General features: G+C 57.2%; 62 protein-coding genes, 1 pseudogene and 1 riboswitch (1 of these 64 cut by a window edge). Of the genes and pseudogenes, 40 read left to right on the forward strand and 23 right to left on the reverse strand.

The window, feature by feature from the left end; translation table 11 throughout:
• Positions 1-153: 153 nt before the first annotated feature.
• From M4I36_RS04290 to M4I36_RS04320, 7 genes are all read right to left on the reverse strand, one after another.
• Complete coding sequence (locus tag M4I36_RS04290; protein ID WP_258110467.1) at positions 154-2622, reverse strand: ATP-binding protein; 2469 nt, start codon at positions 2620-2622, stop codon at positions 154-156.
• Entirely contained in the window at positions 2619-3323 is a 705-nt protein-coding gene (locus tag M4I36_RS04295; protein ID WP_258110468.1) for a conjugal transfer protein, read from the reverse strand. The genes M4I36_RS04290 and M4I36_RS04295 overlap by 4 nt, the downstream gene beginning before the upstream one ends.
• Positions 3324-3354: 31 nt before the next feature.
• Positions 3355-3585, reverse strand: a complete 231-nt coding sequence (locus M4I36_RS04300) for a hypothetical protein (protein ID WP_258110469.1) — start codon at positions 3583-3585, stop codon at positions 3355-3357.
• Positions 3586-3691: 106 nt separating this feature from the next.
• Positions 3692-5113, reverse strand: coding sequence for a DNA (cytosine-5-)-methyltransferase (gene dcm / locus M4I36_RS04305; protein WP_258110470.1), 1422 nt, complete (start codon positions 5111-5113; stop codon positions 3692-3694).
• 237 nt (positions 5114-5350) lie between these two features.
• Positions 5351-6253 carry a replication-relaxation family protein gene (locus tag M4I36_RS04310; protein ID WP_258110471.1) on the reverse strand — a complete coding sequence of 301 codons (903 nt, stop codon included), beginning with the start codon at positions 6251-6253 and terminating at the stop codon, positions 5351-5353.
• Between the two features lie 377 nt (positions 6254-6630).
• Entirely contained in the window at positions 6631-8961 is a 2331-nt protein-coding gene (locus tag M4I36_RS04315; RefSeq protein WP_258110472.1) for a type IV secretory system conjugative DNA transfer family protein, read from the reverse strand.
• On the reverse strand, positions 8958-9755 hold the full coding sequence (locus M4I36_RS04320) for a DNA adenine methylase (protein ID WP_258110473.1): 798 nt from the start codon (positions 9753-9755) through the stop codon (positions 8958-8960). Before M4I36_RS04320 ends, M4I36_RS04315 begins: the two co-directional genes overlap by 4 nt.
• 348 nt (positions 9756-10103) lie before the next feature.
• Between M4I36_RS04320 and M4I36_RS04325 the strand changes: the two genes are divergently transcribed.
• Positions 10104-10478 (forward strand): hypothetical protein, encoded by a 375-nt coding sequence (locus M4I36_RS04325; RefSeq protein WP_258110475.1) that lies wholly within the window; start codon positions 10104-10106, stop codon positions 10476-10478.
• A gap of 4 nt (positions 10479-10482) precedes the next feature.
• On the opposite strand, the gene M4I36_RS04330 is transcribed toward M4I36_RS04325, so the two are convergent.
• Complete coding sequence (locus M4I36_RS04330; protein WP_258110476.1) at positions 10483-10857, reverse strand: ImmA/IrrE family metallo-endopeptidase; 375 nt, start codon at positions 10855-10857, stop codon at positions 10483-10485.
• 444 nt (positions 10858-11301) lie between these two features.
• Here M4I36_RS04330 and M4I36_RS04335 point away from each other — a divergent pair, with 444 nt between their 5' ends.
• On the forward strand, positions 11302-12792 hold the full coding sequence (locus tag M4I36_RS04335) for a class I SAM-dependent methyltransferase (RefSeq protein WP_258110477.1): 1491 nt from the start codon (positions 11302-11304) through the stop codon (positions 12790-12792).
• A 42-nt stretch (positions 12793-12834) separates the two neighbouring features.
• A riboswitch (cyclic di-GMP riboswitch) is annotated at positions 12835-12930 on the forward strand.
• A 72-nt stretch (positions 12931-13002) separates the two neighbouring features.
• Positions 13003-13359 (forward strand): winged helix-turn-helix domain-containing protein, encoded by a 357-nt coding sequence (locus tag M4I36_RS04340; protein WP_258110478.1) that lies wholly within the window; start codon positions 13003-13005, stop codon positions 13357-13359.
• A gap of 4 nt (positions 13360-13363) precedes the next feature.
• Here M4I36_RS04340 and M4I36_RS04345 read toward each other — a convergent pair whose 3' ends face one another.
• Positions 13364-13969 (reverse strand): helix-turn-helix domain-containing protein, encoded by a 606-nt coding sequence (locus M4I36_RS04345; protein ID WP_258110479.1) that lies wholly within the window; start codon positions 13967-13969, stop codon positions 13364-13366.
• A gap of 158 nt (positions 13970-14127) precedes the next feature.
• Between M4I36_RS04345 and M4I36_RS04350 the strand changes: the two genes are divergently transcribed.
• The 3 genes from M4I36_RS04350 to M4I36_RS04360 are packed head-to-tail and all read left to right on the forward strand — an operon-like array spanning position 14128 to position 15018.
• Entirely contained in the window at positions 14128-14400 is a 273-nt protein-coding gene (locus M4I36_RS04350; RefSeq protein ID WP_258110480.1) for a helix-turn-helix domain-containing protein, read from the forward strand.
• Positions 14390-14557 carry a hypothetical protein gene (locus M4I36_RS04355; protein ID WP_258110481.1) on the forward strand — a complete coding sequence of 56 codons (168 nt, stop codon included), beginning with the start codon at positions 14390-14392 and terminating at the stop codon, positions 14555-14557. The genes M4I36_RS04350 and M4I36_RS04355 overlap by 11 nt, the downstream gene beginning before the upstream one ends.
• On the forward strand, positions 14554-15018 hold the full coding sequence (locus tag M4I36_RS04360; protein ID WP_258110482.1) for a hypothetical protein: 465 nt from the start codon (positions 14554-14556) through the stop codon (positions 15016-15018). Before M4I36_RS04355 ends, M4I36_RS04360 begins: the two co-directional genes overlap by 4 nt.
• Here the strand turns inward: M4I36_RS04360 and M4I36_RS04365 are convergent.
• On the reverse strand, positions 15010-15249 hold the full coding sequence (locus tag M4I36_RS04365; protein ID WP_258110483.1) for a hypothetical protein: 240 nt from the start codon (positions 15247-15249) through the stop codon (positions 15010-15012). The two genes, M4I36_RS04360 and M4I36_RS04365, sit on opposite strands and share 9 nt — an antisense overlap.
• Before the next feature lie 330 nt (positions 15250-15579).
• Here M4I36_RS04365 and M4I36_RS04370 point away from each other — a divergent pair, with 330 nt between their 5' ends.
• Positions 15580-16995 carry a hypothetical protein gene (locus M4I36_RS04370; RefSeq protein WP_258110484.1) on the forward strand — a complete coding sequence of 472 codons (1416 nt, stop codon included), beginning with the start codon at positions 15580-15582 and terminating at the stop codon, positions 16993-16995.
• A gap of 166 nt (positions 16996-17161) precedes the next feature.
• Here the strand turns inward: M4I36_RS04370 and M4I36_RS04375 are convergent, their stop codons facing one another.
• Positions 17162-17419 (reverse strand): hypothetical protein, encoded by a 258-nt coding sequence (locus tag M4I36_RS04375; RefSeq protein ID WP_258110485.1) that lies wholly within the window; start codon positions 17417-17419, stop codon positions 17162-17164.
• A 203-nt stretch (positions 17420-17622) separates the two neighbouring features.
• On the opposite strand from M4I36_RS04375, the gene M4I36_RS04380 reads away from it, so the two are divergent.
• Positions 17623-19614, forward strand: a complete 1992-nt coding sequence (locus tag M4I36_RS04380; RefSeq protein ID WP_258110486.1) for a hypothetical protein — start codon at positions 17623-17625, stop codon at positions 19612-19614.
• Positions 19615-19669: 55 nt separating this feature from the next.
• Here the strand turns inward: M4I36_RS04380 and M4I36_RS04385 are convergent, their stop codons facing one another.
• The gene (locus tag M4I36_RS04385) at positions 19670-20158 is read right to left on the reverse strand and encodes a recombinase family protein (RefSeq protein WP_258110487.1); all 489 of its coding nucleotides are present in this window, start codon (positions 20156-20158) and stop codon (positions 19670-19672) included.
• Between the two features lie 410 nt (positions 20159-20568).
• On the opposite strand from M4I36_RS04385, the gene M4I36_RS04390 reads away from it, so the two are divergent.
• From M4I36_RS04390 to M4I36_RS04505, 24 genes and pseudogenes are all read left to right on the forward strand, one after another.
• Complete coding sequence (locus M4I36_RS04390; RefSeq protein ID WP_258110488.1) at positions 20569-21159, forward strand: RNA polymerase sigma factor; 591 nt, start codon at positions 20569-20571, stop codon at positions 21157-21159.
• 556 nt (positions 21160-21715) lie between these two features.
• On the forward strand, positions 21716-22231 hold the full coding sequence (locus M4I36_RS04395) for a hypothetical protein (RefSeq protein WP_258110489.1): 516 nt from the start codon (positions 21716-21718) through the stop codon (positions 22229-22231).
• Positions 22232-22283: 52 nt separating this feature from the next.
• Positions 22284-22502 carry a hypothetical protein gene (locus M4I36_RS04400; protein WP_258110490.1) on the forward strand — a complete coding sequence of 73 codons (219 nt, stop codon included), beginning with the start codon at positions 22284-22286 and terminating at the stop codon, positions 22500-22502.
• Between the two features lie 75 nt (positions 22503-22577).
• Complete coding sequence (locus M4I36_RS04405; RefSeq protein WP_258110491.1) at positions 22578-22949, forward strand: hypothetical protein; 372 nt, start codon at positions 22578-22580, stop codon at positions 22947-22949.
• A gap of 265 nt (positions 22950-23214) precedes the next feature.
• Entirely contained in the window at positions 23215-23679 is a 465-nt protein-coding gene (locus M4I36_RS04410; protein ID WP_258110492.1) for a hypothetical protein, read from the forward strand.
• On the forward strand, positions 23643-24920 hold the full coding sequence (locus M4I36_RS04415) for a glycosyltransferase family 39 protein (RefSeq protein ID WP_258110493.1): 1278 nt from the start codon (positions 23643-23645) through the stop codon (positions 24918-24920). Before M4I36_RS04410 ends, M4I36_RS04415 begins: the two co-directional genes overlap by 37 nt.
• 198 nt (positions 24921-25118) lie before the next feature.
• The gene (locus tag M4I36_RS04420) at positions 25119-25328 is read left to right on the forward strand and encodes a hypothetical protein (protein ID WP_258110494.1); all 210 of its coding nucleotides are present in this window, start codon (positions 25119-25121) and stop codon (positions 25326-25328) included.
• Between the two features lie 506 nt (positions 25329-25834).
• Entirely contained in the window at positions 25835-27727 is a 1893-nt protein-coding gene (locus tag M4I36_RS04425; RefSeq protein WP_258110495.1) for a glycosyltransferase family 39 protein, read from the forward strand.
• A 13-nt stretch (positions 27728-27740) separates the two neighbouring features.
• Positions 27741-28604 (forward strand): decaprenyl-phosphate phosphoribosyltransferase, encoded by an 864-nt coding sequence (locus tag M4I36_RS04430; RefSeq protein WP_258110496.1) that lies wholly within the window; start codon positions 27741-27743, stop codon positions 28602-28604.
• A 292-nt stretch (positions 28605-28896) separates the two neighbouring features.
• A pseudogene (locus tag M4I36_RS04435) lies at positions 28897-29139 on the forward strand (IS1380 family transposase); the annotation flags it as partial.
• A gap of 1118 nt (positions 29140-30257) precedes the next feature.
• Positions 30258-31409: a hypothetical protein gene (locus M4I36_RS04440; protein ID WP_258110497.1), complete on the forward strand. Its 1152-nt coding sequence runs from the start codon at positions 30258-30260 to the stop codon at positions 31407-31409.
• The gene (locus tag M4I36_RS04445) at positions 31387-32622 is read left to right on the forward strand and encodes a ParA family protein (protein ID WP_258110498.1); all 1236 of its coding nucleotides are present in this window, start codon (positions 31387-31389) and stop codon (positions 32620-32622) included. Before M4I36_RS04440 ends, M4I36_RS04445 begins: the two co-directional genes overlap by 23 nt.
• Positions 32619-33374: an SAF domain-containing protein gene (locus M4I36_RS04450; RefSeq protein ID WP_258110499.1), complete on the forward strand. Its 756-nt coding sequence runs from the start codon at positions 32619-32621 to the stop codon at positions 33372-33374. The genes M4I36_RS04445 and M4I36_RS04450 overlap by 4 nt, the downstream gene beginning before the upstream one ends.
• Positions 33374-34690 (forward strand): ATPase, T2SS/T4P/T4SS family, encoded by a 1317-nt coding sequence (locus tag M4I36_RS04455; RefSeq protein ID WP_258110500.1) that lies wholly within the window; start codon positions 33374-33376, stop codon positions 34688-34690. Before M4I36_RS04450 ends, M4I36_RS04455 begins: the two co-directional genes overlap by 1 nt.
• An 18-nt stretch (positions 34691-34708) precedes the next feature.
• Positions 34709-35614 (forward strand): hypothetical protein, encoded by a 906-nt coding sequence (locus M4I36_RS04460; RefSeq protein ID WP_258110501.1) that lies wholly within the window; start codon positions 34709-34711, stop codon positions 35612-35614.
• A 14-nt stretch (positions 35615-35628) separates the two neighbouring features.
• Positions 35629-36444, forward strand: a complete 816-nt coding sequence (locus M4I36_RS04465; protein WP_258110502.1) for a type II secretion system F family protein — start codon at positions 35629-35631, stop codon at positions 36442-36444.
• A gap of 68 nt (positions 36445-36512) precedes the next feature.
• Positions 36513-36707 (forward strand): hypothetical protein, encoded by a 195-nt coding sequence (locus tag M4I36_RS04470; protein ID WP_258110503.1) that lies wholly within the window; start codon positions 36513-36515, stop codon positions 36705-36707.
• Positions 36708-36732: 25 nt separating this feature from the next.
• The gene (locus tag M4I36_RS04475) at positions 36733-37029 is read left to right on the forward strand and encodes a hypothetical protein (protein WP_258110504.1); all 297 of its coding nucleotides are present in this window, start codon (positions 36733-36735) and stop codon (positions 37027-37029) included.
• 69 nt (positions 37030-37098) lie between these two features.
• Positions 37099-37551: a hypothetical protein gene (locus tag M4I36_RS04480; RefSeq protein ID WP_258110505.1), complete on the forward strand. Its 453-nt coding sequence runs from the start codon at positions 37099-37101 to the stop codon at positions 37549-37551.
• Positions 37552-37568: 17 nt separating this feature from the next.
• Positions 37569-38048 (forward strand): hypothetical protein, encoded by a 480-nt coding sequence (locus tag M4I36_RS04485; protein WP_258110506.1) that lies wholly within the window; start codon positions 37569-37571, stop codon positions 38046-38048.
• A gap of 7 nt (positions 38049-38055) precedes the next feature.
• Positions 38056-39423 carry a carboxypeptidase-like regulatory domain-containing protein gene (locus M4I36_RS04490; RefSeq protein WP_258110507.1) on the forward strand — a complete coding sequence of 456 codons (1368 nt, stop codon included), beginning with the start codon at positions 38056-38058 and terminating at the stop codon, positions 39421-39423.
• 14 nt (positions 39424-39437) lie between these two features.
• Positions 39438-40046, forward strand: a complete 609-nt coding sequence (locus tag M4I36_RS04495) for a hypothetical protein (protein WP_258110508.1) — start codon at positions 39438-39440, stop codon at positions 40044-40046.
• 60 nt (positions 40047-40106) lie between these two features.
• Entirely contained in the window at positions 40107-40631 is a 525-nt protein-coding gene (locus M4I36_RS04500; protein WP_258110509.1) for a prepilin peptidase, read from the forward strand.
• A gap of 256 nt (positions 40632-40887) precedes the next feature.
• Positions 40888-41508 (forward strand): undecaprenyl-diphosphatase, encoded by a 621-nt coding sequence (locus M4I36_RS04505; protein ID WP_258110510.1) that lies wholly within the window; start codon positions 40888-40890, stop codon positions 41506-41508.
• 432 nt (positions 41509-41940) lie between these two features.
• Here the strand turns inward: M4I36_RS04505 and M4I36_RS04510 are convergent, their stop codons facing one another.
• From M4I36_RS04510 to M4I36_RS04540, 7 genes are all read right to left on the reverse strand, one after another.
• Positions 41941-42732, reverse strand: a complete 792-nt coding sequence (locus M4I36_RS04510) for a class I SAM-dependent methyltransferase (protein ID WP_258110511.1) — start codon at positions 42730-42732, stop codon at positions 41941-41943.
• 170 nt (positions 42733-42902) lie between these two features.
• Positions 42903-43502, reverse strand: a complete 600-nt coding sequence (locus tag M4I36_RS04515) for a class I SAM-dependent methyltransferase (protein ID WP_258110512.1) — start codon at positions 43500-43502, stop codon at positions 42903-42905.
• 134 nt (positions 43503-43636) lie between these two features.
• Positions 43637-43885 (reverse strand): SHOCT domain-containing protein, encoded by a 249-nt coding sequence (locus M4I36_RS04520; protein ID WP_258110513.1) that lies wholly within the window; start codon positions 43883-43885, stop codon positions 43637-43639.
• A 710-nt stretch (positions 43886-44595) separates the two neighbouring features.
• Positions 44596-45270, reverse strand: coding sequence for a PspA/IM30 family protein (locus tag M4I36_RS04525; RefSeq protein ID WP_258110514.1), 675 nt, complete (start codon positions 45268-45270; stop codon positions 44596-44598).
• 181 nt (positions 45271-45451) lie between these two features.
• The gene (locus M4I36_RS04530; protein WP_258110515.1) at positions 45452-45691 is read right to left on the reverse strand and encodes an SHOCT domain-containing protein; all 240 of its coding nucleotides are present in this window, start codon (positions 45689-45691) and stop codon (positions 45452-45454) included.
• 205 nt (positions 45692-45896) lie between these two features.
• Complete coding sequence (locus M4I36_RS04535) at positions 45897-46619, reverse strand: plastocyanin/azurin family copper-binding protein (RefSeq protein WP_258110516.1); 723 nt, start codon at positions 46617-46619, stop codon at positions 45897-45899.
• A 182-nt stretch (positions 46620-46801) separates the two neighbouring features.
• Entirely contained in the window at positions 46802-47386 is a 585-nt protein-coding gene (locus M4I36_RS04540; protein ID WP_258110517.1) for a hypothetical protein, read from the reverse strand.
• A 311-nt stretch (positions 47387-47697) separates the two neighbouring features.
• Here M4I36_RS04540 and M4I36_RS04545 point away from each other — a divergent pair, with 311 nt between their 5' ends.
• The 8 genes from M4I36_RS04545 to M4I36_RS04580 all read left to right on the forward strand — a co-directional run bounded on the left by M4I36_RS04545 (position 47698) and on the right by M4I36_RS04580 (position 54381).
• The gene (locus M4I36_RS04545; RefSeq protein ID WP_258110518.1) at positions 47698-48372 is read left to right on the forward strand and encodes a PspA/IM30 family protein; all 675 of its coding nucleotides are present in this window, start codon (positions 47698-47700) and stop codon (positions 48370-48372) included.
• Positions 48373-48501: 129 nt separating this feature from the next.
• Positions 48502-49605 carry a hypothetical protein gene (locus tag M4I36_RS04550; protein WP_258110520.1) on the forward strand — a complete coding sequence of 368 codons (1104 nt, stop codon included), beginning with the start codon at positions 48502-48504 and terminating at the stop codon, positions 49603-49605.
• Between the two features lie 199 nt (positions 49606-49804).
• Positions 49805-50194 carry a hypothetical protein gene (locus tag M4I36_RS04555; RefSeq protein WP_258110521.1) on the forward strand — a complete coding sequence of 130 codons (390 nt, stop codon included), beginning with the start codon at positions 49805-49807 and terminating at the stop codon, positions 50192-50194.
• A gap of 220 nt (positions 50195-50414) precedes the next feature.
• Entirely contained in the window at positions 50415-51098 is a 684-nt protein-coding gene (locus M4I36_RS04560; RefSeq protein ID WP_258110523.1) for a PIG-L deacetylase family protein, read from the forward strand.
• A 141-nt stretch (positions 51099-51239) separates the two neighbouring features.
• On the forward strand, positions 51240-52034 hold the full coding sequence (locus M4I36_RS04565) for a sulfocyanin-like copper-binding protein (RefSeq protein WP_258110524.1): 795 nt from the start codon (positions 51240-51242) through the stop codon (positions 52032-52034).
• Between the two features lie 118 nt (positions 52035-52152).
• Entirely contained in the window at positions 52153-52842 is a 690-nt protein-coding gene (locus tag M4I36_RS04570) for a response regulator transcription factor (protein WP_258110525.1), read from the forward strand.
• Positions 52839-53909 carry a sensor histidine kinase gene (locus tag M4I36_RS04575; RefSeq protein ID WP_258110526.1) on the forward strand — a complete coding sequence of 357 codons (1071 nt, stop codon included), beginning with the start codon at positions 52839-52841 and terminating at the stop codon, positions 53907-53909. The genes M4I36_RS04570 and M4I36_RS04575 overlap by 4 nt, the downstream gene beginning before the upstream one ends.
• A 142-nt stretch (positions 53910-54051) precedes the next feature.
• Positions 54052-54381 (forward strand): zinc ribbon domain-containing protein, encoded by a 330-nt coding sequence (locus tag M4I36_RS04580; protein ID WP_258110527.1) that lies wholly within the window; start codon positions 54052-54054, stop codon positions 54379-54381.
• A gap of 46 nt (positions 54382-54427) precedes the next feature.
• Here M4I36_RS04580 and M4I36_RS04585 read toward each other — a convergent pair whose 3' ends face one another.
• The 4 genes from M4I36_RS04585 to lgt all read right to left on the reverse strand — a co-directional run.
• Positions 54428-54640 carry a hypothetical protein gene (locus M4I36_RS04585; protein ID WP_258110528.1) on the reverse strand — a complete coding sequence of 71 codons (213 nt, stop codon included), beginning with the start codon at positions 54638-54640 and terminating at the stop codon, positions 54428-54430.
• A 169-nt stretch (positions 54641-54809) separates the two neighbouring features.
• Positions 54810-55433 (reverse strand): cation efflux transmembrane domain-containing protein, encoded by a 624-nt coding sequence (locus tag M4I36_RS04590; RefSeq protein ID WP_258110529.1) that lies wholly within the window; start codon positions 55431-55433, stop codon positions 54810-54812.
• On the reverse strand, positions 55408-55779 hold the full coding sequence (locus tag M4I36_RS04595; protein WP_258110530.1) for an ArsR/SmtB family transcription factor: 372 nt from the start codon (positions 55777-55779) through the stop codon (positions 55408-55410). Before M4I36_RS04595 ends, M4I36_RS04590 begins: the two co-directional genes overlap by 26 nt.
• A 392-nt stretch (positions 55780-56171) precedes the next feature.
• Positions 56172-56401 carry the end of a prolipoprotein diacylglyceryl transferase gene (gene lgt / locus M4I36_RS04600; RefSeq protein WP_258110531.1) on the reverse strand. The gene runs 583 nt beyond the window's last position, so 230 of the gene's 813 nt are visible here — the last part of the coding sequence; its start codon lies beyond the right edge, outside the window; its stop codon occupies positions 56172-56174.

The following is a 56401-nucleotide window of genomic DNA, read 5'->3' on the forward strand; positions in this document are numbered from 1 at the left end:
TTGCCCCACTCTGTGGACCCAGATTTCGAATAACCAGAGGGAACACCAATTCATACCATCCTAAGTTGACAGCATTGGGGGCGATCCCCGCGACGCCGAGACAGAGAAAAAACATGGCGATGACGGCGAGCCGCATCCAGCGTCTCTTTCGCTTCATGACGACCGCCCCCCATCCACGGAGGTGTTGAACACATCGAGCAAATCGTCCGGCGTCGGATCGATATGGATGAGACTGACCCGTCCCTCGATGTCCTTGAAGAAACAGTCCCCGGAGCGCAGGCTGCGAAACTCCTGCCAGAGCGACGCCTCGTTCGGATCCAGGCCGAGCAGGACGGCGTTGTCCCGGCTGGCGCGCGGATCCTCCGTGCGAAAGCAGAAGATGGCGCCAAGGTTGTTGCGCAGTTCCTCCTCGGCGATGTCGCCGGGATTCTGCGTGACGAGGATTGGAACGACACCGTAGGAGCGGCCCATGCGCACCGTTTCGTCGATCAGTTGCCGCCCCTCCGGGAAGGAGCGCAAGAGCCACGCCTCGTCGATGCCAAAGAGCTTCAGGCCACCCGGTGATGTGTGAAAGAGGCGCTCACGACCGAGTGCCGCCATCAGGTACATCATCCCGACGCCAAAGCGTTCGTTCGGCGTGAAGTTGCCCGTTTCGCCGGGGGCGCGCTTGGGCAGCGGCAACCCCGCCAGGCTCGCGACGACGAACCGCGTGTCGGGGAGTGAACTGATACCGTCGTCGCGCGCGAAGACCAGCTGGCCATAGGGGCTTTTCCTATAGCCCTGAAGCCGGGTGAAGCATCGCCGCGCTTCCGCACGCATGGCCTCGTGGCCACCGGATTGGCTCAGTTTCTGCAGTTCGGCCATGACCCGAAACAGGTCCCGCGACGGGGTCGCAAACGTCCGCTCGACGGCCTCCATGAGGATGTCCGCACGCTCGTCGTTGCGCTGGCCGTCGAGCAGCAGGCTCAGGTAATCCTGCGCGATGGCGTGGCTTCGCTCCTCACTGTGCGCCAGGCGAAAGGGATTGATCCGCGTCCGGGATCCGGCGGACAGGCGAAGGACGGTGAGCCCGTTCGCGATTTCAGGGATGCCGGCAAAACAACCGTCCTCGTCCTTCGGGTCGATGGAAAAGAGGCTGCCGCCCCGGTTGAAGGCGAGATAGAAGAGGAGTTTTTTCAAGACCGACTTGCCGCCGCCAAGCGTTCCGACGATCCCGATGGCGCCGCTGCGGTTGAGTTCCCTTGACATCGGCCGGGCCAGGTCGAGAAGCACGGGGGTGCCCTGGCGCGTACGGCCGATGTAATCGCCGGTCGGGTCTCCGGCATCCCGACTGCCGTGGGGAACGCCTGCGGCGAGGTACCCCGGATCCATGGGGATGGCCCACGGTTTTTTCTCCATGTCGGCGCCGGGCAGGCCGTCGAGAAAGCCCCGCGCCTGATCACCGGGTGATCGCACGACACGCAGACGCAGCGTGCTACAGAGTTGAGACAGTTGAGTCGCGCGAGCCTCCAACTCCTCGCGGGTGGACGCGAAGACGGCGAACGTGACGGTCGCACGGACAAGCGGCATCCCCTGCTGGAGTTTGTGTTCCAGAAGCCGTCCGCGATCGCCCGCCCATTCGAGCGTGAGCGGCAGTTCGCCGGTTCCGTCGACAAACTCCCGCTGTTGGTCTCTCAGCGCCTTGCGGCTGCGCTCGAGGCCGGCGGATGCCGTATGCGGTGCTTCGATCTCCAGGTGGATGCTGCATTCGACGGGATCGGATAGGTCATCGAGGCGATACAGCCACTCCTGTCCAATGTCCGAAACTTCCTCGGGCACGTCGACGAGGAAGAAAAACGTCTGCCAACTCTGCCGCGCCCCGTCATCCTGGTGCCGGATGACGAGCGTGCGCATCCGCTCCTCGATCACGGCGTCGCCCGCGACGAGAATCGGCAGCGACTGGCGCGGTTTCACCATGACGCGCTCACCGCGCACGGCGATCTGGTAACTCGGCGCAAGGCCCAGACGCGGCGCCAATTCGCCCGGCAGGGCGCGGTGAAACGGGTGACGGAGCAGCCACTCGATGTCGCCACTGTGCAACCGCTCACCTCCGAGCGCTGCGTGGACCGACTGGGCGACGAGCGACTCCGCAGAGAGGGTGTCTTCGAGCACCTGTCGGTCCATCCCGCCGGACGGGGCGGAGAGAACGTGCTGTCGGAGCGTCCGGCCGACGCCTGTGGCGAAGCGGCGAAGCGAGGCCAGCGTTTGGCCGGGCGCGGCGAGGTCCAGGTCGGGCACGGCGAATCGGGAGCGGGGAAGCTTGACGAGCAGGAACAGGGACCGGCGCCAGGGTCGTTGACCCGCCACCTTGCGGATGACCGCCTCGCGGTATCGTTCGAATTCCGCGTTCTGGCGGTCGTCGCCCGGAAAGAATCCGGTCGGACGGATGTCGTCCGTCAGGGAGAGCAGGTGGCAGGCGCCGCGATGCGCCTGCAGGAACCCGCGCAGGCTGTCGACGATGGCCCGCTTTTTCTCCGGGGATGCAAAGGCGTACGGTTGCTGCGGGATCCGGTACGCGGCCCACGCCTGGCGTCTCGCGTCAACGAGCACGTTTTGCTCGTAGTAGAGGACAGGACATTTCATCCGGTTTCCCTCCTTCGGTGGGTCTCTACAGAGGCATCGGATGCGGTCAGTGTGAGATCCGCCGGTTCCGTCACAGTCCATTCCCACATGCGCTTGCCGCGCTTGGTCCGGACCTCCTCGATGCGCCGGGCTCGCTTGTCGGGTAGAATCGCAAGGGAGAAGCGATGGGTGCGCCGGTGCCAGAGCAGCGTTGCTTTCGGATACACGCGCAGGGTGGAACCGGGTTCGAGCCACCCGTCGAGCGATTCGGCGAGAAAGAAGCGGATGTGATGTCCGTTCGATAGATCGACCGTGTGGTAACGCCTGGCGGACAGGGACCAGCGAAGCGTCCGGTGTGCGCGAGGCAACGAAATTCGCTCGAACCGCCGGATGTGTTTCTTTCGGACCAGGAACCGCACGATATCGCGCAGGTAGGCCGACGTCGATTTCCCGGCCGGATCGAGTTTGTGCGCGAGATACGCAAGAACTGCCGGACCGACGCTGAGGGTGAGCGCCGGACCGAACGGGGAGACCCAGGCGAGGATCGGGATGACGGAGTAGAACACGAGGAACACGAGAAAGAGTTGCATCCAGAGCAGGATGAGATCTTGGTCGATCGGCATCCACAGTCGGATGTCGCCAATCTGGTACAGGACCGTGTTCACCTTGAAGAGCGATCGGTACGAATGGGAAAAGGCCTGACCCGCACGCGGTTCGGGCATGTCGCATCACACTCCTTGTTCGGCCAAGGTGTCAGGAGCCGAGATTGATGCCGAGTTTTTGCAGCAGGTAGTTGGCGAGAAATTCCGTGATCGACGGGAAGAACACGAACACCGCGAGGATGCAGGAGAGGATGATGTGCGACCACAGGTGATTGTGCTCGCCTCTCGCGTACAGTTTGACGCCGCGATACACGGCGACGGCGAGGAACACGGCCTGCAGGACGTGCTCCGCCCAAGTGATTCCCGTGCTGATAAAGTCCACAAAACTCACCTCCTCGTCGCATGGGAATGGCTGATTTTCCTTAGATCGGGTAGTGAAGTGGTGGCGTGGCGTAGAAAGCGTGAAGGGTCATGAAGCGGCTTGATGGTTAGAGGCGCTTGTTCCGGCCGGTCCGTTCGACCATGCGCCGACCGATGGCGGCGACGATTTGAGGGACGACGGAGTTTCCGGCCTGTTTGTAAAGCTGTGTATCTGAACCTCCCGCCGCTTTGGCGCGGTCGAACTCGGCATCCGCCCGGCCCATGAGCCGCCAGCACTCCCGAGGGGTGAGGCGGCGGATGCGCATTTCCACGGGGACTTTGGCAATGGCTCCGCCATGGTGGTTCAAATGCGCGGGCGCCAACCCGCTTGGATCAAACACTCGCCCCGTTTGCCCGGAGTCGTTTGGCCGTCGTGCAATGGGTCTCTGCATGGCCACTCCGGTGCGCATCTGGTGGGCATCGAGTCCTTTGTGGTAACTCGCATCCAGGCAGGTGGCCACGTCCCGGACGGTCCATGTGGCCTCGGATCCGCGCCCTTGCCTGGTGACAAGGACTCCGTGTGGATCCATGGCCGTCAGGGTGTACATGGGCTCGCTTGGATGTTTGAAACGACGGCGTTGATGTTTTTTTAAGAAACCTGGGGTTGCGACCGCAGAGAACACTGGATTCGGGTCACGATCGCGCATGTCGGTCACGCCGTCGGCCCCTTTCGCTTGCCCTGGACACTCTGTTCTTTCGCCAATTGCGTCAACAGGATCTGTTCTGCCGATACGGAGAGGAAAAACCGTTCGTCGGCCTCGGGCTCGAGAATGACCGACAAGGAACACGCGCTCGCGGTGTTGGGGAATACCGAACGAGGTTGCATCAAGCACATCCCATTCACAGTCATACCCGATTTCATCCAGCGCAACTTGGGCGGCAAGGAAGTCGTAGCCCCGGTTGCTGGAGAGAAAGCCGCCAACATTTTCAGCGAGCAGCCATTCGGGTCGAGCGTCTTCGGGTAGCGCTTTGATGAGGTCAAGGACGGTGAAGAACAGGCTGCTTCGTTCACCGGCAAATCCTCGCCGCGACCCTGCGACGGACAGGTCCTGGCAAGGGAAACCGAATGTCCAGACCTCGGTGTTTGGCATGGTACGGGCGTCAACGGTTCGGATGTCATCGGCAAACCACTCTCCTTCCGATTGAAAGATGGCGCTGTAGGAGCGCCTCGCAAATTTGTCGCGCTCCACGAACCCGACGCAAGACATGCCTGCGTCCTCCAGTCCGCGGCGCATGCCGCCAATGCCAGCGAACAGGTCGAGAAATCGCAATGGAATGGGAATCCCCTCCTTGGTTTGCGGAAGAATGTATTGGCGTCGGTGTTGTTTCGGATGTCCGGGGGACGCGGGTTGTGGGGATGACATCAACGACTTGGCGTCGTCTTGAATCCTGTTCAGGACGGGCGATTGTGGAATCGTCACCTGGACGGCCGGGTCCTCCACCTCTGCCGTGGCGATCACGGTATACGATCCCTTGCCATACACTTGCATATCGTAGAGTGACTTCCATACGATCAGACCGCCCAAGGGTTCCAGTGTGGGTCAAGATGACAAAAGGCTGTGATCGTGATTGCAAACGCCGACAGCGGTCTGATCCTGGAACACGGTGGATTCCTGCAGTGAGAAGGACGGTGCTTGAGAACGGTGGGGTGTGTCAAGTTCCCCTCGCATCCACGGTGAATATCGAAAATATGATTCAAAAGAGAATCTGAACGGGGCGCGTACGGTTCATGAGCCGTTTCCCCTTGCCGTCCGGTTCGAAAACGGGTGTTCCCGCGTCTGTTTCCCAAGGGGAATCATCCCGTCATCCGTTCGACCTTCCAGGCGCGGGAAATCTTCAAAGGAACCCTGGCCGCCGGTCCCCATCCAAACGGGTCCGAAGGAACCCTGCTCCAAAAGACTCTGCTCTGTCGCTGTCCAGACCGCCGGAACCGGTTGCCTGCGAAATGCCTCCTCGTTCATATCCCGCCACAGCTCGAGAATCCGCAGGGAACGAGGGTGTTCCCGGGTGATGAACAGCACGTTGGCAAGCGTCATGTCGCTCCAGTATTGTTTGAGCACGTCCGCATACTGCCAGAGTTTGTTGTGGATGACCCACAGGTGCTCACTGCCAGTGTCATATTCCACATGAAACGTGGTTTCACTTTGATCCGAAAATCGGTACGTACCCATCCCGTCCGGCCGCACGGGTGTGGTCTTCTTGCCTTTTTGGTCCGTCACGGTGTATCGGTTGCCCGCGTCGCGCATGCCGATCCATTCGATGAGCCCTTCTCCCCGTGGACGGAACAGGCTCCCCTTGATGAGGAGGACAAAGAACTGATTGCTGCCGTAGAGATGTCCGGCTTGCCCGCCAAGGCTTGGGGGCTGCCGCAGCAGTCGGTTTCGGTACTCCTTGGTCAGGCCGAAGGCGACCTCCATCCCGTTTTTCGTCAGGGTCCATCCTTTGACATGCCGTTTGATAAAGCCAAGGGGGAGGGGTTCCACCCATCCCTTCTCCTTCAGCTTGTGAAACGCTTGGTACAGCGTCTTTCGTTCGTAATGCAGCAGCGCAGTGAGTTGATCGATGGTGAGCAGGCTGTAGCGGTAGAGGGCAAGCAGGATCTCGCTCTCGGTTCGGCTGGGCACGAACATGGCCTGTGGGCGCTCCTTTCTGCAGGCGCGCGATTTGGATGGATGTTCCTTCGCGGCCGCGCCGGGAAGCCGCGCCCGGCGCGGGGTTTTCGGCGGACGGACGGCTTCTTACTGCTGCGCAAGGCACTCCCCAAGTGGCTGTACAACCTTCTTCGTATTCGTTCCGCGCTTGCGTGGCCGGTCGGCATCGTTATGGTCGGTCACTGCCCCGGCATTGGCCGACTTTGCCGGGGGCGCCGTCCTCCGAGGCGCTGTACACGGCCTCCATGTCTCGGTCCACTTGGACGGCGGGTCGGCCGTCCACCCGGTCCGAGCGGCGGAGCACAGCCTCGGCGCGCTCGACGTGGCCAGCCGGAGCCAGTGGTCGGTCGGCATCGTTATTTTCGGGCACTCCCCCGGCGTTCGCCGACTTTGCCGGGTGTGCTGCCCTTTGAGGCGCTGTACATGGCCGCAATATCCCGGTCCACCTGGTCGGCGGGTCGGCCGTCCACCCGGTCCGAGCGGCGGAGCACAGCCTCGGCCCACTCGACGTGGCCAGCCGGGGCCAGCGGATTGTTCATGGTGAACAGTTCCGTGATGCCGCCGTCGAGTTTGGTGCGCACGAGCGCATTCATCTCCGGCAGGGTCATCAGTTCACGGGCCGAGACGTCGGGCCTCAGCCACTTGGTCAACCGGTCCGCATCGGGGCCGCCGAGTTGCAGCAGGATAAGCGTGCCGACGTTGCCGAGAATGCCGGCGAGAACGGGGTCGGGCAGTTGGTCGAGGTACTGCGTCGCAAGAAACAGGGTCAGGCCGAATTTGCGGTCTTCGGCGAGAATTTTTTGCAGCACGTTGACCGCGTACAAGTGGCTCTCATCGCCGAAGAAAACATGGAGCCGGGATCGATGCTCGGGTCGGCGCTTACACGTGAAATGCAGGTCGATAAGGTAGAGTCCGGCGATGATTTTCACCGCGTCCGCGGTGCAACCGGATCCGTCGATGAGCACGATATGGCCTTCGTCCATGACGGACCGCGTGTCAATCGCGCTCTGGGTCTGGCCGAGGATGCGCCGCAGAGAAGGGTAGGTGGTGAGCGCGCCGAGCTTGTTCCAGATGGGGCCGAGGTGATCGGCGATGTTGCGGATTTCCGCGAACTCGCCCGTCCAGAACTGCTGCAAATGGGGCGAGAGTTTGGGAAGCAGTGCCTTGCGAAACCCTTCGTCCGCGAACAGATGGGCAATGCCAAGCACGGTCTGGGGCGGGTGTTGCAAAAGCGACAGGACGTTGTTGCGCAGGTAATGTTCCGATCGCGGCCGCGAACCCGGCCACAGTTCCTGCAGCGTGTTGATGAATTCCCCGGTGATCGCCTCGGCGTCCGTTCGGTTGTCCATGCGAAACAGGTTGAGGCCGCGTGGATAGTCGGTCGGGCCGAGCGGAATGACGTGCACCTTGTCCTGCAGGCTCGGCGGGATGTGCGCGAGAAGCCGTTCGACGGCGCCGCCGTGCGGGTCAAAGAACGTGAAACCAGGTGCGGATTCAGGATGTTGTTGCATCTGGTCGATCATCCCGAGCATGATCTGCAGAAGCGCGGTCGTCTTGCCGGAACCGGTCGCCCCGGCGAGAAACGTGTGCTTGGCCGCCTGGTTAAACGGAACGCGGATTTCCCGGTCTTCAAAGCCGGGGAAATTGGACCATCCGAGCCGAAGGCCGTCACAAGACGATGCCTTCGGAGGGGGGAGAATCAGGCCCTGGGCGGCCGCCACGTGGCGAAAGCAGGGCTGGCTGCTGTCCGGCAGATGGACGAGGGAGGCCAGTTCCCCGGACGTCCACCACATGGGACGGGTTGGCGTGCCGCGTTCGAGCGCTTTGGCGAGCCTGCGTTTGGATATGCGGCTTGGCACCACCCACCCAAGTTGCCGCAGTTGTCCCATCGCGGCCAGAACCGCCGGAAGGTGTGCCCTGGCCGCAGTGGACCCATCGGCGAACAGGCGGATGGACACCTGGAACGGTCGTTGGTTGGGTGCGAGGCGCGTTCGGATGGCCTGCTTTTGTACGGTTTCCCGTTCACTCAGAACCCGTACCGGTGGCTTCGGGGGCGCCGGTTTGCCGAACACCCCGGCGAGAATCTCGGTTGGCGAGAAGGTTTCCGATCTCTTGCTTTCACCGGGCACACGGGACTTTTGCAAGAGAGCGCGGCGGAACCGGCCTTCCCGGAGCGGCTTCATCCAAATCTCAAACACCCAACGGCTGGCCGTATCCGAGCCGATGGCGGTCAGGATCCCGTTTAGCGGATCGTCCACGGAACCGGCGTGTGACAGGGCGAGCGGCAGCCACGGATCCAGTCCGTACCCGCCCTTGCGCACCGCGAGTGCGACGGTCGGCCGGGTCGTCGACAGGTTGGCCGTGGGGGAGGCGGTTTCCGGGATCAAGTGCACGGTCGGATACGAGGCCGCAAAAGCGGCGCGAAACGCCAGGGCACGGTCGACCGATAGGCCGAAATACAGGCGAATGCCCGTCTGGCCGGGATCCTTGACCGCCAGGAACCGAATGGGCAGGGCACTCTGCCATCCCCACTTTTGCCGTTGCCAAGCGATTGCGGCCAGTGACTGCACGAATGTGTGTGCCTGCGCGGACGTAAAGGAACCATCCGTGGGCAGGGCGACCCGGAAATAGGTGAGGGGATGGGGTGTTTGTTTCTTTTGAGCATCTTTTTGAATCCCTTCGCTCAAGGGATATTCACCTCTTCTCCAACATCAAGTGAGTAGTTTCGGATGAGGAGTTCACCCGACTTCTTGCCCGTTTTCTGTCGGCCGATGGAGTACAGGACATCGATGGGCTCGATGTGAAAATCGGCGTACCATTGGCGAACTTCTGAATGGTCGTTGATGCTAAGCAGCCATTTGCCCTGCACGCTCGCGAGGGTGTCGCGCAGGCGGAGGTGATCCTCTCGGGTGAACGGGTGTTGGTGGTACCCCGTCAGGCCAAAGTACGGCGGGTCGCAATAGAAAAACGTGTCCGGCCCGTCGTAGCGGGGAATGACGTCGTGGAACGGTCGGTTTTCAATGTAGACGCCGCAGAGACGTTCGTGCGCGGCTGCGATGCGGGGCCGGATGGCGGAGAAATCAAAGGCCGGTTTGCCACGTCCGTATCCCCAGTCATAGGAGTCGTTATACTTCCCGCCGAAGTGCGATTGTACCCGGAAATAAAAATCGTACGCGCGTAATAATGGGTCACGCTCGGTGTGGCGGCGGTCCATGACGCGGACGAACTCTTCGCGGGCGTACAGCGTCCAATCAAATTGGCGCAGGAAACCCTCCCAGTCGGACTTGACCACGTGAAAGAAATGGATCAGTTCCGTGTTGACGTCGGCAATCACCTCCACTTTGGACTTTGGTTTGGCAAAGAACACCCATCCCGCGCCGAAGAACGGTTCGACATAACAGGTATGCTCCGGAATGAGCGGGAGGATGACCCGACGCAGTCGGGATTTACCGCCCTGCCATTTGATGGGGCTTGGGAGCATGGATACACCTCCTCATGGACGACAAAAGACAGCGACCGTGTCGCTGCCCTGCGTTCGAACCTTTTTTCTGTGATAACAGGATACCTCCTTAGAGCAGGGGGAGTGGTGCGCAACGGGTGCCACAAGTGTCCCGGAGGCTGCACAAGCGCAAGTACGGCGGTGACGTGATGTACGCAGGACACGGTGCAGCAGGTGGGGTACGGCACACTTCGAGTGGATCTTCCCTATACATCAAGGGATTCACCTCCTTTCCTGTCGATCAGAAAGGCGGCAGAATTGCGGCCACGGGAAGAGGAATGGGTACTCTCGCATCGTATCTCAGGAAATCGGGGGAAGGGTGCGCCGACCGTGCCAAACCCGTCTCGTGAGGACTTGATGAATGTTCGAAACGGAGGTAATCTGTCACTCAACCAGGGAACGGGGAGGGCGATGGCCATGTGCGGATGGGTGAAGCAACTGCTGGCGGAGAAACTGATCGATGATTTTTATGAGGAGGGTTTTCATGGCGGCGAGAATCGGGAAGGGGTGCCGGATGCGCTGACGGAGCAACTCAAAGCGCTCCTGCCGACGGATAAATACGAACTGTTGTTCCTATGGGAAACGCGGTGCTCAGAGAACTGCGGAGAGGAACTTCGCCGTTTTTCCTGTTTTGTGGCGGACAAGATGTTGGCCGGATCAAACGCAGCGTGCGCTCTCGAACGGAACCCTGCGCCTGAAACATGAGGAATCAGGGAATCATTCTCTGCGACCCAAGTCGGTCCACGGTTTGCGCTCCATGAAGCAACCAAACGGCGAACTCCCGGGCTTCCGTTTCCCATGCGGACGGGCCGGGTTCGTCCAGTTCAATGAAGAGCGGGTCATGGTCACGGTGAAGAACAAGATGGGCAATGCCGTGCGCGACATACAGGCACTGGCTGGAAGCGTCGGCATGGACGTCATAGCCGAAGAATGCGCCCTGGTCCTGGCGATACAATATGCCCCACATCCCTGCGGGTGTGCGGCTCGGCAGCAGGTGAATATGCAGGAGTTGGCTCAGGCGAAACGGATCGTTGGTTCCATATGTATGGACGATTTGTTCCACGGCCTCGTGTATCCCTTCCATAGAACCCCACCCTCATCATCAAGGATGCTTTCTTGACCGTCCGGGCGATTTTATTTCCGGAGAATTTCCGCCCCTCCGAACGAAGCCGAGTGTTCGTGAGTCTGACCAATCGATCCGTTGCACAGAGAAAACCGCTTGGGATGGCTGTTATCAAAAGCTGTATGGTAGAAAAAGTATAGCATCTTCATCAAAATCTGAACCTTAAAATTTGGCAAGGTTGATCGGCATGCCACCCGTGGGCCTACCCCGCCCCGAAAGGCGGGTTCCCTGTGTAGACCTGTCGAGTCGATGTCTATAAACACGTCTGCGATCGCCGGATGACGGCCGAACGGTGATCCGCTCTCTGAGTCAAGTACATACGATCACTTGCTACACGTCCACGTACAGGAACTTGCCAGTTGTGTGTTGAATATTCAGAGTACGACATTGAAAGGGTGTGAGTCCTTGTTCATCTACCCGGATCTGACAGACTCCCTGCAGCAGCTGTGGGCAGCGGGTTTGGTCATCAGCCCGTGGTTGGCCGGTGTCGATGGCAGCGCCCGGTTTGACCCGGACATCCATGAAATGTTGAACGTGCGCGCCCGTGAGTGTGCCCTCATCCACTGGACGGAGGCACAGCGTGGCCGTGTGCTGGGGGATTTGCCGGCTCCGGAACGGATGCCGCAGATTGCGGTGTACGAAACGGCCGCGTCCACCGCCGTATACTTCGCACACCAGCAAACCGGCGAGTTGGATGTGACAGAAGCGCTGGCTCGCGACGCGATCCGCCGAGTGGAATCTTTTATCGACCGGCATGGGTTTGGCGTCTTGCTGCAGTTGTACATGCTCGTGACCAGTTGGGAGAATTTAAACGCCCTTGCGCATTACGGAGAGATTCCGGAACGCGAGTACGTCACCGGGTCGTGGCACCGGCCGTGGGTGGATTACAGTCTTGGCGAGGAGATTCTGTTCGTCTGCATGCTCGGGAACATTCGGCTGGAGAGAAGGGAAGAGCGCCGCTTTGTCCGGTTGACGGACGAAGGTCATCGCGTGCTGGCGAAAACCACCGACGCACTGCAGACGGCGGGCTACTTCCGGCATCGGCTGCATACGCTCTGGGTCTCCCAATTCAATCTGTTTCACAACTACGAACAATTGGCCCGCGAGATTTGGCCATACGCCATGGACCAGCGTCGTGAGTTTCTCCGCTTCGTCGATGTGCGGCCGGGCATGCGGGTGCTGGAACTCGGTTGTGCCGATGGCGTGGTGACGTTTGATGCCGGGCTGGCGGATCAGGTCGGGTCGTCGGGAACCGTTGTGGCGGTGGATCCAGCGGCTGGCATGTTGGCGCGCGCCCGGTCGAAGCAAAGACGAAACGGGATCGACTGGGTGGAATTTCGGCAAGGAAAGGCGGAGCAACTTCCCGTGGATCAGGAACGGTTTGATCTGGCGGTTGGGGTTGGTTACTTCCATTTCACCGATCGCGCGCAAGCCCTGCAGGAAATGAAACGCGTGGTCCGGCCCGGGGGCGTCATCGCCAGTTGGCATCCCCTGAAAATGGATGTTGATGCGCCGTTTTTTCGGGAATGGTTTGCGCCCATTCTGGATTTGGCCGCCAAACGCAATGATCGACCCAGAGACTTTCTGCTGGATCCCGACGAGGTTCGCCGGAACTTTGAAGAGTTGGGGCTTCCGATATTGGAGGAGGCAGCGCCTCCCCTTGTCATGTATTTTCACGATCCGGAAAAGGTGGTTCAGCATTTTATCCGCGGCGTCGGGTGGTTTGGAGAGGAACTTGCGTCCCTGCCGTGGAAAGCCCGAGAGGACATCATCCAGGAGTTGACGGAACGCGGCCGATGGGTGTGTGAACGGGTTCCGGCAGGTGATCGAATGATCGCTTTGCCCACACAGGCGATTCGGGCCCGCGTTCCGGAGAATCGTTTCAGGGCGGATTGAAGAAGACGGACCCATCGTCGGATGCAAGAGCCACGCGCCACCAAACGAAAAAAGCAAACCCTGCGAAAGCAGGGGACGCAAAGCTACAGGGACTACGGGTCGATGGTTCGGATGACCTATTGTCAGCCAGTTGCCGTTTTCAGGACGGCTTTCTCCCTGTACGCGCATTCCCTCTTTGAAATGGGTTGCCAACGAAGTGGGGGACAGGGGATGGAACGTCATGGCGATGACAGCCGGATTGGGTTGGGACAGGATTGTTACCTCGATTTGGATGGCGAAGTACTCATGAAAGACGGGGGAACCCAATACCTGACACCCATCGCCTTTCGGTTGCTTCGGTATTTGGCGGAACATTTGGGTGAGGTGCTGACCAGTGAAGACCTGATCCGCCGTGCGTGGGGCAAGAATGGCATGGCGCCACGCGACGAACTGTACGTCTACATTCGAAAGATTCGCCTGGAACTGGAGGATGATCCCGATGAGCCGACATGCCTAAAAACCATGCGCCATCGCGGATACGTCCTGTACGCGCGTCAGAAGGAAAAAAGCCCGTGCGGCGCACCCTGATCCGTCAGTCTGCGTCATCCGGCGCCGACCCTTCGGAAGATGGGTTGCTGGAAAGCTGCAGCGCACGGTGGATGAAATCGCGGACGAATGTGCGTTGGTCCTTGGTCAAGGGAACACCGTGGTAGGATACATTCTCTTGGTTCAGCAGGACGTCCAGATCCAGGGGCTGGCGGTCCGTGGCCCCGACGAGGTAGTCGGGATCCACCTGCAGCGCGTCCGCCAATCGCCCAAGCGCTTGGCGGCCTGGCAATCGGCTGCTGCCGAATTCCCACTGTTCGATGGTTCGCGGCGAAAGATGACACAACTGCGCCAAGTCGGAGGCACTCATCTGCCGGGCCAGCCGGGTGGTGCGAAGGCGATGGGCGAACATCATATGCTGGTCGTCCAGATAGCCGGCCGCCTGGAGAACCTCTCCGTAGGCCATGCCCAGCGCCTGGGACAACGGAGCCAGCGTACCGGCCTTTGGCTTTCGTTTGCCGTTTTCTATGAGCGAGATGTACCCAGGTGTGAGGGCTGCCCTCTTGGCCACCTCGTGCACGCTTAATTTTCTCTCCTTGCGCTGTCTGCGCAACCAGGCGCCGAATGCCTCGTCCATCGGATGTTCACTCACACCTTTCGATCCTGTGCCGTCGATCCTGTGGCGATGATACCATTCGAAGCGACGAATGCGCAATGAAAAGTTATCAAAAGTAATCAAAGATACGGTTGCCAGTTCCAGGGTACGCGTCTTATGATGGGATTACACAAGCGTAGACGGGAGGCGGTACCATGTCGAAGGTCTCGGGGCCGATCCGGGTCAAGCCGGAGGAGTTCACACGGGCGCGGGTCCTGAAAGGGCTGTCCCAGCGGGAACTGGCCCACGCGGTCGATTACAGCATTGCCTATGTGAGTCAATTGGAGCGGGGATTTCGCAATCCCAGTCCGCAGGCCGCCCAGCAGTTTTGCCATGTGTTGGACAAGCCCTTCGACGCGCTTTTTTATCTCGTCAATGTTTACAAAAGTAAACATGAGCAAACGGGAGGTGCGGAGCATGACCACTGAAAAACGTTCAACACTGGCTGGGAGGCCGGCGCGTGCCAAGGATGACATGCGCCGTTACCCGCAGGGGATGCAGGAGTACGAGAAACTGATGCGGCATGACGCCTTTCGCCGGGTGAAGGGACGCGTGCGGCAGACCAAGTGGGCGGATACACGATGACGGACCCGCGCCTGCACCAGATTGAAACCTGGTTGTACGCCTATCCAGCCTGGCAGCGGCGGCTGAAGAGCCTGCGGACGCAACTGGACGACTATCCCCGGGTTCGCTGCGCATTTCGTCCGGCGCCTTCGTTCGTGAAGGGAGAGATCAGCGATCCCACGTACGACGCCGTGGAGAAACGGATGGTCATCGAAGAGCAGCAGATTCGGCCTCTGGAGTTTCGGATCCGATTGCTTGAGAACGCCTTGTCCGTATTGACCGGGGAAGAAATGGCTTTTGTGAAGCTGAAGTACTTTGAACAGAAGAACAACACGATCGCGTGGGAACAGTTGTTTTTGTCACGCCGATCCTTTTTTCGTCAGCGGGTGGCCATTCTCGACAGACTGTTCGAGGCGCTGGGCGGTGAATTTGCGCTCATTTGGGAAGAGGGCGATTCCCACACACGGACCGCATCAAGGTGAGAGACGAGGCGATTTCACGTCGGACGGCTCGCCCTCTCCCCCCGCGATGTGCAGCAGAATGTCATGAAGCGTGTGCGCAAACTTCTCCAGTGCATCCGGCGTGGGACAATTGTAGGTGACGGTTACGGTGACACCATGGCCCTTGAGTGTCACCTTTTTTGTTCCATCGGACGGTGAGTGCTCCTGCACGCGTTGGCAGGGCGTTTCCGACAGGGGTGGAAACAGGTTCATGGGGACCGGTCCTCCTTGAGTTGGGCAAAGTGTGGTGGTGAAATAGGGTTCCTGGTCTGCTGACGCGGGATGGCATAGGGAGGACTTGACTTTGCGACAAGGGGGAGTGAATCTTTTCTTAAAGAAAAGGTTCGGATGGTGACAGCGTAGGCCGTTTCGTGTGACCGGGGGTGCCACGGACGTGACAAATCCGTCTTTCAGTGGATGAACTCAGGCGTACAGTCCTTTGACGTCTGCGAAAAAAGAACGTTTCGGTTGGCACTCGGGCGGCACTCGCCCCACATGTTTGCGTGGTAGTCTCGTCATACCGAGAAAAAGGAGGGAAACCAGTTGAGGAAATCGACCGTGGCACTGTTGTCGTCAGCTGTGGTGGTGTGTGTGACCTCGTATGCGCCCGTTTCGGATGCGCAAACGGAGTCACATGTGCCATCCGCTCCGACTCGGTTGGAGTTGAACGGACAGGACGTATCGAATCCGGCGCATCTCGTGCGTCAAGAGAGTGCCAAGTCGGAGGCGACCAGTTGGTTGCCCATCTGGTATCTGTTCGGCGTACTGTCCAAGCTGCACATCCGAAGCACGTGGGACGGACGTCATTGGAATCTCGAACTGCCAAGCGGTCTGCATGCCAACCTGGCGAATCGTCCACATGGATCGTTGAATTCATCTGAGATCAGCATGGAAATCAACGGAATCCCCGTGGAAGTCGCGCCGCGCTTTGCGCATCGAGATGTCAGTGGGCATGCGGTCACATCGTATATTCCGATGTGGTACTTGATGCAGGTACTCCAGCGAATGGGTATCGCGTCGACCTGGAATGGACGGACATGGTCCATGACAACGTCGGAGTCATCGCCATCCGTGACGAAACTGACCGTCGTGAAGAATTTCATGAATGCTTTGCATATCCAGCCGGATGACTCCGGTTCCAATCCTTTTCAGGATGTGAGTGCTTCGAACTGGCCGTATGTGCACGCGGTGCTGCAAAAAGGCTACTTCGCCGCAGACAGCGCCCGTCGTTTTGGCTCAGGGGATTCCGTGGATGTGCAGACCGTCGACCATGCGTATCAACGGTATGTCGGCATTCCGGACCGTGACTTGTCGTGGAACGCGGGTGGCAACACGGTTGCCTGGGCGAATGCGGTTCATCTTAATCAAGGAATCGGGGCGGGAACCCTGACCAAGGTCAGCGAGACCCATCTTCTGTCCAATCTGACAGCGCTGTATCGGGGATATGCGAAAGATGCCAACGGATCCTATCATCTCTGGTTCCGACCGTACGATGTGAAGCCCGCGTTTGCACACAATCCGGATGTCAATGCGCGGATGACATCCGTTGGGCAGGGGAATGCCGTTCGACTTGCCGATAAAATCACATTTACGGTGAACGGTAATGGCAACTTAACCTTCGTCTTACCCTGGTTGTCGGATCACAACCAGATGGAAGTCACCTGCGGATCGCTTTACAATCCGTCCGGCAATCACACGGAGTACAGTCTAGGTCGTGGAGGATTGTGGAAAACGGCAAATGGATTTTACGGATACGATTCACGGGACCCGGGAAACGGAGGCACCACGATCCCTGGAAGTGACGTCTTGGTCAGGACAAGGGGACATGCGGAATTGGGAGTGAGCGAGATTTTCCCAAATCACGATATCACGTTTGTGCAGGTGGATTTGCGTCCGTCCTTGGGGATTCAAGCACCGCAAATCCGAAACAGCAGTGGACAGCCCACCTGGGTGGGGTAATCCCAGATCAGAAATTCTTCCACGCTCACCGCGGCGATCGATGTTTCGCAATAGGTTCGTGATGGAATCAGTGAATTCAATCAGAGTCTTTTCGGCTTTGGGCACGATTCGACCGTGATCTTTCGCGAGAATGGGGCGGTTGTGCCAAGCGCTTGCAGAACCACTCTCATGAGTTGCGCTCGTCTTTCCCTTCCTTCATCAAAATGGCGCACGAGTTCCTCTGTGGAATCCAAGAGTGGCCAACCCGACCTGCGGTCTTGTCGGCATCCGCTTCTTGTTCGCCCACTTGCCACCGTTCCGTCCAATACCACGCCTGATCATCGTGTTTCATGATGGATTGGATCGCTGCATATGCCGCTTCTAGCGTGATCGGATCCCCGATGCGGTCTCTCAGGCAAGGCAATTCCTCCTTGCTGGTGGGCATGGTTCTCTATCTCCCAACGATATGCCGTGCCTCGGGATGTTTGATCCTCCCAATGACTCCTGCGAGGCTATTGTAACGCGGTGCGCGCGAATCCGAAACGAGGAAGCCTGACCTCGGCTGGCCATTCGGGTTTCTCCGTTCATGTGGTCCGTTCCTGACTGGGAACTGGGTCTAAGAAATGACTGGAAGGGGAGTGATGATTTATGAGTCGAGTGAAAAGGTTGAAACTCCGTGTGGGCGTCGCTATGCTGTCCGTCTTATCCATTCTTCTGGTGATGCCCACCACTGCACTGGCGTATGTGGAGAGGGCGGACAATCCTCCTGGAACGGCGGGCTCCATCATACCGAACGGCCAGATTGTCGGTGGGGCGCCGTTTTTGATTCAGCATACGAACGATCCGACGTTAACCTCGATTCAAGATCGCGGCGATCTTTACAAGTATGGCCCGGACGGCATCCCGATTTTTAACGGCCATGATCCGCTCGGTGGAATCTGGGGATTCGACCATGTCAGCCATGACGGAGTCCCGATTTCCTCGAACAATGGGTACAAGATGGTGGGTCAATCGACGGTGTCGCAGTGGATCGCCGCGCTCAAGGGCGATCCTTCTTATGTGCAGTCTCACTCTTGGAACACGACTTTCGTCGACAGCGCCGGACAAACCTTTCCCGTCTCCAATGTCTCGCAAATTGTCGATGAAAGTGGCGCCTCCTTCGTGCCGCTGCAACCGGGCCAGAACTGGTTCGACCAGCCCGTATACGCGACGGATCCGCCGCGGGCGCAAATCTCCATCGTGGGTTCGGATACCATCGAGCAGGGCAAGCCGCTCCAGTTTGAAAACCATGCGTTCATCGAAGCGTATCACACGGCCTATCACTTTGAACTCATCGCCGTGACGAACGCTCAGGGGCGGAACGTCACCGCGCAGAGTTTCAGTGAAACGACACTTGCGGGCCGGGCTCCTTACAACGGCGAGACGCTGTACGCGCCAAACGGCTCTCCCATGGTCGAAGTGACGGGCGGGGGCGCCACCACGTATCCGCCAACGTTTGTCGAAACGACCGACGGTGGCAGCGGGCGACTGAATGAAATCAGCACCGCAGCGCTATCGCCTGGACGGTACGTCATCCACTTCTATGTGAAGGATTGGTTCAACCGCGCGGCCGTCGCGGCCAGTGCGTCATTCACCGTCACAAAATCTCCAACACCCCCACCGCCTCCACCTCCACCGGGTGGCGGCGGCGGGGGTTGTACACCACCCTCTGTGCCGGCCATGCCGCAAAATGAGGTGCTCTCTTACAACTGGTCGCCGGATGGATCCGGTGGGCAGATGCTCACGTGGACGGATACGCGCTGGCAACTGCAGACCACCACGGACGGCCAGGGATGCACGGCGTACACGTGGGTGGACAATCCCATCACGTATCATCACGACTACCCTCTGAATCTCGGTCACTTTCAGGTCACCGGCCTCTTTTACGATCCAGGCCAGCTGGGAGACGTCTGGTCACCGACGAATCCAGGCGCTTCCCAGCAAAATAACGATCCCTATGCGGACGGATCCACCCTTGGCGGAGGAACGCCTCGGCCAACGTTTGGCAACCCAACTCGCGCCCCGGCAGTATACGTCCGGGTGGGCGGAGGAATCGCCTATCGATTGAAATGGACCGGCTCGCCATCCGACATGCCAGCGAGTGCCGACGTGACCTTCCGGCTGGTGAACCCGGACGGCGAGGCCCATGTCTGGACGCAGACATTCGGATTGCTTCCCGTTACGATGGTCAACCAGGGTGACGTGCCAGTGTGGGATCCCTCCGGCAACGGCTATCCGCCGCCCGCCGCAGAATACGGTTGGGTGAACGCGCCCATCCCAAAATACGCGGCCACAGGCGTGCCGGATTCCTTTTCCCAGTTGACGGCGTGGAATTTGAGTGGAGACCCGTCCTCTGCCGCACGCCTGGAGGCGTCTGTCACCTTCCTGACCGCCGAAGGTTCTTCGGTCACATGGACCAACACGGACTTGGCGCAGACCCTCGGTTATCCCACATGGTACTTCCTGCATCCCATTCCGGATCCGTCTGCGAGATACGGACAGGCGCAGCCGGCCTGGCATCGGTCGTATGCCACCGATTCGTTCCCGCAACTCGGACTCCACGGACAACTCCTGCCCACGTATCGGACAGGGGGGCCGTGAGAGTACGAACGGAACTCCATGCCGTTCCGCCCCGACATCTTTCTCCGGCCGTCCATCACCCGCGGATGCGTTCGGAACGCTGGCGATCGATCGTCGCCGGATGCGCGTCACGGCAGACCACGATCCGTTCGGCATCCCGCGTGAATACGGTGCGACGCCGGCGAGCCATCGGGTTGTCATCGGTCGGCCAGGCGGGCACCCGTCCGCGACTCCCGTAAACCACGTCGCCACAATAGGCGGGATTTCGCAGCAGTCTGCGCACCCGCGTCAAATTCAATAGCGCCCCTTGTACAGATCGGTATCCCTCCGCATTCAAGATGTTGCTAACCCGAAGGGTTCCGTGTCCCTTCTCATACAAATCAAAGATACGTTGGATCAGGGGAGCGCGAACCGGATCGATTTCCAATCGGTTGATTTCTGGGTTCAAGGCGTGGCCGTCCGGGGCACCTCCATACCACTTCCCCTGCCGGGCCTTTTCCAAGTTCCCCAAGCGGATGCGGATGCCAATTTTCTCGCTTTCATACTGCGCGACGTTGCAGTGCATGGTAAAATCAGTTCCGCGCTGTCTCGATTGCTGTCGAAACTTTCCTCGCGGTTCTTGGCTTCTCGGTCCTTGCTTTGTTGTATCGTGGATAACGGGATGATCGCCAACGCAGCGTCTGGCGCAGGGCACAAGGCAACGAGGAGGGAAGAGAGTGACGTAGAAGACGACGAAGCCGCCGACCGGAGCGAATGCCCGACTAAACGCACCGATAGGCCGGTTTCTGGTTTTTTTAAGAAAGCCGAAAAAGCCTGTTAAATCAAGACTTCTTGCAACCAGGTACGGTTATAGACAGCGCACGCTCAAAGTTCGGTCGGGTGGGGTAGCGGTTTGTGAGACTGCACTTTTTTCTTCTTTGAAGTGAAAGTTTGACATGGTCGTGACGTCTATCATGATATGGGGGAGGTGTGTAATTGGATCAAAACAGGTACACAACCTCGGAGACTGCGGATGTAATAGAGGAAATGTTTTCTGCCCACAAGGACGAACTGTATCGATATTTGACGCACGCTATTGGCGATGGAGAAGAAGCCAAAGACCTACTGCAAGAGACTTTCATTCGAGCCATTAAAGGCCTGCCTGGATATAGGAATGATGCATCCTATAGAACATGGCTGTTCACGCTCGCACGAACTTCTGTCGCGGACCATTTGCGACGCAAGAGGCGCAGGGAAAGACTGCTGATAGGACGACTTGGAGAGCTTCTGCCTCTCTTTGATAAACGTACGGTCGATCCGTCGATACATCTCGAAGGAATCGAGGAGTCTCATCAATTGTGGACGGTCTTGCGGTCCTTAAAACAGGATTATAAAGACGTCATTATTCTTCGTATTGTTTGTGACCTTACCGTGGACGAGACGGCCAGTTCCCTAGGGTGGTCCAACGACACGGTTACACGAAAGTTACACCGTGCACTGAAGACTTTGCGAAAGAGGGTACGGGGGCATGACACATACATTCAAACGGAACACGGCTCCAGTTTCGCCGGCAGAGAAAGACATTGACCGGAGGACTGCCGACTTCATCCTTAGGACAGAGCCAAAAGTCACTTTGCCTAATGAAATCTCCCGTCAGATTTCAGAGAATTTGAGGAGTTATATCTATAGTAGCGCTCGTGTCGCTCGCCCAAGATCACGTCGATTCATACGACTGTCCGTTGTTACGGCAATCAGTCTTTTGCTGGCCGGTCCCGTGTGGTACGTGAACTGGAGTTACCAAGCAGCCATGGTCACTGCTGCACATAAAGTCTATAGAAAGGTTTTGTCTTTCAATCCGCTATTGCCGTCATCGCAACAGGTTGGGCCGCCGACTGATATACGGATCAGTTCGGGTGATACGAAGTCCTACTTTATAGCCATGTACCCAGCGTTTACTCTGTCGGAAAACTTGTACTCGCTCCCAGTGCGGCCTGCGAAACCTTCAATCGGCAGTATGCTGGTTCATGTCGGTCGCACATTGGGACTGGTAGACAGATCATTGAACAATCCATGGATCAGGTTGACGTTCGTCAAAAACCGTGTGCAGTACTCCATCGTATCGTCGCAAATGACGCTGTCTGGCATGAAGAAGTTAGGGAGCGAGATCGATACCCCCCCAACAACGCCTCCAAGCAGTATCAGTCGTTCCTACATCGGCCTGTCGAACGTGATGCACAAGTTTCATAACTCCGTCATGCCGGATCGCCTGCCCTTCAATCTTACGGCCTATCAGGCCAAGGCCACTCAGATGGTTGAGAAGGGGAACGGTCGGCTGGTTTCCATTTCCGTGTTCTATGGTCGCAGAAACATGCCCGGACATCTCATCGTTGAAATCAATCAAGAGGCCGGTAACACGGTGCCCTCTCTAAATTCATACCGTCCGTCAGTCCGCAGATGGGTTGCACCAGGCTTGCAGAGACATCCTGTGTATGCTGTTCATAACGGAGTTATGAACCACGAGACTACTCTCATCTGGTACGATCCGATCCGTATTGTGACCTTTCGAGTTTCCTTTTACGGAGATATGGCAATCAGCGCGCGCGCCATGAATCGCATTATGGACGTTTTATTGGGACAAGCAAAAAAGGTGAAATATTGAGCGTATACATGACGTCTATCTAAGTGCCTGAACAGTGAAGGAGGTGAAAAAGATGCAGACTATTCGAGGGAGACCCTTGTTGGTATCGGTTCTACCCGCCGTTTTGACTGCAGCTATCGCGGTGGCAGTCATTTTGTCCTCGGCCCCACCAAGTCGGGCAGCAATCACTGATCTGCTGCCACCGTCACTCGTGCAGCAGATACATGCCAATATCCTTGATGGAAACACCTTGCCGGTTCATCCGGTAAGTGGGGATGCTGCAACCGGGTGAGGATGAGAGTTCACGCGCAACCAATGACGCCTTGTTCGTATTTCGAAACAAAAAAATAATGTATGGGGTGCTACTGTGAAGAAAACTTTTGCCACCGTTTCTACCGCCGCTGTCCTACTCGGCTGCCTCGTCGGAGCGACGCCCAGTTTTGCTGCCAGTCAGCCCAACTTGCCACCCTCGCTAAAGGCGCAGATTCAAAAAAATATTCAAGATGGAAACACCTTGCCGGTACGACCAGTATCTTCTGCGTCGACCAACACTTCTTTGGCGAGTACTCTCGTATACAGCTGGCCGACTACAACCTACGGTGCTGGTGCTTACGATGCAACGTCAACGTTTAATGTGCCAGCCGGGCAATACCAGCATATCCTTGCCTACGGACAAGAGTTAACAGGCAGTGCGGGCCAGTATGTGATTTCTCTCGTCCAATTGTATCCCAATAATTAACGAACGGAAATCGGGCAGGGCTACTTTCCTGCGGCGGCACAGAACTCGAGCGGGATTTATTCGGCTGGAACTCAGGACTTCACCGCGTCCAACGGCACATTTTACCTTGTGTTTACAAACCCTTCCTCGACATCGGCCGTTTCAACGTATGGCTCAGATACACTGAACTACTAGAAACGCAAGGAACAAGTGTGGGCTCACGATTTGTGAGCCCACACTTGTTCCAGATTGTTATGGTCAATGTGATCGAAGGGAGTTTACGGTAATGAGTAACATGGTCAAATTTGGGCGTGGTGGTTTCGGACGCTTTTTGTTGTATGGTGCCCTCTTCCTATTAGTGTTCGGGGCAACGATCGGTCTCTCTCGCGCCACGGCTCAAAACAATCCATACGCTGGTCATCCGATGTTTCAGGGTCCATACCTTGCGGTAGAAAATTACTTCACAGACTTGCAGCAAGGGAGGCCACGGAAGGCAGCTGAATATGTGCGTTTTCAGGGTATGGGATCAAAGGCTCGACAGATTCAATTCCTACAGAACAGCATAGTCCAGGACCCGGTTACCATGTTTCACATTCTGAGTGTCGAACCTATTTCGGAGCGCGAAGCGACAGTTGTGGTTTCCTCTGCTCTTAGGGGCGTTAGTGGAGGAAGGCCAGTCACTACAAATATGGACGTTATAAAAAATGGATCAAAATGGATTATCAATTTCAAGCTCCTGAACCAGAATTGATGAATGGGAAAACACAGCGGTCCTTGGCGGCTTTGCGGAGCGTATGGCCCTATCTAGTCGCTGTGTTCTTGGTGCTTGGTCTTGGAGTCTATCACGTGTTCATATGGGTAACTGTTCCTTTGAACTTAACTGGGGATATGATTCGGTACAATGCCATGGCAAATCATTTGGCTTATGCAGGATATTTGGGTTTTGGAAACAAGCCGGATGCGTACGTGACGCCGGGCTACCCCATAGTGATTGCTCTCTTTTACAAGGGTCTTTCGACATTCGACGACCCCAGATTGACCTCCATCCAGTCCATACATGCTTTTCTGATGTTTCAGCAGATCCTGACACTTCTCATACCAATCGAGTCCTTTTTAATCGGTAGGATTTCAAGGGGCCCCAGGACAGGACTTGCAGCGGCGATCCTGTCAGCGAGCTACCTACCCAATCAGTATGTTGGGTATACACTGCTGACAGAGGCAGTATTTGCGCCTGCATTGCTGCTGACACTGTTATGCATCATGATCGCTCACCGCTCTCAGAAGCCTGTTTGGTATGCCGTTTCGGGCGTTGTACTGGGGTACACAATATTGGTTCGACCAATAGTTGCAGTCATGTTGCCCGTTTGGCTTTGCATTCAGTGGGGTGCCCGCAGGAACTGGAGTCTCACAACTGGACAGCATACACGATTCACCCGGATTGCTTTTCTGCTCGGTGGCGTCATGATCGTCATGACGCCTTGGTGGATTCGAAATGCTGTCCTATTTCACCGTTTCATCCCTTTTTCATCGGAGTACGGTAATCCATTCTTATTGGGCGCCGATCCTTATTTTCAAATAGGTTCGTATCGTCTGCTGGCGCTTGCCCGACAATCCCATCAAGGGCTGCTTGATTTCGCGGTCCATCATCTGCTGCATGGATTCACAAGTCATTTCTGGCTGTACGCCGGTTGGTATACGGTAGGACGGATTCCCTACTTCTTCGGGCAACCTTGGTTAGCTTGGGCGTTTGCGGATTCTCAGCTATTCTTCCTGTATTATCATGTACTCTGTGTCATGGGAGCCATTGCCATGGTTCTATTACTATTCTTGAAGCCGTATCGAACAATCGCGTTGAGTACCATGGCAATCATTCTGGCGCAATGGATCTTTCTCCCAACAGGCCGGTACATGTATCCTGTTATCAATATATGGTGTGTCCTCATCCCGATCGCCCTGGTTGAGTGGTGGGGCGGTGTCCGACAGAATAAATGACTGGCCAGAGCGTCGACACGCAGCCCGACTCGATGTTCGGTCACAAAGATGAACATGATTGGAGCACAGATCGACCATTGACATCACATGGGGGAATGCCGCCGTAAAAGGATGAAACTTCGTTCCGCGGCCGCTCTGTAACCTTTATGGTGTAAGAATCGTCTAATCGGAAGTCCTGAGAGGAAGAGGCGGCGTGCAGTGAAATCCCGACGCAAATTTCGTGCCATGTCGATGGCTCTTGTTGTGAGTACGGTGACCGTGTTGTCCGGGTTTGGGGTCTCTTCCATCGCCTTATCGAAACAGGCTGATCAAAATGCCGCGCAGACTCTGAATTCCAGAACAGACATGGCACAGATTTGCCTAGCACCCGTGCCAGTGCAGGCCGTGTACCCATTGACTCCGCCATGATGGTAGGCCCGCTGGATGGATGGGGATGGTCTTTGAACAGACCCGGACAGCGTATCGAATTATGGAGGACCCAAGACGGAGCAAATCATTGGATTCCAGTCCGGTTCCCAGATTGTAAGTGTACAGTTGCCCGAAAAACGCGTATGCTCCTGGTGGCAGCTCCTGCCTTAGAGCGCCATACGCGTTTTTTGGAAATTCCCTTTTTAAACAACCGGCGAATAACCGCGTCAAGTTTAATGAGCATAATGCGTAGAAAGGGGCGCAGGCAAGTCATAGGTAACCCGGATAGATTCCCATGACACTGCGCGTCACCATCAGCAGGATGAAGATGAGTGCGAACAAGCTATTTTCGGAGTAGCCCCCCATGGCGCTGGCGCGCCACAAGCGCCACGACGAAAATGGGGATCACTACGTTATTTCCCGGTAGAGACACTTGTTCTTCGACGGCTCTTAAGTAACATGCATACCGAACTCAGCCCAAATAAATAGGTATCGAGGTTACTTGGATGTTCTATGGAATCGCTGGTTTACTGGTCGTCATTGCTGGATCCATCCATGTCGCGCGCGTGTTCTTTCCCGGTGTTCTTGACCGTGTGATCACAGCGTTGGTATTTGGCATCGCGCAGGTTATGGTCGCCGTCTTTTTTGCTGGCGCTGTTTTGCGTGACCTGTCCTCTGTGGACGTGTTTGCCTGTATCGTCGTGCTGGCACTGGCGTACACGGTACCGCTGTGGCTCTGGCATCGTGCGTCTGTCGCAACGGATTCGCACACCGTTTCCGTACTCCCAATTCGGATGCGGGAACACTTGAATCTGGGCGAGATTGGCTACGCCTATGTGGGGCTCGCCGCCGTCAGTTTGATCGTCATCGCGATGATCGGATACTTCGTGCCTCCCTATGCGGCGGATGAACTGGGTTACCATCTGGTGACGGTGGCGACGTGGATCCACGCGAGACAGATCATTCAGAGCAACGTGTCAGTATGGTCGGACGCCTATCCCAAAAACGCGGAGTTACTCTTTACGTGGCTGTATCTCTTTAAAAATGACGATACGTTGGTCCATCTGGGTCAATGGTTGTTTGCTCTTTGCGGCATGGCTGCAACTGCGGGATTGGCGCGGATGCTCGGCGTATCGCGCGGCGGCGCAGTTGCGGCGGCCACTCTTTTTTTTCTGGCGCCCACTATTTTCGTGCAGGCGAGCACCGACTATGTGGATCTGGCGTTTGCCTCCATGTTTCTCACGGCCCTGTACTTCGCCCAGGCCTACATGCGAAATCCCACCGCACGATACAGCCTGGCGGCGGGTGTGGCTGGCGGGATCGCACTGGGGATCAAGGCAGACGGGGCCTTGTACATCGGAATCTGCGCCTTATGGATGCTGGTCGAAACGTTGCGGCGAAGGCGGCAAAATGGCCTACGAAGCGCTGCTCTTGCTGGGCACATCAGCGCCTTTTTGGTGCCGCTATGCGTTCTGGGATCGTACTGGTACATACAAGACTGGTCTCTATACGGGAATCCGATCTATCCATTTGTCGTGACGGTGCTGGGTCATCCTCTCTTCCCTGGATTCGGGACGGTCCAACAGTTGGTCATGCGCCCGAATACGCCGACTTCGCTGCTTGGGTTGCCGCCATGGAAGCAAATTTGGCTGGCATGGACGGGTATTCCTACGTATTTTTCCAACGACATGGCCATCGATGCGTTCGGTCCACAGTGGATCCTGCTGGAGTTTCCCGCGTTGGTTCTGTTTACGGTCTACACCCTCTGGCGGGATCGCCGCACCTTTTTCTTATTCGTTGTCCCGCTGTGGATCATCTTCTGGCTGCAGACTGCCAATTGGTGGGGCCGGTACACCATGTTCATGGTGGCGTTTGGCGCGATTGCACTGGCGTACATGCTGGAACGTCTTCGTATGCGCGGACTGCGATCCACGGGGTATCTTCTGGCGCTCATTCTGGTCGTGGCCACGTACGTGGTCGGTGGAACCCTGTCCCTGCAGCAAGGGCCGCTGAACGGATATGGTGGAACGCGAACGATCTCGCAAGACTTTCTCCTGTCGCTGCGCTTGCCGCCAAGAGAGCGCACCACCGGTCGTATCTTCCTGCCGGAATACGCCTGGGTGGATGGGCTGCGGCATCCAACCGTGATCGGATTTACGACATTGGTGGCCTATCCGTATCCGTTGTTTGGGCGACACGCGCAAAACACGGTGTTGGAAATCATGGTGAAAAATCCACATGCGTTTGATCAGGAAATCGTCCGGGATCATATCCAGTACCTGATGACGACCGATCACTCTCCCCAATACCGTGCGGCCATGGAAAATCCGCAGCTCTTTCGAGTGTATAATCGGCAGGGAAAATTCACGGTTTTTGCGGTCAACAGCACCACCCCGTAAGGAGACGTCGCAGATGACACTCTCTCTGTTGCTTCGCGCCATGCGACCCGCGCAATGGACGAAAAATCTGTTCGTTTTCGCCGCGTTGCTCTTTCACATTCCGAACGATAATCCGGCCATGGTTGGACAGGCAGTGGTCGCCTTTGTCCTGTTTAGCGCAGTTTCCGGATGCATTTATATTTTCAATGATTTCATCGATCTGGAGTCTGACCGCGCCAACTCAGAGAAGCAGGACCGACCGCTTGCCGCCGGACTATTGTCACCGCGCACCGCACTTGTCTTTGCCGGCGGTCTCTTGCTTGTTGCGCTTTGCGTCGCGCTCGTGCTGCGACCGCTGCTCGCAGCCACAATCGCCGCCTATTTGATCCTCAACGTCGCGTACTCACTGCGTATCAAACATATCCCGATCGCCGACCTGTTTGCGATCGCTGCAGGCTTCGTCTTGCGCGCCATCGCAGGGGGCGTTGCGATTCAAGTTCCGTTTACGTCCTGGTTTCTTCTGTGTGCCATGCTCCTGTCTTTGTTTCTCGCGACGGGCAAGCGGCGCTACGAGGTGTTGAAGGCCCAAACAGAAGGCGAATGCCATCGCGACGTACTGCGTGAGTATTCACCAGAGTTGCTCAATCAACTAAATGGCGTCACCGCGGCGTTGGTCATCATGGCATACTCCATGTTCAGCTTCACGTCGCGCCACACTCCGGCGCTCATGTTGACGATTCCGTTCGTGATCTACGGCGTGTTTCGCTATCTGCTGCTCATTCACGTCGCGGGCACAGGGGGGCGGCCGGAGCATACTCTCATACAGGACAGGCAGATCCTGTTGACTGTGTTCACATTCGCCGCGCTGGTTGTCATACTGCTGTGGACGTTTCACTGATCTCTGGTCATACCCGCTGCATCTTCTGAGGCAACGGTTTGCCCAATGCGTCTGTCCATGGGATGCGTATGTGTGGAATCAGTTCCGTCCGTAGTGGATTTATTCCGTACCGCTACGCCAGCAGATATGCCTATTTCTGATTCTTTGAACTTCCATTTCTACGGGCAGCCCGGCGTTGATGCATGTCTTTCTTGTAGATTCAGCAAGTCCAATTGCAATTCTTGTTGTGGCACCGTCATGGCACCCTGGCTCCTGTGTCCCAGAGGTAACATGACACTGTACGATGCTATAGACGGATCTGGACTTGGAACGGATTCCGTCGGGGAAGTTTGCGACGAACAATGTGGTGCTGCACTTCGGCGTCATGGCTTACAATCTATTGCGTATCATTGGCTAGGAAAGTCCACAAGTACAAGATGGACCGCTCCGGAAGAAGGTACAACGACGTCGCATCCGCACGGTGATCCGGAACCTGATCACACTGGCGGCGAAGATGACGAGGCATGCGCGGCAGCCACGGCTACGCTCGGGATGAGGGAATCGGTGGTTATCGGTGTTTACTCGTTTGTATCAAGCGTTTGGGTGAGTGTGCGTGCCATGTATACACCTTTGGACAACGCCTGAGATCGTGAGGCTTATTCACATGTGGACAACTTTTCAAAGCCTTGGTCATCCCATCGAAGCACCTAGCCAGCCGTTTGGGTGGTGCCCGAGGATGGACACGGAGGATGCCCCAGGATTTTGATGTCGGTGTCACGGATTCAGGAAAGAAACAATGCTACCAGATATCGTCTGTGGATCAGGCACGGTGGCCATAACCACAGGCGTCATCGCCTAACTCTGATTGGTGGAACCGGGCTGTGGATTGCCCAAAACTGAAAATGGAATCCAGTGATGAAGCGTCGATAGATCAGACACGGTGGTTGTGGGCGACGGCGAAGCAGACGGAGACGAGTCGGCAAAGGAGACAGCGGTAGAATCCAAGCTCAGCGTTGCCACCGTCAGCGCGCCAAAAAGGCCGCATCCAACATGTGCAAAATAAGCGGGTGCAACCAGAACACGAAGAGTTGTAGTAGAAGGGCATAGGGTTTATTACAAAGTTAATCATAAGAAAAATCAGTAATCGTGAAGAAAATCAAGCCGCCTGGCCCGTAATGAAGAGTTTCTGGGCACTTTATTTCTGCAATTTGGAACGGTAAGGGAAAACTTATAAGTACAACCGCTTCGCATGCGGTAGCAGATCCTTTTTGAATCGTGATGATGAAATTTCGCCATCGCCCGCCCGGCTCTCGACTTTCCACAAAGAATTTCACCCTGTACGGCTTGTCGTCCAGATTCACCGACACATACACACGATGGATTTTGTAGAGTCCGCCGTCCACGCAAAGATGAGGGATGTCGTGTTGCCGCAACCAAGGACGCGAGTCGGTTTTGGCACTGTCGCGGCACCGATACCCCGGTAGGCCGTGATACCGTGTACGTGATGGGAGGTGGGTCAATCCAGATCCGGTGTGCCGGCATGACCGGTCATGGACTTCATGCCACGGATCGCACCGTGTTGTGTACTCTTCACCGGTTTCCTCTCGCTCATAACACCGTTTTCGGCTCCATTCCAAACGAAAAATTTTCGCAGTCAAGGAAGGAGATGTGACCTTGCTGTATTTGGCGTTGCCAACCGACCTTCGGGATCGCTACAAAGGCAGTGAGTGGCTGGCCTATGCCCGCAAAATCGGAGACACCCCGTTTCATGAGGGGGACACACTCGTCGTCTCCGAATGGATGTTTCACGAGCGTCATGCGCTTTTGCAAACCCTGGGCCACGTCCGACAAAGCGGCGCGCGGGTGGTGTTCATCGGATCGGCCGCGCACGAATCGGACGGTTTTAAACGCGATCTGTGCCTGATGGGCGTCTATGACTTTCTGTTTGTGGGCGACGAACTTGTGCTTCAGGATCTCGATGCCCTTCTTACCCATCCCCGGTCGGCCGACGACATCAACGTGTATCTGCGACAGGAAGAGGCGGGTGTCATCGAACACCCGCGTGTGGTGGATATCTTTGAAGAGGAAACTGCGCCGTTTACATGGGCGCCGATCCCACAGCACGAACCGGGCCGATTGGACGCCTGGCTTCCACCGTCCGCCGATGATGGTTCCCAGCCGCGCTTGGGAGAAGGGCGGGACACCCTGCACCCGGTTCGCCGCGTTGTCTGGCCAAGCCCTGCGCCCGTTCGGGTTCGACTTCTTGGAGAGCGGGGCTGTGGGAAGAGTTTTGTGGCGCTACAGCTCATGACTCTGTGCCACGCGCACGAGTTGCCAGCCGCCGTGGTCGAAGACGCCCCGCAGACCCTGAACCGTTGGTGTGACGCCCGCCTTGCGGAGCACGTGTACGCGTCGGATCCACCGCCAGGATACCGCGTCATCCTCGATGCAAGACAGGGCTCGGGGATACCCCTTTCAGGCATCGACCTGATTTTCGTCGTCACGTGGCCAGATGCCATCCAAATGCGGGAAGCACAGCAGACTCTGACGGAGCAACCGGGGATGAGTGAGCGGGTGCTCTTGGTTGTGAACCATCACACGCAGGGGGTTCTTGGCTCCATGAATCCGGAGTTGGAGACCGTGACCATCTTGCATGAACCCCGACAGTTTCACGCAATGCGCATGAAGACACCGCTAGTTGACCTGGACCCTGGTTTCGCGCAGCAGTTTCTTCCGCTTGTTACGCGAATCTCCGCATGTTTCGTCGATCCCGGCCGTCAAGCGATGGATGGAGGTGATGAGGATGCTCTTGTTGCTCGAGTTTGACCGCGTGAAACAAGCGGCCGCGATATCTGCCGCAGAACGGGCGGGTCTGACGCTGAAGGCGGTGGACCATGAGGATCAACTGGGCCAGGTGGATCTCTCCGCCGTTGAACTTTTGCTCGTCGGCAAAGACTGGCCGCCGGAAATGGTCCAACGGTTGCGGAACTCGGGGCTTGCTTCCCCGGCGATCACCGTGGCGTCCACGGCTGACGATGGCGTGTACGAGATGGCAAAGGATCTCGGTTGCGTGGATGTGGTGACGTATCCGCTTCCCATGGACTATCTGCGTCGCTGGCTTCCGGTAGAGGAGGCGAAAGAGCCACCAGTCGGGCCAACCACCACGCTCACGCCCATGGAGGCCATTTTGAAACGACGAAGTTCGCCGGTGTCCACCGGTGTCGTCACGCACGCAAAACCGCCGCTTCGCCAGGATGACCCGGATCCGCTGCTGCGCGGCCGGGTCGTTGTCATTCACAGCGCCCGCGGCGGTGTCGGCAAATCCACCCTCACGGCGCTGCTTGCCCGCGCACTGGCCAGACAGGGTGTCGCAGTCGGGGTCATCGATCTTGATCCCAAGGGGAACCTGCAGGCCATCCATCACCGGCCGGCCGCACTCACGACCGATGACTTCACGCGACTGCCCGCACAGATGGACGAATCCACCCTTCGGGAGTCGCTCGTGCGCGTCGAGGATTGGTACCTGCTTCCGAGCGGCCGGACGCGAGACGGTCTGGATCACACCACGCTGCGGCGATTGATCCATCAATTTGCGACCTCCTTCGATATCGTGCTCATCGATACGAGTCCGTCATCACCCGCCACGTACGCGGCGCTGGAACGGGCGGACCGGGTCGTGTTTGCCATGACGCCGGAGTGGATGGCCTTCAAGCGGTTTCTCGAAGAGTACGAACTTGTCCGGCACCTGAAGACACCGGCGCGGGTGGTGGTCGCCGTCAACCGCATTCGGGCGGGCGTCGCGGAACACCGGCGTGCGCTGCGCCTGCTTGAGGAAGCGAGCATCCCATCGGACGTGGTGCACATCCCCGAGGACCGGCGGCTCTACCGCGATCTCATGACGGCAGGGCCGCTGGCGGGGAGCCGCCAGGTGCAAGAGGCGGTGGCGCACGTGCTCGAAGCGTTGCGCGTAGTGCCGGAGCGGAGCAACTCTCGGAAGGCTCGGAAATTCGAAGGGATGCGGGAGGTGGGGTCACGATGAGGAAGAGCACATGGTCCTTTGCTCTCGGTGTGGTGTGCGCCGTCGCGGCCGGTCTCATCGGGTCGATGGTGTTGCTTCGGGCCGCGAACACGGAAACGGTGGTCGTCACGACCCATACCCTCTATCCTTACACGAAAATCGGTCCTGCGGATGTGACGACAGCGACGGTACCCCAAACATCCGGCATCGCGGGGCTCGCCACGAGTGAAGGCGCGGTGGTCGGGAAATATCTCTCCTTCGCGGTGCCCAAAGGGGATCCCGTCACGGCCTCCGATTTGAACCCATCGGGCGACAGCTTCTCTGCGTTTCTCACCCAGTACACGGAGCGCACCGGTCAGACCGGGATGCTGATGGCATTGCCCGTGCAGACCCCGCTTGCTTCCGTCGTCAACCCCGGCGAGGCGATAGCCCTCTTGGTGCCGTCGCAGGGCGGAACCTCGCAAACGCTCACGACAATTGAGCCCGTGCCGGTGTTGAATGTTCTGGAGCCGGCAAAAGGCGGCACGCCCACGGCGCTGCTCCTCTTTGTCACCGAGAAGGACTACCGGGTGCTCGCGCCCGCCATTTTGAACAACAACGTGCAGATCGGGCTCATTCCGCAAAACGGCTCGTTCACCGCACCCGAGTCCATTTCGTTATCAACCGGGACGGGTGTTTCTTCAGCGAATCCCACCATACGGGTGACGACCTCGCCCCCGGCAACGGCAGCTACCGGCACAACGCCATCGGGCGCGAAGGCAGGTGGGCGGTGATGGCCATGGACCCACAGGTCGAAAGGGATGTCGAGCGGCTCAAGGCGGCGGTGGTGAACCATCCGCTCCTGCGCCAGCCGGGCGTGACCCGCACGGACATGCACGCGTTTTTGTACCGCCTCTGCGCGGATCCTGAAACGTTTGTGCCGATGGAGCAGCGGGAGAAGGTCATCACGGCGCTGCTTGACACCTGGTTTCGGTTCGATGCGCTGCAGTCGGTGATGGAAGATCCGTTCGTGACGGATGTGCACGTGATCGGCATAACGACCCTCGTGCAGCGAAACGGCCGCAAGTTCGAGGTGCCAGACAGCCGATTTTCGTCAGAGGAGGCGCTCGGGGAATTCGTCGAACGGCAGCTCGACGACACGCCGTATCGGTACTCGCAATCGGATCCGATGAGCGACGCGATTCTACGCGGCGGATACCGGATGAACGTCGTGGGCGGTCCTGGAACACGCTACACCGTCCGGGATGCCGAGGGCAGGATCGTGACGGAACCGCACACCATCGTCAGCATCCGCAAGCCAATTTATCCGTTTACCCTGGACGATCTCACGAGTCTGTCCTTGCTGGATGCAGAGACCCGCGCATTCATCCGGCTCCTGATGCAACTGGGCGACAGTTTCATTGTGGCGGGCGGGGTCGGCTCCGGGAAGACGACCCTCATGAACGCGATGACCGGTGACATTCCGTCTGGGCAGTTGACCATCATCATTGAGGAACTCCCCGAGATGGCCCCCCTCTGTGAATGGGCGATCCGGCTGACGGACCGCGCGGAGAACCACGAGGGCAAGGGGCGGATCGACATGGTTCGAAACCTGATCAACTCCCTGCGCATGAACGGCGACAACGAGTACATCGGTGAGGTACGCTCCGCCGCGGTGGCGTACCTGTTCCTGCGCACCAGCCTCATCGTGAAGCGACAGACCGGCACGACGTTTCACAGCCACGTGGGCCTTCGCGCAGGCGTTGAGGGCGTCCTCACGCGGTTTTTGCTCGAGGCGGCGGACGGTGCCGGGTCGCGGGCGTCGGTGCAAAACATCGCCGGCATGATGGGCGACAAGATTCGGTTCGTGTTCACGTTACGCGACACCCGACACGGGAAACGGATCACGGAGATCGGGGAAATCCTCGGCTTTGACTTTGGGGAGCGTGCGCTCTTGTGGCAGCCGGTCATGACGTATGACGCCACGGCGGACGCGTTTTTGTTTCACGGCGTCACGGACGCGATGCAAGAACGCGCGGCGGTGGAGGGCATCGAGGTGCATCTGCCGCGAAATCACGAAGCGGTGCGACGGTACCGCATCGCAACGTAGGAGGGAACGGCCATGGACATGGGGCTTCTTGCCCGTCTGTTTGGGTTGTGCGTGACGGCAGCCGCGGTGTTCGGGCTGCTGGGTCGCGAGCTGCGAAATGGGGAGTGGCGGGCGCGGTTCCGGGACGTGATGGAGGAGAGGGCGCCGGAGCGAGACCGGCGCAGCGTGGTCGCTCGGTATCTGGATCGCGTGTGCGCCCATTACCGAATCCTCGACAAACTGTATACGGAGCGAACCGCCACCGTCCACGTCACGGTTCTGTTTGCCCTGTTGTTCGCTGTGACCCTGCTGCTTCATTACTTTTTTGTTCTCGGTCTGGCTCTCAGTCTCGGGATCTCTTTTCTGCTGTACGAACGGCACTGGGCACGCCTCGCAGGGAAACGGCGGGAGGAACTGTTAACCGCCTTCCTGCGCCAGGGTGTGGAGCGGGGTGTCCACGTGCTTGTTTCAACCGGGCGACTCGACGACGCTTTTTTGCGCATGGCCGATACGATCCGGTACACGCCGTTAAAGAAGCGTCTCCAGGAACTGTGTGGTCTCGTCGACTCTCCGCAATTCCCCACGCCTGAGGATGCGTTTGTCCACTGGGCCGGGGGTCTTGGGATGGAGGACATCGCACACTTTGCGCTCGCGACCCGGGAGGCGCGCAAATACAACGTGCCGCTCGATGAGCTATGGCTGGACATGGCGGAGATTCAGGGCAAAGAACTCGAATACGCGCGTCGCATCCGGGCGGAGACCGCACACCAGCGCACAGGCGGGGTTTGGTTCTACGGCATGCTCGCCGGAACCTTTCTCGTCGCATACCCGTTTGCCGCATCGCAGATGAGCGAAACGACGCGATTCCTGTTTTGGACCACACTCGCGGTGATGACCCTCGGGCTCTACCTCGTGATTCGCCGCAGTCAGGTCATCGACGCATAGGGAGGGGGTGACAGATGAACATCACATGGTTGTCGACAGGGTTCGGAACGCTCCTGACGCTCGCTTGGCTCTTCATTTGGCGGTCTCGGATCTCGGAGTGGCAGGAGTTTCGACAACAGGTTCTCGGCGCGGGCTGGGCGGTCGCGAAGCGGAAAAGAAGAGTTCGATCCTATGCCGAGATGCTTCGCCGTGAGGCGGCTGCCATCGGGGTACCGGAGCAGGGAATGCTCTGGCAGCGATCGGTTCTGTTGGTTGTCGCACTGGTGCTCGCCAGTGCCTTGCTCTTGCGGATGGGGTTTTTGCTTTTCCTCATTCCGGCGACACTCTCCGCCCCTCTTTTGTACGCCAGGATCACGGCACGGGCGCACCAGCGCAAGCTCGCGAAACAAACCCGCGTGGTCGAGATGTTGCTCGCTTTTCTCCTGCGGGCGGGCGCGACGCTCTCTGATACGCTCTTACTACTCGAACGTCGTATCGATCCGCCGATGCGAGACAAGCTGTGCGAGGTGAATGCGCAAAAGCGCTACACCACCCTGCCCGGTGCACTTGAGGCGCTCGGTGATTCGACTGGTGTGCCGCAGTTGCGTGAATTTGCCTCGCTCGTCTCTGAGTCGGAGCGAAACGGCACGCCGATTGCGGACGCGATTCTACGAAGCATTCGGCTGGACATGAAGACGCGCGATGCAAACGCCGTCGAACGATACGGCAAGGTGCAACTGGAAGTGGCGATGTACGCGACGCTGCTCATCGCGATGCCGGGCTTTGGCTTTGCGATTTACGCGATGCTGGCATTCGCCCTGCACCTGTTCGGTTCGTGGAGTTTCGGTTAAGACCGGCACCTCGCTGGCACCCGAGTGACGGTCTGGAGAGGTACGGTGGGAAAGGAGGTGGTGGGCGTGTGGCACATGCCGTTTTAAAGAGAGCATGGAACTGGGTGTGCGGTGAGCACGGGGGCATGATGGACGAGTACGTCACGATGGCCGGGTTCTGGATCTTCTCGACCGTCGTCGTTCTTGTCGCCGCCGGGCTGATCTGGGGCGCTCTGTCGGGAGATTTAAAAGCCATGGTGAGCGATCTCACCAATCTGTTTTGACGAAATCAAGGAGGGGGAAAAGCCCATGACAACATGGAAACGTGCCACACGGTGGCTGATGGCGGAGGCGGGCAATACGGCCGAGGAGAACACGAACCGCAGCCTCTGGTGGCTGGTTGGCATCATCGCGGTGACGCTCATTGCGGGCATCGCCTACTTCATGATCGGGAATCTGCTCAGCCAAGCGCAGAGTGGCGTGGGCGGGGCGGCGACGAGCCTGTCCTCGCAAAGCGGCCTCACGCAATTGGCGCAACAGGCGGAGAGCGGAACACTGCAGATCGGTACGCCCTCTGTCGCAAGCGGCGGCTACCGGGCGCCGTAACCTCATCCGCGTTTTCCTCGGGGCGGGCCGCCACGGTCTGCCCCCATTTGTTTTTGGGGGGTGAACACGATGCCAAGCAATCTCATCACGACGCTTTTTGCCATCTGTGTCAGTTTCGCGGTCACCCTAATCCTGATCCTGGCGCCGCCGCTGGTCGGCATGAAGCTGCAGATGGATGCCATCGCGCAGGATGCGGCGCGCGTCTACGCGATCACAGGCAATACCGGCGCCGTGCAGAGCGAAATCAACGCCGACATGGCCGCCGACAACCTCCCGACCACCTGGAACGGGCAGACGCTGGTGTCGGTCACGGCGGTGTCACCAGCGAGCGGAGAGCCCGGATACGCGGCCACCTCCACACCGACATCCTCCAATGCCGATGTCTCGATCTCGTACAACGCGCCGGTTCCCTTTGATCGCGCCCTCACCCTGTTTGGCGGTCCGTCGCTGGGCCTGACAGTGCCAATGACGGCGTCGGCGACCGCGTGGAACGAGGTGCAGTACACGGGGGTGAGTCCGTGACGGGGCGATGGCGTCGGATGTGGGCATGGCTGCGTGCCGAAGACGGTTACACGTTCAGTTTGAATCTTGCGTTCCTCTCGGTGACAGTCGGCATGGTTTTACTTCTGATTCTCGCGTGGCTGGCCTCCGGTCTTGCGGCTGGCACGGAACTGCGCCGCGCGGCCACGTCGGCGGCGCAGTCGCAGGTGACCCAGACGGTGTCCGGATCAAACGCTGGATTCCTGACCTCTGCCGACTGGACCTTGACCCCAGCGGCCGATAGGACGGCGACCCAAATATTTGACCAAGAGGTGGCCGACACGCATCTGAACCGCGCCTTCTCGAACCTGTCTCTGGAGATGGGCGTGGTCGACAACCAAGTGACCGTCATCGTCACGGGGAAGTTTTTGCCGCTGTTTCTGCAGACGGCGGCCGATCGTGTGCCGGTGCTAAAGGCGCTGGCGGCGCCCATGCGGGTGACGGTGCCGGTCCAGTACTCGGTGGTGGGAAAGGGGTGAATCGATCATGGAACGGGAAACGCGCATGCTCCTGTGGGCCTTGTTTGCCATCGGGGTACTCACTGTGGCGTTGCTTCCGGCCGCCTGGGGCACGCTCAACCACGCGGTGGCGATCGGCGTGAAGTCCAACAACGATATGGCACAGGCCCTGTGGGGGCAGTCCCCACCACTGTCATCGTCTGAGAGCACCTGGCTCACGAATACGAACGTCCCGATCATCCCGGGTGCCACCATCACGCATGTCGACTCCGTGTCCTGGAACACATCCACCTGGGGACCGCAACTCGTGATATCCGGCTACGGGTTCGGGAATCCATCCGCGGCAGGGCAGACGGCACTCATCATCCGGGATATGAGTCGTGGTTGGGCTGCGGCGAACAGTTCTACCTACGGTGTTCAACCGATGATCGTCTCCTGGCAGAACGACCGAATTGTCGTGGGTGGATTTGACGGGTACGGGGGAATGGATGTTTCGAATGGATCGGCTGGGCAGCAGGGAAGTGAGGTGTTCGCGCCGGGGGATCGAATCACCGTGTCGGTCACGAATCCGCAGACGGGCAGCACCGGAACCCTCCACACGCAGTATCCCACGAGCGCCCCGATGCCGACCGTCACGATGGATCCACTCCCCAGCTTGATCGCCGGTCAATCCGAACCGCTGAGCGGTAGGGTGTCGTTAAACGCAACGGGGTTGGCGCATCAAACCGTGACGCTCACTTGGTCAGGAGGGAGTGTAGCGAGCGGCTCATCGGTCCTAAACGGGCAGACCGTCACGACCGACGGGAATGGACGTTTTTCCGTGACGTATACAGCGCCCGCACAACCGGGCACGTACACCGTATCGGCCAGCGCAGACACTGGTTACGCGACGCAACAGGTCCAAGTGAGCGTACCCACCGTCTCGATTGACCCCATACCGACGGTGGAGGCGGGGCAGTCCGTGACGATCACGGGGCACGTGACCGGCGTCGGTGGTGCGGGAATCGCCGACCAGACGGTGACGCTGTCGACCGATGGCGGACAGATTCAGCCAGAGACGGTCGCGACCGATAGCCGTGGGAATTTCGCCGCCACCTTCACCGCGCCGGGAACGGGCGGCACGGATACGGTGATGGCAAGCTGCGACGGGGGAATGGGTACGGCCTCCGTCACCGTGCGGGCGTTTACCGTGACGCTGTCCGCGGTGGGCGATCCGACGGACAATCAGGTCACCCTGACGGCGACGGTCAATCAACCGCTGAACGGATACACGCTGCGCATCCTCAATGAGACCACGGGGCAGACCCTTGCGCAAACCAGTCAGGGGACATCACTTTCGGTATCCATCACGATGCAACAGGACGTCACCAACACCTTTGTCGCGCAGATCAATTGAAGGGGGTATCCGAAATGATGAGATGGAAAGGCGTTCTCTTGGGTGTTGCTTTCGTCCTATTCCTGCCAGCCGCTTCTGCATTCGCGGCGATCGCAAAAAGCAATCCCGTGACGATCACGGGTGGCTACGACAGGACCGTGCGGATCGAGCAGTGGGAACAGACCGGCACGACCCGGCAGGCGTACACGGTTCAGACCGATGTAACGACGGTTCAAAGTGAGCGGGTGCAGACGGGAACCACCACCCAGACGATTTTCACTGGCTATCAGCAGGTGGAGACGGGCACGACCACCAAGACAGTGCAGGTGGGAACGCAGCGGGTGCAGACGGGCACGACATCGGTCTGTGACGGAGAATGGATGTACTATGTCCGTCTCCGGCGCTATGAATGTTCCGGGGGTCTGATTCAGAAGCCAGTGTACAAAACGGTTCCCGTCTACCGCACGGAGACGACCCCCGTGTATGAAACGGTGCCCGTCTACAGCACGCAAACGGTCCCGGTGTATCGGACCGAGTCCGTGCCGGTCACTCGTGTGGAGACATTCACCGGTTACAGAACGGTACCCGTGTACGGTTGGGTTACGGTGCGTGTAGAGCAGTGGGTGCCGGTTGCGATCCGCTAAAAAGCGGGGCACCCTTACGGAAATAGAAAGGAAAGGCAGATGACGAGAAGGGGCGGTGAAATGGTCATGCCAGGATCTGCGAGGCTATGGAATGCTCTTTTTAGCGGACCGATGAACGGCGGCTGGTGGAGTGCGCATAACCAGTTGGTGTGGGCGGGGCTACTCTTATATGGGGTAGTGGCCGCGTGGTTTGATTGGCGGGAGCGGCGCATCCCGAACGCCTGGACTCTCGCCTGGTTACTGATGATCTTTTGTCTGCAATACTACTTTCGGGCGGCGCCAGCCGCCCTCTTTTCGTTTGTATTGGTAACTATTCTCATGCTGGCGCCCACCTTATTGGGTCAGTGGGGACAGGGCGATTGGAAGATGTCGATGGTCTATGGGATGGCCCTCGGCGTCTTCCCCACTCTTGGCCTATGGATATTTGCAATCGTATTGACGAAATGGGTGAGTACCGTCCATGGGCGAATATGGCTTTTAGCGAAGGGCAGCGAGCGCAGTATTCCGTTGGCGACGTTTGTCAGCGCGGCGGCCATGATGTCGTATGGCGGGTTGTGTCTCATATCCGTAGTTGTGTTGCATTGAATCACACGGAGGTGCAGCACGAGAGCGGTTGGACGATGGATACTGTCAGAACACCGGTTTATTGGTGGCAAAGGCCGCCTTACAAGTGGCGGCGAGGCGCACGGTTACATCCCCAGGCAGTCCGCCACAGGCATTATCGGGACTCGCGAACTTTATCGCCCATTGTGCCGTTTTAATCACGAAGACAAAAACCGAGTGGTGTCGACGACAGCACGAAGCCTCGACCGCCCTCATTCTATTTCTCGGGAGGCACTCTATGAATCCGTTTGACAAAGCCCTATATCACGCGGTTAACAACCTGTCCGGTCATGTTGCCATCGTGGATGCGTTCATGAAATTCATCGCCAGCGACGCATTGGAAATCTACGCGGTACTCTTTCTCGTCGCATGGTTCACATTGCGAAAAGAAGACGGCCAGACGCGGCATGGCTTGATCGTTGCCGGTTGTTCCGGCATACTCGCACTTGTGATCAATGTCGTTATCGGACATATCTGGTACAGACCGCGCCCATTTGTCGTCCTTCCCAACGGAACGTTTCATCAGTTGATTCCCCATTCCCAGGACTCATCATTTCCCAGTGATCACGCGTCGGGAAGCTTTGCCTTTGCCTTTGGAAGCCGAAAACGGGGTCCAAAATGGGTGCAGCGCTCATTTCTGATACTGGCTATCTTGGTGGCGTTTGCACGGGTGTATGTAGGAGTGCATTGGCCGACGGACGTGTTGGCCGGCGTGGCCATAGGATGGGTAACGAATGTCGTGACGTGGCGATTGGAACGGTATATCCGTCCCTTCACCAAGATCGGGCTACGACTCTTCCGACTTGGGGAAAAAGCCCACTCTGTCTCCCGCATTGACGCCAATCGGTCGGCGCAATGATGTTTTTGAACGGATGCCTGCGACTAGGTCGCATCGTATTGATCCTTCCCAGCAGTCGACCACCACCCTGAAAGTGGCGGTGCATCGCAAAGCGGCGGCAAAACACCACGAACCGATCGTCCACGCATACGAGAAAGCGGCAATCACGCCGCAGCGTCCGAGGCGACGTACCCACGCGCACGGTGATCATCCGCCAATTCAGCATCACGGAGTGAAGGCCGCAAAGTCCCGTGCTACGCACAAATCGACGAGAAAGTGGGATTCCGCTGGTTATCTGCGAGGTGTGGGAAAAATGTTCCGCCTCTCGGTGATTTTCTTGACGCATCCACCGGGAAGGCGCACACAAAACACCACCTGGATCCACTCGGCTTAAGTGGTGTTTTTTTGCGTGGACGAATGCTCTCTACCCTTACAACAGCAGCCCGAGTGGCGCTATGTCATGCGCGGCTGCCAAGACACGACAGCGATACGACTGGCTTGCGGTGCGAACGAGAATGCGCCGCCTTGTTTCTCAATGCGTTCCCTCAACAGGACGGCCAATTGCTCGCGCTCGACGTCTGTTTCGATCTGCAGCAGTTCCGCCAATCCTTCAAGAGCTTTGGCTGGATCACGCCAAAATCCGCCGTTGCGCGGTTCCTCATACACGTGTACATCCGCAACGATGCCCTCTTCCAGAAGCAGCGGATACAAATCCCTAAACACAGGAGGCTGCGGCGCCATACGGTCTGGATGAAAGACCCGCCAGAGATCGTTGATGCCAGAAAACATGGGATCAACGTGGATCGCCACCACACACCGTTCTGTCGCCGCCGCTTCCATGGCTCTGACAAATTCACGAGGGCGCGGCGAAAAATGAATCACGAAGGCAGCCAATGCGACTTCTGCGGCGGATACTTCGACGTCAGGCCACATTCCAGGCAGCGTGTGAACCGCTGATTCCAATTCCTTGATGGCCACAGCCTCTTGCAAATGCGCCCGCATCAACTCCGAAGGTTCGACCGCCCACACGGTGCAACCATGTTCGGCAAGCGGAACCGTAAAGCGGCCGACGCCCGCGCCGATGTCGACAACGGACCGCTGTGCTCCGAGATGCGACAGAATTTCCTGAAAAATGGGGGTGTCTTTGGCGTCACGGCCTTCCTGGCTGGCACGCAATCCTTCCGCCATGTGGTTCATCAACTTCTCAGGTACGACGATTTCTTGCCAATCGGTCTGTGAGCTCATTGTCCCATTCCCTTCACTATTTGATCAACTTCAACTTGCCATAGAAGTGTGAGGAAAATGTGATGGAAATTCAGAGATTGCCGCATGGGTATCAAATAGTTTCAGTTTCCTATCCTCTCGTGACCCTTCCAGCCTGATTCACGTGCCAACCCTCCCAGAACGACACAGCGCTATGTCTGGCGCAATGCCTGACCCGTCACGATGGGAATGAGGTAGTTCGGTTTAACGAGTTCGTATCGCAAAAGAGTAAGCGGTGAACGGATCAACTCCGATTTGATATCCCGGTTAAGCCTGCAACCGCCAGCAATCCGCTTCCAAAGCGGAGTCAGCGAAGTCTGAATCATGCCAGCCAGAGTGGCGTCGTGTTTCACATGCTCCATGAAGAGATACTGACCACCAGGTTTCAGCACGCGGTAAATCTCATCCAATACCTGCGTAACGTCAAACACAGAGCACAGGACCAAGCTGGTGATGACAGTATCAAACGTTTGATTCTCTAACTCCATGTGTTCTGCCGCAGACGTTACAAGATGGATGTCCAGGTACTCCTTGCGTAGATACGCGCTCAACAGCGAATCTGGTTCCAGCAGCACGAGTTCGGTTACCTGGGCGCCAAGGGCTGCCACATCAAGACCGGAGCCCGCTCCCACGATGAGCGTGCGGCCATATGCGCGTTCATTCTGCTGCGTTCGGACATCCCCCACAGCGCGCTCCATATAATCCTGTCCCCAGATATACAGCCGACTGAACACCGGGTGATCGACGCACAAGTCAATTTCTCCTCCCTCCAGGTACCCACAACATGCTGGACGACCATCAGGATCACGGCTCCCGCCGACAATGTGGAACCTACGGAGAGTCTCCGGATCGAGTTGGCTGAAGAATCAACTCGACACACTCCACTTCAGGATTTCAACTTCTCCGACAGGGAATGGAACTCATCCTCGTCGATCTCGCCCCGCGCGAAGCGGGCCCGAAGGATCTCTTGCGCGTTGTCCCGGTGAGGTTCACCCGTGAAGGCACGTCCTTGAAACAAACGAACCAGCAACCACACAACCGCGGCCAGTATCAACAGCCAAAAAATACTGCTCCCCAACATCATGATCCAACCGTAATTCCCCCATCCGCCGTTTCCATAAAAACCGTACATCATGATTTTCTCGCCTCCTTGGCCATATTCGTGTTCCCAAATACATCTTCAAGAATGCAAAGTTTTCCGTTCAGGGAACGGCCAGACGGCCGTGCATCCCGTAAGCCGCATATTCCGGAACGGGGCACAAGCAACCGTACGTCCCCTTGCTTGGCGATAAGCCCCTCATCAGTAAATTTTTCAGGCCATGTTCGGAGCCCCAAGCGGAGAGGCAAGGACCGAGGCGCAATCGCCCGTCCGTGATAAACGACGCGGTTGGCCGATTTGTCGATGACGGCGCCTTGTTCTCCAGCGTGCACCGGTGAGGCGAGTTGCGCGTTTGACAGCCGCGGCGCTCTACACGGTAGATTCCCCCTCACGGCGTCGCCCATACCTGACCATCCGAAGCTTATCATGCCGCCACTCCCAGCCGCACCGTCGAACCCGCCCCTCATTCAATTTGTGCTCGGTTCGCGCAGGTTCGTCTCCTGGACGAACCGTCGTGTCCTTCACAAGACGCAGTGTAGCAGGCGTATGTGAGGAAAGTGTGAGGAGGAGTGATCTATTTACCCCAGTACATCACGCACAAAAACCTGGTTGGGAAAGTCCATGCGCCCATTTTGCATGGCATCGCCCACGCGCATTCATTGATCATCATGCACGCTCTGCGCGCATATATGGTGCAAGCCGAGCCCCTGCAAGCGTCTCTTCCTCGACCAGTTTTGGATACGAATCTACGGTTGATTCTTTTCCGCCATCTTGGCCTTCAGTGCTGCCAGTTCATCTCCGACTCCGTTGTCTCCCAAGTGTTTGAACTCATCATCCAGAGACTTTGACGGCGTGCGCAGTTCATTGCTCGCCTCCGCTTCCGCTTCAAGCTGGTTCACTTTCTCCTCCATACGCGAAAACCCACGGGCGGCGTTCTCCGTTCCAAAGTTGCCCATCGTATGATTGATCTGTTTTTGCACCTTCGCCGCGTCAGCGCGTGCGACGAGCATTTCCCGTCTGCTTTTCATTTTCATAAATTCGTCTTTCATTTGCTCCAGCTTATGCCGAAGCTCATCGGCCATCGTCTTTGATTTATCATATTCACTGCCGTACGTGTCCGCTTTCTCCTGTTGATCCTTCTTGTCCTGCAACGCCTTGCGGGCGAGTTCTTCATTGCCCAGTTCCAGAGCCTTCTCCGCCTGCTCCTGACGCCTTTCGACCAACGCCGCCGCCCCGTCGCGCTGTTCCAGAAACCGTTTCTCAATGGCGATCTGCTTGGCGACCGCCATTTCTGCCTCCGCAATATCTTCCTCCATGTCGCGCAGAAACTGGTTAATCATCTTGACTGGATCCTCTGCTTTATCGAGCATGTCGTTAACGGATGCGGCCGTGATGTCGCGAATCCTCTTGAAAACCGCCATATCAATGACCTCCCTTGGGGTACTCCATGATTCCACCGCGAAACTCATCGCAATTCGATGATCGTCATCTGTGTGAACAGATACACCCGATTGCAGGGAAGCGCATGGATCGCCTTCCATGAAACCAGTTCTTCTCACCCCCTGAGGAACGTGAGGTTATGTCAGTGTGATAGCGGGATTGTCACAACTGCACGGGACCGAATTCGTCTGCTTCCCACTCTTTTCGATCGATCATCGGCTCACCCTGCAGCACCTGAAGCATTTTGCGGTATTCGTCTGTACTGATTTCACCGCTGGCCAGCCGCTGTTTCAGGATCTGACGCCATGATTCGCCGCGTTCCAAGCCCTGGCGATCGACATCGCGCGACGGAATCCGCCTGTGGTGATCATCGCTGTGAGAATGGTGAGAGCCACATCCCATACCAAGACCTCCTCTCGAATTCCAGCATAAACGATCTTTGTGATGAAAGTGTGATGGACATTTTCTGTGTTCACGCCACTGCATTTTCCGCTCCGCGACACCATCCCGAGACGGCCGCACAGATGAGGGTTCGCCTCCATAAGGTGCGCCATTGACCTTATGGAGGCGAACGTCGATTCACAACAAAGCGGGGTGTCTCGCGGAGTTAGCCAACGAGGACCTGTCCATACATTCCCTGTGCAGCATGGCCGGGATATTGGCAGATGTAGTTGTACTCACCTGACTGAGTGGCCGTAAAGGTGGTCGTGGCCATCGGATACTGGTCCTTGTTGGCCGCCGGGATCGGTGCAATGAACGACCCTGGATAAATCCCGCCCTGCATCATGGACATGTACGCATAGGGTGGCCGCGCCTGCATAATCTCGAATCCGTGCGGCATGCCGGTGTCCTCATTCACCAACTCGACTGCGACCTGGGCTCCCTTGGGTACATGGATGGTGGGATTGACCAGCCCTCCGATGACAAACCTGTCGTCCGCTCCCGTCATCATCGGACTTCCCAACACCACAATTTTGACCGATTGTCCTGCGTAAGTGATTGAGTTGTTGGCCTTATCGACGGTCGCGTTCTGCAAAGATGCGTTCATGTCGCGTTCTGCAGAAGACGGTTTGACGGTACCCACTTGACGAGAGAACCCATTCATCATAGAACCCATCGCGTTGCCCCAGCCATTTCCGTTTGTAGAGGAAGCGCCGCCTGGTCCAACTGCCTGGCCCATCATGCCAGCCCAGCCACTATTGTTGTTCCATGGGGCGTTTGACACAGAGCCGCCGCCAAAATTGATGGCGGCAATAATTTGAGATATGGCCAGCCCTCCGATGGCAAGACCGATTAACAGAGTTGGAACCAGGATCGTACTTCGTCTCATTCAGAATCTCCCCATTTCTTGAGTATGCTTTCATCTTAGATCTGGAGTGTGTGGAAAGTTTGTGCATGGATATCGCCGATCACACTATTTTAAAAGCGCGTTTCTCAACGTCAATGACGCCATACGGACGGATCGGGTTCCCGCAATCCGTCCGAATGGATGATCGTGCTTTGTCTGGGTAATCAAACCGTCGTGTGGGAAGGCATTTCCGTGTGAACGGTCATTTCGGTCTTCGGTACAGCAGGAGCCCACATGCCAATCTTCTTCCAGGCTGGCCATTTTTTCGCGATCACCTGATCCAGCGTCCAACGGCAGTAGGGGGAGGACAACTGTTCAAGTCCCCAAAGCCCCACAAAAACGAAGGCGTACATTACGGCCGCGCCGATGTCGGTGGCGCCTGACCCATACGGGCCGCCGAATCCTTCGGCCACGGTCCAGATGCCGATGCTGGTGATTGCGCCCATGATGTACATGGGTTTTCTTGCAAATCCCAGCAGCAGAGACAGCGCAATCAGCGTTTCCAGAATGGCGATCAGGACGGCAAGCAGGAGTGGGTCGATGCTTACAAATTTTACCCAAAACATGAACCATGGCATCATGATGTTTGGTTGACCCTTCATGGCGCCGGTGACGTAGCTTTCAAACCGTAACATGAACCCTGGAAACCACTTGAAAATGGCGTCAATAAGCCAGACGGCGCCGAATACCCAAGTGAAAATCCGCAAACGGGTTGCGCACTGTTCTTTGCACACCAGTTCCTTTGGCATGGCGACTCCCTCCCTTGTTCGTTCCAGACAGACGAACGACTGAGCTGGTGTTCCCAGGCGGGCAATGGATCAATTACTTCGTTAAAAATCTGTATTGTGCTTTCTTTCACATACTATACTATATCGGTATAGGATATTTTCATATAGCACAAAGGTAGGGCATCCTGGTATAGCACAAAGCGACTATTAATTTTGATCGGTTTCGCTTATCTCGTAACCAAGCCAAAGCCGTACATCTTCATAGTTTCTTCACACGTGGGCAGTATGCTCGTTGTGCAGTGGAGACGTAAACCCTTGGGAGTGGATACGGTATGTCGATGGTGACAAGACTAAAGGACTTGGTGCGGGCCAACTTGAATGACCTGATGAGCAAGGCGGAAGATCCGGAGAAGAGTCTGAATCTGTATATTGAGGATGCGTCCGAGCATTTGCGTGGATTCGCGGTCGAAGTCAATCGCTTTGAAGCCAACCGGATTCTCGTTGAAAAGCAACTGCATACTTGCGAAGCGACCATCGCAGATTGGCATGAGAAGGCGAAACTGGCGATGCAGCAAAGCCGGGAAGACCTGGCGCGCAAGGCGCTTGAGCAAGAAGAGAAGGAAAAGACGCGTCTGGATCATTTGCAGCAGGAATTGGCGGGGGCCGAGGCCACGTCTGCCCAGATGAAGGAGCAGTATCAATTGTTGGAGAATAAACTGGACGAGGCCAAAGAGCGCCGTGTGGAACTGATCCGGCGTAACCGCGCCGCTGTCGCGCAAAGAGGCGCCGCGGTTGCGATTGCCGGGATTGGCAAAGAGGATCCGTTTTTTAGGATTGACCGAATGGAGGAAAAAGTGGAGCAGCGGGAGGCCGAGGCGCAGGCGGCGCATAGCAGTTTGACCGCTTCCCTGTCTTATGAAATGGAACAACTTCAAAAGAATCAGTCGCAAAACCATGTGGATGACGCGTTGGCGAAATTGAAGGAAGAAGTGAATTTCGAGTCCTGATGATTCAGATTCGCAGTCTTGTGGTGCGCGCAGAAAACACCAAGCTGACAGGGAGATCGCCCATGACCACACTGCGCCATTCCGGCAGGTGGTTTGTTGTTTGTGAACGCGCTGTGGGAGGGTGCTGAGATGGAACTGTTCAACAGGATAAGAGATGTACTGTCTGGATTGCATACTTGCCCACCTGAGCATCTTGCGGCGTTTCGCAGAATTGGTGAAGAAGTGTATGGAGTTGAAGTGGAACTGGCCGACTGCGGGGCGCCGCGTGCGCTGGCCCTTTTGCGTGCGGCCAAAGGCTTTCAGGTGATGGCGGACGCCCTGCTGTTCGACGCGTTTTCAAGTGTAGGAACCGCCGTTGCGCCTGTTCCCGTGATCACGCATGAACTCGCGGAATCATGGTATGAGCGTATCCCGGAGTTGTTGATTGGCGCACGCCAGGAGGCGATGTTTGCGGGAAGCGCCAAAATGGTTCTTCCGGTCCGTTTGGGCAAAAGGGTCGAAGCGCATGGGGCGTGTCCGGTTCAGCATTTGGCGGGCATGCGGCGGGCGGCGGCCGCAATGGAGGATCTGCTGCAGGAAGGGTTGGAGCGTGCTCGCCTGCAACCAGACACGTACAGGGAAGCGCTCCTTCTCAATGAGAAGGCAGGGATTAATCGCCGGGTGGCCGACGCGATGGTGGGTTTTATTATGGGTGGACAGCATGTGTCGATCAAAACGCACGAAGAGGCAGAACAGAAGTACTGGGAGGTGCTGGCGGAGTGTCTGGTAGTCGTCCAGGCGCTGGAAGACCCGTCGGCATTGCGGCCTTTTGCAGCAAACAAAAATCCAACGGGCAAAAGTACGGTGAGGACGCGACTCGATTCTGCGGATGTCTGGAAGATCACATCGGAAGCGGCGCAGTTGCAGATTCGCCGCTCTGGGGAGTGGGAGGCGGCAGAAAAGGATCTCGCTGAACTCTGGAGTGTGCATCGGATAACGGATGGGGAACGCGAATACGAGCATACCGTAGCGCGATTACTTCATCAGGGAGATATCCGTGAGAATGGTTATTGGCATTGTTGTCCTTTTCAGCCTGTGTATCAAGTGGCTCGCGGATCCGTTCGGGTCGTCGGACATTCGATTCCGTCTGGGCATGTGTTTGTCTGGGATTATGGCGAAGCTGGCACAGCGGGGCGATTTGTTACGCGGTCTTCGTTTGACAGGACGGGTTCGCGGCATTATTGCGCAGACTAGACGGTGATCGGGGCTGACTGACGGCTATGGTCCACATGGCCCATTTTTCATGCGGACACAGCGTGATGGACTGTGTGGACTACGTTTCAGAATCGTGGCCGCGCCGTTCCTGTGAGGGTGGCCGGCAAATGCTTGCCCTCCATACTTTCTTCACACATCCACGGTACGATGACATACGTGATACGAGGGAGGGTATATCATGAAACTGAAACATTGGATCGTACCATCGATTGTCGCTACGTCTGTTTTGATTGCGGGCGGCTCGGTGTTTGCGGCCACTTCTGCGCACCATGGACAATATGCACCCAATTGGTCTACCGTGACGGGCCATGCCACAGCAAATGTGGAGAGCGCCGGTTCCGGTGTGAATGGCGGGGGTGGTTATAGCAGGATGGAGAGTGCCGGTTCCGGTGTGAATGGTAGTGGTGGTTATAGCAGGATGAGGAGCGTCGGTTCCAGTGTGATGGGTGGTGGCGCTCAGGGTGTAAACGGCGCAAACGGCATGACGGCTGGGTTTGGCGGCACAGTCGGGAGTGGCGGCATGATGGGCGGCGGCGGCATGAGTGGGGGATCTGCGTACAATCGATAACCTCAACAACGCCCATATAGGATTAATTGTTATAAGGATGGCGAAGCGCTCGGATTTGTGAAACTGACAGGCTGGTGAATCCGGAGTGGACAGGCATTCAAAATGATTTCCTTTGGATTCCGCTTCCGCCTCGCACGTCCAGAGTTATTTCGGCAGCATCCTGTCTGCAGTGCGAGCCGGGGCGAAACAGGTCGGAACTGAATTGAGGAGGAATAGTACCATGCAGGAAAAGCGTATCGTCGTCTGTATTGCTCACCCAGACGACGAAGTTTTTTGTTCGGGCACCCTCTTGCGGCTAGCCGATGCGGGAAATGAGCTGACGGTGGTGGTGGGAACACAGGGCGAAAAAGGGAGCCACGATCCGATGCTAACCGCGGAGTCCATTGCTGCGGCAAGACGTCAAGAGATGGACATGTCCGCACACCGGCTTGGCGTGAAAGAAGTGGTTCAACTTGGGTATCGGGATGGCGAGTTGCAGTATGCCGAAGATCTAAAGGAAACGCTGTTTCGTCTGGTTCGCTCGATTCGGCCCGATGTTGTGCTGACATTTGATCCGTGGAAGCGCTATGAGATTCACTCGGATCACCGTGAAATCGGCTTTGCGATGATTGAGGCGGCTCATTTGGGCGCCAATTGTTGGTACTATAATGGACAGATCACGGACGACATCAAATGCCACCGGAGCCAAGAGTTATACCTGTTTCATTGTGACGAGCCGAATTATTATGTGGATATCACCGACGTCTTCGAACGCAAACTATACGCGGCGAGCGCACATGCGAGTCAATTTGGCCCGGATGTCGATGAAGTGCGGCTGCGTAGCATCATGAATCAAATGAACCCGGATGTGCAGATGACCATCGAACCCTTTCGCAAGATGTGGCACTCTAATCTGTATCTATAGAAAGTCAGGGGTACGGTTGATCCACGCCTGCTGGCAAGAGGGTATCCGCTTTGCGTCTCGCGACACGCAGTCACCAATCTTGCCCCCATACTTTCTTCACATATCCACGGTACGATGGCTACATGAAAGGGAGGGTATATCATGAAACTGAAACATTGGATCGCACCATCGATTGTCGCTACGTCTGTATTGATTGCGGGAGGCTCGGTATTTGCAGCCACCACTGCGCGCCATGGACAATATGCAACCAACTGGTCTGCCATGATGGGCCAAGCCCCATCAAATGTGGGGAGCGCCGGTTCCGGTGTGAATGGCGGCGGCGGTTACGGCAGGATGGGAGGCTACGGCTCGGGCGCGAACGGCGACGGCGGTTACGGCATGATGGGCGGCTACGGTTCGGGCGCGAATGGTAGCGGCGGTTATGGCATGATGGGAGGCGGCGCTCGGGGCGCCAACCGCTCTCTGGTCAACAATGCGCAACTGAGTCAACTTGTTCGGCAAGGTGAAGCGGGTGCGGTCATCAATCGCAAAACGAACACCGTTACGTACCAGGGTCAAAATGTGACGCTCGTCGCGCTCGCTTCGCCGCACGGGAAACCCAATATGACGTGGGAGATCGACGGGCTGGTCAATCCTACGGTTGTGGTGTCGTCCAAGGCACAGGTTCGTGTGACGCTCGTCAATACAGACTGGGGCTACATGCATGGGTTTGAGGTCACCACAACGCCTCCGCCCTACCCGTTCATGTCCATGATGGCCATCAATACTGATTTTCTCCAGATGCCGCTTCCTCAGCGGACGACGAAGGCGCTGCCGTCAGCGCAATATGACACGACTTCGGGGTTGCTCAATCTGCGCGCGGGAACGTACTATTATCTCTGTCCAGTGCCAGGGCATGCACAACAGGGCATGCACGGAACGTTGCGTGTCACGTGACAGTCGGACTGACGCTCTTGTGGTAAGGAAACTACAGGCGGATTCGTAGAAGACGGCGCAAAGCCACGTTTCGCGACCACGGACGCGCGGACGTGGCTTTTCAAGGGAGGTGCACTGGATGCAACGGCGTATCCTGGCGGTCGATGATGAGGCTCCCATGCGTCGCCTGATTCGGATTTATCTCAATGAAGCGGGATATGAAGTGGTCGAGGCGGGAGATGGACTGTCCTGCCTGAAAGAACTGGATGGAGGATTGTATCATCTGGTTGTGCTTGATGTCATGATGCCTGGGATGGATGGGATCGAGACATGCCGCCGAATCCGCAAACAGAACCGGGATATTCCGATCCTGTTATTGACGGCGAGGGATGCGGTGGAACACAAGGTGGCAGGCCTCAAGGCGGGTGCGGATGACTATCTGGTCAAACCGTTTGACGGACGGGAACTGGCCGCGCGCGTCGAGAGCCTATTGCGGCGCGCGTATCGCAATGACGAACCGGTGTACGACATTCCCGGACTGCCACTGCGGGTGGATATCGAGAATCGGCAGGCTTTTGTGGGCAGCCATGTCGTTAACCTGACACCCAAGGAGTTTGAGATCCTGGTGCTGTTCGTCAAGCGGCCAGGGCGCACATTTGCCCGTGAACAGTTGCTTGATCTGGTATGGGGTGCGGAATACGACGGCGACAGTCGCACCGTCGATACGCACATCAAGAACATTCGGGAGAAGTTGCGGTCAGCCGGAATCGAGAGCGATCCGATCGCCACTGTTTGGGGCGTCGGGTACAAGTTTGAGGTGTCGGTATGATTCGCAGGAGCATCGCCATTAAAATTGGGCTGTCCATCATAGGGCTGATCGCGGTGGATCTTCTGGCTCTCTACCTGTCTTTGCATCAGTTGATCAGTCATGTGCTGGTGTCTCGCGGCGCAGGACAGGTCACATCGGGGCGGGTCGAGCTGCTGCTCATTCTGTCGGCGGTTGGCGCAATTTTGCTGGCGACCGGATTGACCGTATTCCTGTCACAGCGGTTGGCTCAGCCACTTGTCCAGATGATCAATGTAACACACGAGATCGGGCAGGGTCATCTTGATGCGCGTGTGCCTGCGCGGGGCGACGATGAAGTGGCGCGGCTGGGAGAGGCCATCAACGAACTGGCCAGACGGTTGCAGCGACTGGACGCTTCACGGAAAGAATTTTTGGCTGATGTGGCTCATGAACTGCGGACGCCGCTCACGTATGTACGGGGATACAGTCAGGTGGTTGCGGATGGGCTCGCCAAGACAGGGGATGAGGAACAGGAGTATCTGCGCCTCATTCGCGATGAGACGGACCGCGTCCTGCACCTGATCGAGGATTTGTTTACTTTAGCGCAAGCGGATGAAGGGATTCTGCGCATCACCAGGGAGACCGCTGACATTGGCGAACTGGCGATCCGCGTCGCACAGCGCATGAGACCCAAGATGGAAGAAAAGGGCCTCGGGCTGAGTGTATCGTCGCAACCGGGCTTGACGGCTGATGTCGATGTCGCTCGCATGGAGCAGGTGTTGTTTAACCTTCTCGACAACGCTTTTCGGTACACATCAGCGCCAGGGCAGGTCAAAATCTTCATTCGGCCAAGGGGGGACTCGATCCAGATTGCCGTTCGCGATACTGGCATAGGGATACCACAGGAGGACTTGCCCTTTGTATGGGAGCGTCTCTATCGGGTGGACAAATCCCGCTCCCGCCAGCAGGGTGGAACGGGACTGGGGTTGGCCATGGTGAAACGCATCGCTGAGTTGCACGGCGGCACTGTCGAAGCAGACAGCGAGGAAGGCGTGGGCACGACGATGATCATCGTCATTCCGAAAAACGCGATTGAGTCTCGGCAATAAGGATCATGCGGGTCTTGCCTGAAAATCGCCGCAGGCGTATTTTCTTCCCGGTTGTTGGTGCTGATTAAATGAGATTTTGCTTCGCAAAACTCAGGCATGAAAGTCTAACCCGGATATACAGCGAGATCAGGGGGTGAATGCGATGCGACGAAGCGGATGGATTGCGGCGGGCGGTCTTGTATTTCTTGGGCTGTTGTGTCTGATTACAGTGGGTAGCGCATGGAACAGAAATCCGATGGGATGGATGATGTTCTCGATGCCCTTGGCGATGACACTGTTTCTCATCGTGCTGATGCTCCTCGTCGTTGTTCTGGGAACGACCGTATACCGTCTCATGGCTCGGAGTGCACGGGAGGTTTTGCGCTGCAAGGCTTGCGGACGCAAACTCGAACCATCGTGGCGTCTGTGTCCATACTGTGGAGAACGTTCCCCCACTTCAGGCGATCATTCGCGGCGCTTCGACGCCGATTAGCTCAATCTGCGAGTCTTCGTTCTGATCGGGCCATCGCATCAGTTTGTTATTTTACGCCCAAGGCATGCCACTTACGGAAGGCTACAAGAGCCCACACGGTTTCCACGGCTCCGAATGGCCATGTCCCGGCAAGCCATCCATACGTTGCCGACCCCAAACAGGATATCGCAAACGCAAATGTAAACCATCTCGACCGTGATTCCAAGGCATAGAAAATCATCATCAACGTGACAACCGTTGCTCCAAAAACAGTTAGCATATAGCTGCTCCCCTATCCCAAAAAATCGCCGCAGGCGAATTTTCATCCCTGTTGTTGTTGGCGCGCAAGCGTTGAGATTTTGCTTCGCAAAACTCAGGCATGAAAGTCTATCCTGACAAGCACTCACTGTACTTGCTGCGCCTCACCGAGGCGCATTTTAATCACAGCCTCAGGTATCGGCAACGCCGCGAGCCGCCTGAATGGCTTCCCAGCCTTCTTTGACCACGAAGTACAACAGGGCCAAGGCGGAGACGCCGTCCACCCACCACCAGCCGAACAAGGCAGTCAGTGTGACACCCGCAAGCACTGTCCACGCCATATAGGCGCACACCATACTGCATGAGCCATCGGCCCGTAGTGCCTTACTCCCGATTTCACTGCCAATCCGCTTCTTCGCCCGGGCCACCACAGGCATGAGCAGCGCGGAGGCGACCGAAAGTGCAATCCCCAGTACACTGGTGTCAGCCCCGCTGTGAACCCACAGTTCATGGACCGCTGCCGCCGCGATGTATAAGGCCAGCAGAAGAAGCGCCGATCCTACAACCCACGATGCGGTGCGCTCCGCCTGTTGCACACGCGCCAGACTGGCGCCGCTCGCTTCCACATACAGCCGCCACAGCAGGACGCCTCCCGCGATCAGCTCGATCACGCTGTCAGCCCCAAATGCCGTGAGTGCCAGAGAGTGCGCGGCAATTCCCGCTCCGATCGCAACTGCAGCCTCAATCATCATCCAAAGGATGCTGACAACTTCAATGGTTATTCCTTTTCTAACCTGTATAGCTTGAACTGTCAACCATATCGCCCCCAAGCAATTCCTGCACCGAACCGAATACCATTGCGCAGTTTTCTCTCAACTTGTAAAAAACCAGTTTCCCTTCACGCCTGTAAGTTGCCAATCCCGTATTCTTGAGAACCCGCAAATGGTGCGAAGCGTTCTGCACGCTTGTATCCAATAAAACTGCCACTTCACACACACACATCTCTTCCTCTGCCAATGCAAAAGCGACTCGTAGGCGGTTTGCGTCGGCCAGTGCTTTGAACACAGTGAGCATTTGCTCTGTTTGATCCAGCAAAGGCCGAATTCGTTCCACTTTCGACATGTCCACACATTCGATTTGACACATGTCCCATTTTGGCATGCATACACCCTCATTCAAATGTTTGTTTGAATATAGTGTATGCATTTTGAATTCATGACGCAAGACAAAATGACAAGCAGAATGCTGCCCGTTTTTGGTTATGATCTATCCGGCTGCGAAAATGAAATGGATAGGGTACATGGGAAACGCCCGGTTGCCGTGTACACGATCCCTCAACACGAATAGGAAAAAGCCGCCTGGCTTCCGGTTGCAAAGGCGAGCGGCTACTGATGGGGTTTGTGCTGCAGTCAGAGTGCAGAGTGAGCAAATCGATATAACTGGTTTAGCGTGAGATATCCGCATTTTGTTGGAGCCACTCCACAAGCAAAGAAGAGGCAATTCAGCAATGGCGGCTCAGCCGATTCCGCACGGCCATTGCCGCACAGCCATTGCTACGCGTCTGTCACTGCATCACTTTGTCCGTCAGTCTTCTTTTTGCGTTCCGCGAGCCATAACCAGAGGCCGGCGATGAGGCCCGCCGCGACCATGGGGATGGCCGTCCACTGCGCCGCATCCCAGTGAAATAGAAAACGCGGACTGTCTCCCCGCAACATCTCAAGAAAGAAGCGGACGATATTGTAGCTGATCATGTAGTAGACAAACAGCCAGCCAACTGGCCAGT

It is taken from the genome of Alicyclobacillus sp. SP_1 (assembly GCF_024706985.1).
Classification (GTDB): Bacteria; Bacillota; Bacilli; order Alicyclobacillales; family Alicyclobacillaceae; genus Alicyclobacillus_I.

Excerpts from the sequence above, each read along its gene's own strand:
- M4I36_RS04400 (WP_258110490.1), top strand. The coding sequence starts at position 22,284 with ATGCAGACTATTCGAGGGAGACCCTTGTTGGTATCGGTTCTACCCGCC.
- M4I36_RS04480 (WP_258110505.1), top strand. The coding sequence starts at position 37,099 with ATGCCAAGCAATCTCATCACGACGCTTTTTGCCATCTGTGTCAGTTTC.
- M4I36_RS04425 (WP_258110495.1), top strand. The coding sequence starts at position 25,835 with ATGTTCTATGGAATCGCTGGTTTACTGGTCGTCATTGCTGGATCCATC.
- M4I36_RS04290 (WP_258110467.1), bottom strand. The coding sequence starts at position 2,622 with ATGAAATGTCCTGTCCTCTACTACGAGCAAAACGTGCTCGTTGACGCG.
- M4I36_RS04395 (WP_258110489.1), top strand. The coding sequence starts at position 21,716 with ATGAAGAAGTTAGGGAGCGAGATCGATACCCCCCCAACAACGCCTCCA.
- M4I36_RS04525 (WP_258110514.1), bottom strand. The coding sequence starts at position 45,270 with ATGGCGGTTTTCAAGAGGATTCGCGACATCACGGCCGCATCCGTTAAC.
- M4I36_RS04485 (WP_258110506.1), top strand. The coding sequence starts at position 37,569 with ATGTGGGCATGGCTGCGTGCCGAAGACGGTTACACGTTCAGTTTGAAT.
- M4I36_RS04570 (WP_258110525.1), top strand. The coding sequence starts at position 52,153 with ATGCAACGGCGTATCCTGGCGGTCGATGATGAGGCTCCCATGCGTCGC.
- M4I36_RS04575 (WP_258110526.1), top strand. The coding sequence starts at position 52,839 with ATGATTCGCAGGAGCATCGCCATTAAAATTGGGCTGTCCATCATAGGG.
- M4I36_RS04375 (WP_258110485.1), bottom strand. The coding sequence starts at position 17,419 with ATGCCCACCAGCAAGGAGGAATTGCCTTGCCTGAGAGACCGCATCGGG.
- M4I36_RS04320 (WP_258110473.1), bottom strand. The coding sequence starts at position 9,755 with ATGCTCCCAAGCCCCATCAAATGGCAGGGCGGTAAATCCCGACTGCGT.
- M4I36_RS04560 (WP_258110523.1), top strand. The coding sequence starts at position 50,415 with ATGCAGGAAAAGCGTATCGTCGTCTGTATTGCTCACCCAGACGACGAA.
- M4I36_RS04550 (WP_258110520.1), top strand. The coding sequence starts at position 48,502 with ATGGAACTGTTCAACAGGATAAGAGATGTACTGTCTGGATTGCATACT.
- M4I36_RS04360 (WP_258110482.1), top strand. The coding sequence starts at position 14,554 with ATGACGGACCCGCGCCTGCACCAGATTGAAACCTGGTTGTACGCCTAT.
- dcm (WP_258110470.1), bottom strand. The coding sequence starts at position 5,113 with ATGCAAGTGTATGGCAAGGGATCGTATACCGTGATCGCCACGGCAGAG.
- M4I36_RS04410 (WP_258110492.1), top strand. The coding sequence starts at position 23,215 with ATGAGTAACATGGTCAAATTTGGGCGTGGTGGTTTCGGACGCTTTTTG.
- M4I36_RS04355 (WP_258110481.1), top strand. The coding sequence starts at position 14,390 with ATGACCACTGAAAAACGTTCAACACTGGCTGGGAGGCCGGCGCGTGCC.
- M4I36_RS04585 (WP_258110528.1), bottom strand. The coding sequence starts at position 54,640 with ATGCTAACTGTTTTTGGAGCAACGGTTGTCACGTTGATGATGATTTTC.
- M4I36_RS04530 (WP_258110515.1), bottom strand. The coding sequence starts at position 45,691 with ATGGGATGTGGCTCTCACCATTCTCACAGCGATGATCACCACAGGCGG.
- M4I36_RS04505 (WP_258110510.1), top strand. The coding sequence starts at position 40,888 with ATGAATCCGTTTGACAAAGCCCTATATCACGCGGTTAACAACCTGTCC.
- M4I36_RS04580 (WP_258110527.1), top strand. The coding sequence starts at position 54,052 with ATGCGACGAAGCGGATGGATTGCGGCGGGCGGTCTTGTATTTCTTGGG.
- M4I36_RS04540 (WP_258110517.1), bottom strand. The coding sequence starts at position 47,386 with ATGCCAAAGGAACTGGTGTGCAAAGAACAGTGCGCAACCCGTTTGCGG.
- M4I36_RS04545 (WP_258110518.1), top strand. The coding sequence starts at position 47,698 with ATGTCGATGGTGACAAGACTAAAGGACTTGGTGCGGGCCAACTTGAAT.
- M4I36_RS04495 (WP_258110508.1), top strand. The coding sequence starts at position 39,438 with ATGATGAGATGGAAAGGCGTTCTCTTGGGTGTTGCTTTCGTCCTATTC.
- M4I36_RS04380 (WP_258110486.1), top strand. The coding sequence starts at position 17,623 with ATGAGTCGAGTGAAAAGGTTGAAACTCCGTGTGGGCGTCGCTATGCTG.
- M4I36_RS04565 (WP_258110524.1), top strand. The coding sequence starts at position 51,240 with ATGAAACTGAAACATTGGATCGCACCATCGATTGTCGCTACGTCTGTA.
- M4I36_RS04535 (WP_258110516.1), bottom strand. The coding sequence starts at position 46,619 with ATGAGACGAAGTACGATCCTGGTTCCAACTCTGTTAATCGGTCTTGCC.
- M4I36_RS04555 (WP_258110521.1), top strand. The coding sequence starts at position 49,805 with ATGAAACTGAAACATTGGATCGTACCATCGATTGTCGCTACGTCTGTT.
- M4I36_RS04445 (WP_258110498.1), top strand. The coding sequence starts at position 31,387 with ATGCTCTTGTTGCTCGAGTTTGACCGCGTGAAACAAGCGGCCGCGATA.
- M4I36_RS04415 (WP_258110493.1), top strand. The coding sequence starts at position 23,643 with ATGGATTATCAATTTCAAGCTCCTGAACCAGAATTGATGAATGGGAAA.
- M4I36_RS04340 (WP_258110478.1), top strand. The coding sequence starts at position 13,003 with ATGGAACGTCATGGCGATGACAGCCGGATTGGGTTGGGACAGGATTGT.
- M4I36_RS04430 (WP_258110496.1), top strand. The coding sequence starts at position 27,741 with ATGACACTCTCTCTGTTGCTTCGCGCCATGCGACCCGCGCAATGGACG.
- M4I36_RS04295 (WP_258110468.1), bottom strand. The coding sequence starts at position 3,323 with ATGCCCGAACCGCGTGCGGGTCAGGCCTTTTCCCATTCGTACCGATCG.
- M4I36_RS04450 (WP_258110499.1), top strand. The coding sequence starts at position 32,619 with ATGAGGAAGAGCACATGGTCCTTTGCTCTCGGTGTGGTGTGCGCCGTC.
- M4I36_RS04500 (WP_258110509.1), top strand. The coding sequence starts at position 40,107 with ATGGTCATGCCAGGATCTGCGAGGCTATGGAATGCTCTTTTTAGCGGA.
- M4I36_RS04595 (WP_258110530.1), bottom strand. The coding sequence starts at position 55,779 with ATGCCAAAATGGGACATGTGTCAAATCGAATGTGTGGACATGTCGAAA.
- M4I36_RS04520 (WP_258110513.1), bottom strand. The coding sequence starts at position 43,885 with ATGATGTACGGTTTTTATGGAAACGGCGGATGGGGGAATTACGGTTGG.
- M4I36_RS04365 (WP_258110483.1), bottom strand. The coding sequence starts at position 15,249 with ATGAACCTGTTTCCACCCCTGTCGGAAACGCCCTGCCAACGCGTGCAG.
- M4I36_RS04510 (WP_258110511.1), bottom strand. The coding sequence starts at position 42,732 with ATGAGCTCACAGACCGATTGGCAAGAAATCGTCGTACCTGAGAAGTTG.
- M4I36_RS04490 (WP_258110507.1), top strand. The coding sequence starts at position 38,056 with ATGGAACGGGAAACGCGCATGCTCCTGTGGGCCTTGTTTGCCATCGGG.
- M4I36_RS04385 (WP_258110487.1), bottom strand. The coding sequence starts at position 20,158 with ATGCACTGCAACGTCGCGCAGTATGAAAGCGAGAAAATTGGCATCCGC.
- M4I36_RS04310 (WP_258110471.1), bottom strand. The coding sequence starts at position 6,253 with ATGTTCGTGCCCAGCCGAACCGAGAGCGAGATCCTGCTTGCCCTCTAC.
- M4I36_RS04330 (WP_258110476.1), bottom strand. The coding sequence starts at position 10,857 with ATGGAAGGGATACACGAGGCCGTGGAACAAATCGTCCATACATATGGA.
- M4I36_RS04350 (WP_258110480.1), top strand. The coding sequence starts at position 14,128 with ATGTCGAAGGTCTCGGGGCCGATCCGGGTCAAGCCGGAGGAGTTCACA.
- M4I36_RS04455 (WP_258110500.1), top strand. The coding sequence starts at position 33,374 with ATGGCCATGGACCCACAGGTCGAAAGGGATGTCGAGCGGCTCAAGGCG.
- M4I36_RS04475 (WP_258110504.1), top strand. The coding sequence starts at position 36,733 with ATGACAACATGGAAACGTGCCACACGGTGGCTGATGGCGGAGGCGGGC.
- M4I36_RS04460 (WP_258110501.1), top strand. The coding sequence starts at position 34,709 with ATGGGGCTTCTTGCCCGTCTGTTTGGGTTGTGCGTGACGGCAGCCGCG.
- M4I36_RS04465 (WP_258110502.1), top strand. The coding sequence starts at position 35,629 with ATGAACATCACATGGTTGTCGACAGGGTTCGGAACGCTCCTGACGCTC.